56 protein-coding genes (1 of these 56 cut by a window edge) are annotated in these 56256 nt (G+C 36.4%); 43 read left to right on the top strand and 13 right to left on the bottom strand.

Features of this window, described 5'->3' with window-relative positions:
• Positions 1-409 precede the first annotated feature (409 nt).
• The 4 genes from BCI01S_RS14410 to BCI01S_RS14395 form a co-directional block, all read right to left on the bottom strand.
• Positions 410-2317 carry a DHA2 family efflux MFS transporter permease subunit gene (locus BCI01S_RS14410; RefSeq protein WP_061799557.1) on the bottom strand — a complete coding sequence of 636 codons (1908 nt, stop codon included), beginning with the start codon at positions 2315-2317 and terminating at the stop codon, positions 410-412.
• 9 nt (positions 2318-2326) lie between these two features.
• Positions 2327-2977 carry an HlyD family secretion protein gene (locus BCI01S_RS14405; RefSeq protein WP_047942613.1) on the bottom strand — a complete coding sequence of 217 codons (651 nt, stop codon included), beginning with the start codon at positions 2975-2977 and terminating at the stop codon, positions 2327-2329.
• On the bottom strand, positions 2974-3426 hold the full coding sequence (locus BCI01S_RS14400) for a MarR family winged helix-turn-helix transcriptional regulator (RefSeq protein ID WP_047942612.1): 453 nt from the start codon (positions 3424-3426) through the stop codon (positions 2974-2976). Before BCI01S_RS14400 ends, BCI01S_RS14405 begins: the two co-directional genes overlap by 4 nt.
• A 124-nt stretch (positions 3427-3550) precedes the next feature.
• Complete coding sequence (locus BCI01S_RS14395) at positions 3551-4471, bottom strand: HD-GYP domain-containing protein (protein WP_061799555.1); 921 nt, start codon at positions 4469-4471, stop codon at positions 3551-3553.
• A gap of 150 nt (positions 4472-4621) precedes the next feature.
• Between BCI01S_RS14395 and BCI01S_RS14390 the strand changes: the two genes are divergently transcribed.
• The 4 genes from BCI01S_RS14390 (at position 4622) to BCI01S_RS14375 (ending at position 7376) form a co-directional block, all read left to right on the top strand.
• Complete coding sequence (locus tag BCI01S_RS14390) at positions 4622-5185, top strand: CBO0543 family protein (RefSeq protein ID WP_047942610.1); 564 nt, start codon at positions 4622-4624, stop codon at positions 5183-5185.
• A gap of 65 nt (positions 5186-5250) precedes the next feature.
• The gene (locus tag BCI01S_RS14385) at positions 5251-5721 is read left to right on the top strand and encodes a CBO0543 family protein (protein WP_047942608.1); all 471 of its coding nucleotides are present in this window, start codon (positions 5251-5253) and stop codon (positions 5719-5721) included.
• A 53-nt stretch (positions 5722-5774) separates the two neighbouring features.
• Positions 5775-6095 carry a YnfA family protein gene (locus tag BCI01S_RS14380; RefSeq protein ID WP_047942607.1) on the top strand — a complete coding sequence of 107 codons (321 nt, stop codon included), beginning with the start codon at positions 5775-5777 and terminating at the stop codon, positions 6093-6095.
• Between the two features lie 183 nt (positions 6096-6278).
• Complete coding sequence (locus BCI01S_RS14375) at positions 6279-7376, top strand: diguanylate cyclase (protein ID WP_235844510.1); 1098 nt, start codon at positions 6279-6281, stop codon at positions 7374-7376.
• Between the two features lie 91 nt (positions 7377-7467).
• On the opposite strand, the gene BCI01S_RS14370 is transcribed toward BCI01S_RS14375, so the two are convergent.
• Positions 7468-7758 carry an AbrB/MazE/SpoVT family DNA-binding domain-containing protein gene (locus BCI01S_RS14370; protein WP_047942606.1) on the bottom strand — a complete coding sequence of 97 codons (291 nt, stop codon included), beginning with the start codon at positions 7756-7758 and terminating at the stop codon, positions 7468-7470.
• A 188-nt stretch (positions 7759-7946) separates the two neighbouring features.
• Here BCI01S_RS14370 and BCI01S_RS14365 point away from each other — a divergent pair, with 188 nt between their 5' ends.
• Together BCI01S_RS14365 and BCI01S_RS14360 are read left to right on the top strand one after the other, a co-directional pair.
• The gene (locus BCI01S_RS14365) at positions 7947-8789 is read left to right on the top strand and encodes an aldo/keto reductase (RefSeq protein ID WP_047942605.1); all 843 of its coding nucleotides are present in this window, start codon (positions 7947-7949) and stop codon (positions 8787-8789) included.
• 583 nt (positions 8790-9372) lie between these two features.
• A complete protein-coding gene (locus BCI01S_RS14360; protein ID WP_047942603.1) occupies positions 9373-10323 on the top strand; it encodes a nuclease-related domain-containing protein in 951 nt (316 codons plus the stop codon).
• 294 nt (positions 10324-10617) lie between these two features.
• Here BCI01S_RS14360 and BCI01S_RS14355 read toward each other — a convergent pair whose 3' ends face one another.
• Complete coding sequence (locus tag BCI01S_RS14355; protein WP_061799553.1) at positions 10618-11682, bottom strand: zinc metalloprotease; 1065 nt, start codon at positions 11680-11682, stop codon at positions 10618-10620.
• Positions 11683-11847: 165 nt separating this feature from the next.
• Between BCI01S_RS14355 and BCI01S_RS14350 the strand changes: the two genes are divergently transcribed.
• From BCI01S_RS14350 to BCI01S_RS14335, 4 genes are all read left to right on the top strand, one after another.
• Positions 11848-12405 (top strand): thioredoxin family protein, encoded by a 558-nt coding sequence (locus tag BCI01S_RS14350; protein WP_061799550.1) that lies wholly within the window; start codon positions 11848-11850, stop codon positions 12403-12405.
• A 154-nt stretch (positions 12406-12559) separates the two neighbouring features.
• A complete protein-coding gene (locus tag BCI01S_RS14345; RefSeq protein ID WP_061799548.1) occupies positions 12560-14317 on the top strand; it encodes an ABC transporter ATP-binding protein in 1758 nt (585 codons plus the stop codon).
• Positions 14310-16151: an ABC transporter ATP-binding protein gene (locus BCI01S_RS14340; protein WP_061799547.1), complete on the top strand. Its 1842-nt coding sequence runs from the start codon at positions 14310-14312 to the stop codon at positions 16149-16151. Before BCI01S_RS14345 ends, BCI01S_RS14340 begins: the two co-directional genes overlap by 8 nt.
• 77 nt (positions 16152-16228) lie before the next feature.
• Complete coding sequence (locus BCI01S_RS14335) at positions 16229-16732, top strand: MarR family winged helix-turn-helix transcriptional regulator (protein WP_047942600.1); 504 nt, start codon at positions 16229-16231, stop codon at positions 16730-16732.
• Between the two features lie 146 nt (positions 16733-16878).
• Here BCI01S_RS14335 and BCI01S_RS14330 read toward each other — a convergent pair whose 3' ends face one another.
• The 3 genes from BCI01S_RS14330 to BCI01S_RS14320 all read right to left on the bottom strand — a co-directional run bounded on the left by BCI01S_RS14330 (position 16879) and on the right by BCI01S_RS14320 (position 19625).
• Positions 16879-17283, bottom strand: coding sequence for a VOC family protein (locus tag BCI01S_RS14330; RefSeq protein WP_061799545.1), 405 nt, complete (start codon positions 17281-17283; stop codon positions 16879-16881).
• Between the two features lie 297 nt (positions 17284-17580).
• On the bottom strand, positions 17581-18441 hold the full coding sequence (locus BCI01S_RS14325; protein WP_061799543.1) for a MerR family transcriptional regulator: 861 nt from the start codon (positions 18439-18441) through the stop codon (positions 17581-17583).
• Positions 18442-18461: 20 nt separating this feature from the next.
• The gene (locus BCI01S_RS14320) at positions 18462-19625 is read right to left on the bottom strand and encodes an MFS transporter (protein WP_061799541.1); all 1164 of its coding nucleotides are present in this window, start codon (positions 19623-19625) and stop codon (positions 18462-18464) included.
• Between the two features lie 153 nt (positions 19626-19778).
• On the opposite strand from BCI01S_RS14320, the gene BCI01S_RS14315 reads away from it, so the two are divergent.
• The 3 genes from BCI01S_RS14315 (at position 19779) to BCI01S_RS14305 (ending at position 21326) form a co-directional block, all read left to right on the top strand.
• Entirely contained in the window at positions 19779-20195 is a 417-nt protein-coding gene (locus BCI01S_RS14315) for a DUF4304 domain-containing protein (RefSeq protein WP_156485437.1), read from the top strand.
• 10 nt (positions 20196-20205) lie between these two features.
• Complete coding sequence (locus BCI01S_RS14310; protein ID WP_047942594.1) at positions 20206-20628, top strand: HIT family protein; 423 nt, start codon at positions 20206-20208, stop codon at positions 20626-20628.
• A 128-nt stretch (positions 20629-20756) separates the two neighbouring features.
• Positions 20757-21326 (top strand): DUF6434 domain-containing protein, encoded by a 570-nt coding sequence (locus BCI01S_RS14305; RefSeq protein WP_047942593.1) that lies wholly within the window; start codon positions 20757-20759, stop codon positions 21324-21326.
• A gap of 610 nt (positions 21327-21936) precedes the next feature.
• Here the strand turns inward: BCI01S_RS14305 and BCI01S_RS14300 are convergent.
• The 3 genes from BCI01S_RS14300 to BCI01S_RS14290 all read right to left on the bottom strand — a co-directional run bounded on the left by BCI01S_RS14300 (position 21937) and on the right by BCI01S_RS14290 (position 26249).
• Positions 21937-22122 carry a hypothetical protein gene (locus BCI01S_RS14300; RefSeq protein WP_047942592.1) on the bottom strand — a complete coding sequence of 62 codons (186 nt, stop codon included), beginning with the start codon at positions 22120-22122 and terminating at the stop codon, positions 21937-21939.
• Positions 22123-22266: 144 nt separating this feature from the next.
• Positions 22267-23379, bottom strand: coding sequence for a mechanosensitive ion channel family protein (locus BCI01S_RS14295; protein ID WP_053215697.1), 1113 nt, complete (start codon positions 23377-23379; stop codon positions 22267-22269).
• A 140-nt stretch (positions 23380-23519) separates the two neighbouring features.
• On the bottom strand, positions 23520-26249 hold the full coding sequence (locus BCI01S_RS14290) for an N-acetylmuramoyl-L-alanine amidase (RefSeq protein ID WP_061799539.1): 2730 nt from the start codon (positions 26247-26249) through the stop codon (positions 23520-23522).
• Between the two features lie 509 nt (positions 26250-26758).
• On the opposite strand from BCI01S_RS14290, the gene BCI01S_RS14285 reads away from it, so the two are divergent.
• The 27 genes from BCI01S_RS14285 (at position 26759) to BCI01S_RS14160 (ending at position 53026) form a co-directional block, all read left to right on the top strand.
• Entirely contained in the window at positions 26759-27511 is a 753-nt protein-coding gene (locus BCI01S_RS14285) for a YveK family protein (protein WP_047942590.1), read from the top strand.
• The gene (locus BCI01S_RS14280; protein WP_047942589.1) at positions 27483-28181 is read left to right on the top strand and encodes a CpsD/CapB family tyrosine-protein kinase; all 699 of its coding nucleotides are present in this window, start codon (positions 27483-27485) and stop codon (positions 28179-28181) included. Before BCI01S_RS14285 ends, BCI01S_RS14280 begins: the two co-directional genes overlap by 29 nt.
• Before the next feature lie 589 nt (positions 28182-28770).
• Entirely contained in the window at positions 28771-29394 is a 624-nt protein-coding gene (locus BCI01S_RS14275) for a sugar transferase (protein WP_373694331.1), read from the top strand.
• A 16-nt stretch (positions 29395-29410) separates the two neighbouring features.
• Positions 29411-30334, top strand: coding sequence for a glycosyltransferase family 2 protein (locus tag BCI01S_RS14270; protein ID WP_061799532.1), 924 nt, complete (start codon positions 29411-29413; stop codon positions 30332-30334).
• Between the two features lie 17 nt (positions 30335-30351).
• The gene (locus BCI01S_RS14265) at positions 30352-31773 is read left to right on the top strand and encodes an O-antigen ligase family protein (protein WP_156485436.1); all 1422 of its coding nucleotides are present in this window, start codon (positions 30352-30354) and stop codon (positions 31771-31773) included.
• A gap of 229 nt (positions 31774-32002) precedes the next feature.
• Complete coding sequence (locus BCI01S_RS14260) at positions 32003-33145, top strand: glycosyltransferase family 4 protein (RefSeq protein ID WP_061799528.1); 1143 nt, start codon at positions 32003-32005, stop codon at positions 33143-33145.
• A 5-nt stretch (positions 33146-33150) separates the two neighbouring features.
• Positions 33151-33774, top strand: coding sequence for a glycosyltransferase family 4 protein (locus tag BCI01S_RS14255; RefSeq protein WP_156485435.1), 624 nt, complete (start codon positions 33151-33153; stop codon positions 33772-33774).
• 117 nt (positions 33775-33891) lie between these two features.
• Positions 33892-35073: a glycosyltransferase family 4 protein gene (locus tag BCI01S_RS14250; RefSeq protein ID WP_061799524.1), complete on the top strand. Its 1182-nt coding sequence runs from the start codon at positions 33892-33894 to the stop codon at positions 35071-35073.
• A 17-nt stretch (positions 35074-35090) separates the two neighbouring features.
• Positions 35091-36101 carry a GDP-mannose 4,6-dehydratase gene (gene gmd, locus BCI01S_RS14245; protein ID WP_061799522.1) on the top strand — a complete coding sequence of 337 codons (1011 nt, stop codon included), beginning with the start codon at positions 35091-35093 and terminating at the stop codon, positions 36099-36101.
• Between the two features lie 71 nt (positions 36102-36172).
• On the top strand, positions 36173-36754 hold the full coding sequence (locus BCI01S_RS14240; protein ID WP_061799520.1) for a glycosyltransferase family protein: 582 nt from the start codon (positions 36173-36175) through the stop codon (positions 36752-36754).
• Positions 36741-37304 carry a glycosyltransferase gene (locus BCI01S_RS14235; protein WP_061799518.1) on the top strand — a complete coding sequence of 188 codons (564 nt, stop codon included), beginning with the start codon at positions 36741-36743 and terminating at the stop codon, positions 37302-37304. Before BCI01S_RS14240 ends, BCI01S_RS14235 begins: the two co-directional genes overlap by 14 nt.
• On the top strand, positions 37301-38206 hold the full coding sequence (locus BCI01S_RS14230) for a glycosyltransferase family 2 protein (RefSeq protein WP_061799516.1): 906 nt from the start codon (positions 37301-37303) through the stop codon (positions 38204-38206). Before BCI01S_RS14235 ends, BCI01S_RS14230 begins: the two co-directional genes overlap by 4 nt.
• Positions 38196-39557, top strand: coding sequence for a lipopolysaccharide biosynthesis protein (locus BCI01S_RS14225; protein WP_061799514.1), 1362 nt, complete (start codon positions 38196-38198; stop codon positions 39555-39557). Before BCI01S_RS14230 ends, BCI01S_RS14225 begins: the two co-directional genes overlap by 11 nt.
• The gene (locus BCI01S_RS14220; RefSeq protein WP_061799511.1) at positions 39554-40477 is read left to right on the top strand and encodes a beta-1,6-N-acetylglucosaminyltransferase; all 924 of its coding nucleotides are present in this window, start codon (positions 39554-39556) and stop codon (positions 40475-40477) included. Before BCI01S_RS14225 ends, BCI01S_RS14220 begins: the two co-directional genes overlap by 4 nt.
• A complete protein-coding gene (locus BCI01S_RS14215; protein ID WP_061799509.1) occupies positions 40474-41535 on the top strand; it encodes a polysaccharide pyruvyl transferase family protein in 1062 nt (353 codons plus the stop codon). Before BCI01S_RS14220 ends, BCI01S_RS14215 begins: the two co-directional genes overlap by 4 nt.
• A 22-nt stretch (positions 41536-41557) precedes the next feature.
• Entirely contained in the window at positions 41558-42745 is a 1188-nt protein-coding gene (locus BCI01S_RS14210; protein WP_061799507.1) for a glycosyltransferase family 4 protein, read from the top strand.
• 18 nt (positions 42746-42763) lie between these two features.
• Positions 42764-43969 carry a glycosyltransferase family 4 protein gene (locus BCI01S_RS14205; protein WP_061799505.1) on the top strand — a complete coding sequence of 402 codons (1206 nt, stop codon included), beginning with the start codon at positions 42764-42766 and terminating at the stop codon, positions 43967-43969.
• Positions 43970-43980: 11 nt separating this feature from the next.
• Positions 43981-44292: a PqqD family peptide modification chaperone gene (locus BCI01S_RS14200; RefSeq protein WP_061799503.1), complete on the top strand. Its 312-nt coding sequence runs from the start codon at positions 43981-43983 to the stop codon at positions 44290-44292.
• The gene (locus BCI01S_RS14195) at positions 44280-44768 is read left to right on the top strand and encodes a lasso peptide biosynthesis B2 protein (protein ID WP_061799501.1); all 489 of its coding nucleotides are present in this window, start codon (positions 44280-44282) and stop codon (positions 44766-44768) included. The genes BCI01S_RS14200 and BCI01S_RS14195 overlap by 13 nt, the downstream gene beginning before the upstream one ends.
• Positions 44746-45927, top strand: coding sequence for a nucleotidyltransferase domain-containing protein (locus BCI01S_RS14190; RefSeq protein ID WP_061799496.1), 1182 nt, complete (start codon positions 44746-44748; stop codon positions 45925-45927). The genes BCI01S_RS14195 and BCI01S_RS14190 overlap by 23 nt, the downstream gene beginning before the upstream one ends.
• Before the next feature lie 3 nt (positions 45928-45930).
• On the top strand, positions 45931-47739 hold the full coding sequence (locus BCI01S_RS14185) for an ABC transporter ATP-binding protein (protein ID WP_061799493.1): 1809 nt from the start codon (positions 45931-45933) through the stop codon (positions 47737-47739).
• A 22-nt stretch (positions 47740-47761) separates the two neighbouring features.
• Positions 47762-49147 carry a sugar phosphate nucleotidyltransferase gene (locus tag BCI01S_RS14180; RefSeq protein WP_061799490.1) on the top strand — a complete coding sequence of 462 codons (1386 nt, stop codon included), beginning with the start codon at positions 47762-47764 and terminating at the stop codon, positions 49145-49147.
• 133 nt (positions 49148-49280) lie between these two features.
• Entirely contained in the window at positions 49281-51230 is a 1950-nt protein-coding gene (locus tag BCI01S_RS14175) for an asparagine synthase-related protein (protein ID WP_061799488.1), read from the top strand.
• 43 nt (positions 51231-51273) lie between these two features.
• A complete protein-coding gene (locus tag BCI01S_RS25300) occupies positions 51274-51411 on the top strand; it encodes a paeninodin family lasso peptide (protein WP_123258429.1) in 138 nt (45 codons plus the stop codon).
• A gap of 122 nt (positions 51412-51533) precedes the next feature.
• Entirely contained in the window at positions 51534-52463 is a 930-nt protein-coding gene (locus tag BCI01S_RS14170; RefSeq protein ID WP_047942564.1) for a phosphoenolpyruvate carboxykinase (ATP), read from the top strand.
• Positions 52460-52759, top strand: coding sequence for a lasso peptide biosynthesis PqqD family chaperone (locus tag BCI01S_RS14165; protein ID WP_047942563.1), 300 nt, complete (start codon positions 52460-52462; stop codon positions 52757-52759). Before BCI01S_RS14170 ends, BCI01S_RS14165 begins: the two co-directional genes overlap by 4 nt.
• A gap of 18 nt (positions 52760-52777) precedes the next feature.
• Positions 52778-53026 (top strand): helix-turn-helix domain-containing protein, encoded by a 249-nt coding sequence (locus BCI01S_RS14160; protein ID WP_053215694.1) that lies wholly within the window; start codon positions 52778-52780, stop codon positions 53024-53026.
• A gap of 347 nt (positions 53027-53373) precedes the next feature.
• Here the strand turns inward: BCI01S_RS14160 and BCI01S_RS14155 are convergent, their stop codons facing one another.
• Positions 53374-54177 carry a hypothetical protein gene (locus BCI01S_RS14155; protein WP_061799486.1) on the bottom strand — a complete coding sequence of 268 codons (804 nt, stop codon included), beginning with the start codon at positions 54175-54177 and terminating at the stop codon, positions 53374-53376.
• Positions 54178-54400: 223 nt separating this feature from the next.
• Here BCI01S_RS14155 and BCI01S_RS14150 point away from each other — a divergent pair, with 223 nt between their 5' ends.
• The 3 genes from BCI01S_RS14150 to BCI01S_RS14140 form a co-directional block, all read left to right on the top strand.
• Complete coding sequence (locus BCI01S_RS14150) at positions 54401-55144, top strand: YveK family protein (RefSeq protein WP_061799483.1); 744 nt, start codon at positions 54401-54403, stop codon at positions 55142-55144.
• Entirely contained in the window at positions 55131-55841 is a 711-nt protein-coding gene (locus BCI01S_RS14145; protein ID WP_061799481.1) for a CpsD/CapB family tyrosine-protein kinase, read from the top strand. The genes BCI01S_RS14150 and BCI01S_RS14145 overlap by 14 nt, the downstream gene beginning before the upstream one ends.
• 82 nt (positions 55842-55923) lie before the next feature.
• Positions 55924-56256 carry the 5' end (the start) of a tyrosine-protein phosphatase gene (locus BCI01S_RS14140; protein ID WP_061799477.1) on the top strand. 432 nt of this gene lie beyond the right edge of the window, so the window shows 333 of its 765 coding nt (coding positions 1-333); it begins with the start codon at positions 55924-55926; its stop codon lies off the right edge, out of view.

Raw genomic sequence — 56256 nt, 5'->3', positions numbered from 1 at the left:
CCCTCAGTTTGGCTGATTCCACCCTTACTTTGGCTGATATTTTCTCAGTTTGGCTGATTCCACCTCTGCTTTGGCTGATATTTTCTCAGTTTGGCTGATTCCACCCTTACTTTGGCTGATATTTTCTCAGTTTGGCTGATTCCACCTCTGCTTTGGCTGATATTTCCCCAGTTTGGCTCATTCCGCTCTCCCTTTGGCTGATATCTGGAAAGTTTGGTTGAAAAAAATCGTTATTTTTGCTGATTATCTACTCTATTTCAGCATATTAATGACAACATTGCTAAAAAATTAACTTTCTATCTTGTGACATTTCTTTATAAACAAGTTTTCTTTTTCAAAAATCCAATCTTTACAATAAAATCCCGAAGCACCATCTTCTGCTTCGGGATTTTTTCCTATTTTTAATTTTTTATTTCGAACTTGCAGTAGCTCTTCGGATAAAAAATGATAGCACTAATGCAACACTCGCAATAATCGTAGCTACAATAAAAGCGTCATTAATTCCACTGATTGTAGATGCTTGAGCTGCTTTTCCATAAACTGTAGAGATTGCTAAGGTTTGACCTGCTCCGGTTGGAAGTCCTGTGAGACCAGCTAAACCTTGACCAAGCTGAGCAAATTTCTCTGCAATATATGGGTTGGCAGACGAGATAATGTTGTTATAGTTATCTAGATGAAAAGCGGTACGATTGGTCATGACTGTGATTAAGAAGGCAGTACCAATACTTCCCGCAACTGTTCTGGCTGTATTGGAGACAGCAGTTCCATGACTCGTTAAGTTTAATGGGAGCTGGTTCATTCCCTCTGTCATAACCGTCATCATAATAAATGACATCCCGAACATCCGGAAAATATAAAGCATCATGAGATGAGAGTAAGATGTCTGCATCGTTAATTGAGTGAAGCCCCATGTAGTCAGAACCGTAATGATTAAACCGATTATCGCTAGTGGTCTTGCCCCAAAGCGGTCAAAAAGTTTTCCGGAAATTGGTGACATGATTCCCATTACAATCGCACCTGGCAGCATTAATAATCCAGAATCGAGGGCAGTGAAGCCGCGGATATTCTGCAAATAGATTGGTAAAAGCAGCATTGCCGCAAACATCGCCATATTGACAATCATGCTTACTAATGTTGTTAAAGTAAAGATACTATATTTGAATACACGTAAGTCTACCATAGGCGCTTCTGTTGTAAGTTCTCTCCAGACGAAGAGGCATAAGAAAATTACTCCGATAACAAGAGAAAGAACAACTACTCTGCTATCCCATCCGTTATTTCCTGCTTCGCTGAAACCATAAAGCAAGGAGCCTAGGCCGACTGTACAAGTGATAAAGCCAATCGTATCAAAGACTGGATTGGATACTTTTGTTACATCCTTCATCCACAGAATAGCGATAATTAAATCGAGAATGCCGATTGGAATAACAAGCTCGAATAAGACTCTCCAAGAATAATGACCGATTAACCAGCCTGATAAAGTTGGCCCAATGGCTGGTGCGAAAATCATGACGACACCCATAATCCCCATTGCTGTTCCGCGCTTTTCGGGCGGGAAAATAATTAAAAAGACGGTCATTAAAAGTGGCATTAATAAACCGGCGCCTGCTGCTTGGATGATACGCCCAATTAGAAGCATCGAAAATCCAACAGAGGTCGCACAGACAATGGATCCGATGGTAAACGCGGAGATTGCTGAAATCAACAGTTTCCGTGTTCCTAGTTTATTGATTAAAAATGGAGTGATTGGGATAAACACACCATTTGTCAGCATATATCCAGTGGACAGCCATTGGACGGTGCTTGTTGATACATTTAAATCGTTCATAATATGTGGAATGGCCACATTTAGTAAAGTCTGGTTCAGAATAGCGACAAATGCACCTAGCATGAGGGCAACAATCACTTTACCGCGGTTGATTTCTTCGGCCGTTTCTAGTGGTTTATAAGGAGCTTTTGCTTTTTTTGATTCTTTGGCTTCAGCTGCTTGCTCCTCTTCATCCGCTATTTCGTTAGATTCGACAGCATTAGCAAGGCGTTCCTTTTCATAGGATATTCCTTCATTTGTTTCCATTGCTTCTGCTACGCCATCTTCACCGTCTTCTTTCATTGCATCTGCATGCTCTATGGTATCCGACGACTCTTCTTGTTTTACCATCTCTGATTTTGTAAGGGATGACGTGGTGTCATTTTCCTTCTTGGCATCTTCCATAACGCGGCTCGGTTTTGCTACTGTCTTCTTTTTTCGTAAAAAAAGATTGATGATCAGCAGAAGGAGGATGCTTCCTATAATATAGCTTGTGATGTAAGTGGTCATATCCATCACCTACTTATGAATTCTTACGGAAACGTTCATACCTGGAATTAGTTTTAGTCCGCCGTAGTTATCGATAGAAATTGTTACCGGAACTACTTGTGTTTCTTTTGTATAGTTTCCTGAGCTGTTGTTGCTTGGCAGAAGGGAGAATGTTCCTGCTGTTGCAAGTCCTAAGCTGTCTACTTTTCCTGTTAAAACAGTCTCTGGGTAGGCATCTACATATAAATCAACTTCTTGCCCAACTTTTACTTTGTTAATATCTGTTTCATCGACATTTGCTGTTACCCATAGATTTTCTAAATCATAGCTTTTAGCAAGGGAAGTTCCTGCAGCAACAAATGTATTTGGGACAGCGCTAGATTGAACAATGGTACTATTTTCTGGAACAGTAATATCCATTTTAGTTGTACCTGATTCTGTTACAACCTCTACAGTACCGATTTTTTCGTTTTTGTTAAAAGAAGTACCTGCTTCGCCTTTCCAATCCGTTAATTTACCTGTTGCTGGTGATGCGATGCTGATTTGTTGTCCAGCAATTTGAGCATTATCTGTTTTGATATAGGAAACAGATTGGTCGTAGAAATAATAGCCGGCAAAACCTCCGCCAACTAACACAATCAATAGGATAATATTTAATAAAATCATGCGTTTACTATTCATGGTTGTTCCTCCTCAATTTCATTTAATATGGTCAGTATTTTTTCATTTAGCTCAAGTAATTTGTTTATGTCTTCCTCTGGAAGCTGCATAACTTCTCTTACTTTTCCTGCTAGAATAGAAGTCCCAGCGAAATATTGCTGCATGACGTGCTGACCTTCTGCAGTTAGTTGGATGTTGACCGATCGACGATTGTTTTCAGGAATGGTTCGTTCAATTAATTGTCGTTGGGATAGTCGATCGATAACACCGCTAACGGTGCTTTTGGTTAAAGATAGTTTTGTTGCAAGTTCTCCAATGCCGATATTAGGGCAGAAATAAATTCTGTACAGCGTTTTTAACTGCACGGCTGTTAAATCCAATTTCTTCGCATCAAGGTGCACTAGATGGTTATAGGCTTTATTAATACGAGAATAGGAGCGGATTAATTCATTATTTAACGACCCGTTCATCTGAATTTTTCTCCCTTTCTAATAGTTTTTATCAGAACTGTTCGTATGCGAACTATTGGATTTTCGCATATTTTTTTGGAGAAGTCAATGGATTTGCTGAGATCTTGTTAAGGAAATCACTAATTTATGAATCAGCTGTAAATGGTTTGTTTTTTTCTTCAAAAAGAGCGAGAAAGGCATCGACCACATTTGGATCAAACTGCTTTCCTTTGTTCAGCCTAATTTCGTGAAGAATTTCTTCTAAAGGAATTTCTTTTCGATAAACGCGACCGGAAGACATCGCGTCAAAGGTGTCTGCAACTGCGACGATACGAGCGAGCAATGGGATTTCTTCTCCCTTTAAGTGTTGTGGATAACCTTTTCCGTCAAAGCGCTCGTGATGATATAAAACAATATCCAATATCCCACTATTTTTATATTGCTTAACATGTTTAATGATTTCATACCCTTTTGTTGTATGTTTTTTTATTAATTCATATTCAGTTGCTGTTAACTTTCCTGGTTTTGTTAATAAAGATTCGGGGATGCCGATTTTTCCAATATCATGCAGTAATCCGCCGATATGAATAACCTCACATAAATGATGGGGGAGCTTCATTTTTTCGGCAATTTGCATGGCATATTTTGCGACATTTTTCGAATGGTGCATCGTATAGGAATCTCGGGAGTCGAGTGCATTGGAAAGTACTTTTGTTAAGGCTAAATTATCTTCCATCACTCTTTGCACGCGTGACATAAAGGCAACGGATATGAACGTGATAAGAAGATAGGTTAATAAATAGGTAATAAAAGTAAGAATAGATGAAGCATGTGGCTCTGGAATGAAAAAAAATCTACAAACAACAACTAGAAATGTCAACATTACAATCTTCCAAAGAGAGCTATTGTAGAAGCCGAGTCCCAGAAAAATAGAGCATAATATATATAAAATAAAATAATTATCATGGTTTTGCAGAATATAGCGATTTAAAATGATACTAATGATAAAGAGAATAAAGAAAAGATAACGAAAATAAGCAGGATTATTCCAAATTCGATGATGCATATCGGACCTCCAGTGCTAATCTTAATCGAACAAACCTCTATTAATGGAAGCATTCCCTATTCTTCTAATTTAATAAGCTTTGCAGGGGAGAAATATTTTCTAAAAAAAAGCTCATACTACAAAAATGAAAATAATTCCTGAGGTGATCAGATGAATGACCAACAACGTTCCTTTTTTGATCGATTAGTTTCCATTCAAGAAAAATATACAAAAGAGGCGCAAGAGTATTGGAGTTTGTATTCAAACATAGATTCATGGCAATTTTGGGTGGTGCTGCTTATGTTAGTTGTTCCCCTGATCGTCTTATATTTTACCATTGACCGCAAGCGGATTTTCATCATTGGTTTCTTTGGATTCGCCGTGCATATGTTATTTTTCTATGCAGATGCAACTGGTATTCGCTTTGGGTTATGGGCCTATCCATATCAGATGCTTCCTTTCTTACCAAGCTTTTCGCTAGATGGGTCGATTATTCCAGTCGCGGTTATGCTAGTATTTCAATGGACATTAAAACACGAAAAAAACTTCTATCTATATGCCGTCATTTTAGCAGCCATTTTTGGTTTTGGCTTTAAACCATTGTTGACAAGCATGGGGTTATTTGAACCATATAAATGGGTTAACTTTTTTCATATTTTCCTGATTTATTTGTTTCTATATATTGGTGGATATTTAATTACAAAACTATTTATGAAATGGCAAGAAGATGAGTAATTTATCTGATTTCGGCAAGGATAAGAAGGAACATTTAGTATAGATTATTGATCGGAGTCTATTCCATGCTCGTTCTTATCCTTATTGTACTTTTATTTAATACGATAGCATATAGCATTCCAAAACGATTAACTCCTATTGAAATGTTGACAACAACACTATTTGCAATGTTAATTCAGTTACTTACAGATATCTATCTTAGTTTGAAATATAATATTTATGGTTACTTTGAAAAAGGGCCTGACTGGGATAGCTTTATCTATATTCTGGGAATTTATCCTGCGGTCAATATTATTTTTCTTAATTGCTTTCCGTATAAAAAGAAGCTCAGGAATAAGATACTCTATGTTTTTGTCTGGGGCGTCTTTGCCATGATCTTTGAAACGATATTTATTTGGAGTGGTACCTTCTATTTAAATGGTTGGAAGCAATCATATTCTATATTTACGTATCCAGTTCTTTATGTCACGCTCCTATTATTTCATCAATTCACAGTGAAATTAATGAAAAGAAGCAGGAAAGAAAGCGACCATTAAACAGCCTTCGATTTGGTATAATATAAGGAAATACTAGAATTAGGTGGTTTGACATGACAATTCTTATATTTATCATCGCCGGCATAGCCGAAATTGGTGGAGGCTATCTTATTTGGCAATGGCTTCGTGAAGGAAAACCCTATTATTGGGGAATTTTTGGCGGGATTTCGCTCATTTTATATGGTATTATTGCAACCTTCCAATCTTTTATGTCTTTTGGTAGAGTATACGCTGCATATGGAGGTATCTTTATCATTCTCTCCGTATTATGGGGGTGGGGGATAGATAGAAAAACACCAGATATATATGACTGGTTAGGGGCAGGAATTTGTTTATTAGGTGTGATGATAATGGTTTTTGCACCGCGTCATTAAATGCTGGTTTTAGGATAGCTTCCTTTCTAATAGTTAAAGTGCTTCCTCTATAAATCTTCTTAAATAAATAATCCCTTAGAAATTGGCATCCTTTTCAGTAAAAGGAGGAAAGTTGGAATAGTTTCCATTATAACTAGAGTGGATAATCATTCGCTATTCAGCAAGAGATTACATGAAAATAGGGTGATCGACATTAAAATAACGTTCCATGCTTTTTTGAATAATATGACATTAATAATTGCTTTTATGTTTTTGGTACTGCAGTTAAAAGAATATCTTGTCTTGCGATATAAAAATATTCTCAAGTATATGTGGGTTACTCCAATTTTTGTTAGTCTATTAAGTATTGCAGCCATGTGGGAGCCACTAATTTATGGGGAAGTGCGATTGGATTTACGAGGTGTTCCGATTTTTTATATTTCTTATTTATTGGGATGGAAATATGGATTAATCTCGACCATCTTACCAGCTTTATATCGCTATCAGCTTGGAGGCACCCTTGTAATGGATGGGATATTTCAGGCAATTATTCTGCCATTTATAATAGGCGCTTTTTTTCAAGATAAGAAGTCTTATAATCCACCATATTCCATTATAAATATGAAGCATATGCTGAGCGCATTTTTCTGCTACCAGATCCTAAGGCTATTTTTTATTCTTCAGACGACCCATGTTTCGTTTATGACAGTAATATTACTTATAGTATTTGAACTCGTTGCTGTTCTCTGCATTTTTCTTATGCAAAATAGTGTTAGCAGAAAACAGTTATTACGAAAAGAACTAGAATATCATTCAAGACATGATAGTATGACCGATTTATATAATATTCGTTTTTTTCGGACAAATGTTGAAAAGCTAATGCAGAATAATGTCCCCATTGTCATTGCCATGATGGATGTAGATTATTTCAAAAAATATAACGATATCCATGGTCATCCAGCTGGTGATGCTGTACTACGTACAATTGCGCAGCTATTAAATGATACGATGAGACAAGAAGACATTTTTGCCCGATACGGCGGTGAGGAATTTATTATGTGCTTTACCAAAATAACGAATATGCAGACAGCTGCAAATATTGCAGAGCGAGTTCGAAAAAATGTGGAGGATTATCGATTCTTTGGGGAAGAGACTCAGCCTAATGGGAAAGTAACTGTTTCTGTTGGAATAGGCGGTCTTTCTGCTGGGAAATCACTAGATGAATTAATAAAAGAGAGTGACCAAATGCTGTATAAGGCAAAGAAATTAGGCAGAAATGTAGTAGCGTGCAGTTCCTCCTAAGTGAGGGACTGTCCTTCTTAATGAGTCGTTTTCCAAAGAAAAAGACAATTCCGATGTGATAGAAAAAGGTGGAATTGTCCTATTATAAAGTTTACTTTTGTGATTCACTTGCAAAGACAGTTTCCAACTCTTTCATTAATAATGCTGCGCCTTCTTTACTTAACACAAGCTTTCCATTACCAACCGTGATATTATCGGGGGAGACTTCTCCTGTAATGGCACATTCTTCAAAAGCTTTATATTTTTGGAAGACAATTTTTTCCCCTTCGACAAAAATTTCTAAAGGATCTTTAATTTCAATTCCTAATGTTCTTCGCAATTCTCTTGGAATAACAATACGACCTAATTCATCCACTTTACGAACAATTCCTGTGCTTTTCATACTTTTTCCCTCCCTATACATTTTTTAATATATATCCTATATTTTAACATACTGTCTTGGAAAATGAAGAAATATTTTGAAGTAAAGATAACTTGCTGGAAGCATATCACTAGAATTAGCTACAAGCTTTCCACTATACTTTTTTTGAAGAGGAAATCTTTTCTAATTCATAGAAGGAGGATATAATCATGCAAACAACCATTCCACAAATCACGCTTAATGACGGTCTTGTTATTCCAGCAATTGGTCTTGGTACCTATAATTTACGAGGAGCAACTGGGGTTCAGGCCATGACATCAGCAATAAACATGGGCTATCGGTTACTAGATTCTGCATTCAATTATGAAAACGAAGGCGCAGTTGGAGAAGCAGTTCGCCGCAGCACCGTAAGCAGAGAACAGTTATTTATTACCTCCAAACTTCCAGGACGCCATCATCAATACGACAAAGCCATCTATACCATCCAAGAATCCCTATACCGCACCAAATTAGATTATTACGATTTATTTTTAATTCACTGGCCAAACCCCAAAACGGACTTATATGTAGAGGCATGGCAAGCCTTGATTGACGCCAAAAAATGGGGACTCATTCGCTCCATCGGCGTATGTAACTTCCTGCCAGAGCATCTCGATCGCTTGAAAAAGGAAACTGGCGTACTGCCAAGCATTAATCAAGTAGAGCTCCATCCATTTTTCTCTCAAAAGGAACAATTGGCCTACGATAAAGCAAACGGTATCGTAACCGAATCATGGAGCCCACTCGGCCGCGCAAATAACGTTCTAGAAAACGAAACAATTAAACAAATAGCAGAAGCACATGGAAAAACAATATCCCAAGTCATCCTTAGATGGCACACCCAACTAGGAGCATTACCAATCCCAAAATCAAGCTCCCCTGAACGTCAACAAGAAAACTTGGAGATATTCGATTTTAAACTGAACGATGCCGAAATGAATAAAATTTCCAGCCTAACCCGAGCTGACGGCCGCATTGCCGATCAAGATCCAGCTGAGTATGAAGAGTTTTGAGGTAGTTTGACTTAAGGAGTGGGGAACTGAGCGGGGCGGTTGGTTGGAGAAGTTCGGTGTGAATTGGCTGAAATATGGGTGGAATTGGCTGGATTGAGGTAGATTTTGCTGAAGCAGGCGAGGAAATCAGCGGAGATGACAGTAAATTTGGATGAAGTTGGCGAATATCAGCTGAAGTAGTGGTGGAATCAGCTAGAGTGCGAGATATATCAGCCAAAGTAAGGATGAAATCAGCCAAACTAGGAAAATATCAGCCAAAGTAAGGATGAAATCAGCCAACCTGAGAAAATATCAGCCAAAGGGAGGTTGGAATCAGCCAAACTAGGAAAATATCAGCCAAAGTAATGGTGGAATCAGCCAAACTGGGAAAATATCAGCCAAAGGGAGGTTGGAATCAGCCAAACTAGGAAAATATCAGCCAAAGTAAGGATGAAATCAGCCAAACTGGGAAAATATCAGCCAAAGGGAGGTTGGAATCAGCCAAACTGAAGAAATATCAGCCAACCCAATTTCCCTCTCCCCACCAAAAAGGATTTTCAAGCAAACAAATAGAATAAATGAACTAGAGAAAGGAAGTGGTAAATTGTTTATAAACGAAATTTGTAAGAGTAATAGATTAAAAACAACGGAAATTCTGGTCAAAAGATTAAAAGAAACGTATAGGCTGAGACCAAATGTAGTGGAAGATTTAAGGAAGTTATTAGCAGGCTATCGGGGTGAGAAAGATATGAAGTATTACTTTCAATTTTTGCCAGACAAAGATTGCCTCATCATTCATAATCTTCGTCTTTACGATGGAAAAACATATTTTCAGATGGACTACCTCATCCTCACGCAAAAATTTGCACTTATTGTTGAATGCAAAAACTATTATGGAGAAGTAGAGATTGACACTAACTTTAATCAGATGATTCGCAAAGTAGATGAAAAGGTAGAAGGCTATTCTAATCCAATTTCCCAAGCCAAAAGGCATCAACGTCAATTGCAAAAGTACTTTCAACTGCACAATCTCCCGCCAATCCCCATCGAATTCATCATAATATTCAGTAGTTCATCCACTGTATTAAAAGGAAGTCCAGCCATCAGAGATAAAGTCATTCATAGTCATAGTTTTATAGAAAAATGGGACAATCTCTCTCAAAAATATAAAGTGACTGTGGTAGAAGGGAAGCTCCTCCGCAAAGTATCCAAAAATCTCCTGAAAAATAACACTCCTGAAAGTATTGATCTACTAAGAAAATATGGAATCCCACAAAGCGACCTCATCACAGGCGTACAATGCCCATCCTGTGAAAAATTTGCAATGATACGTCAAAAACGCAAATGGTTCTGCCCTCACTGCAACACATATGATAAAAATGCCCATCACCAAACAGTGAACGATTATTTTTTATTAATAAAAGCCACTATTACCAATAAAGAATTCCGGAACTTTGCCAATATATCCTCACGTGAAACAGCTGCCAAAATGCTAGTGAAAATGAATTTGCGAAGTATAGGAGAAAATAGAGGAAGAAAGTATCAAAAACCATAAGCAATTGGATAAATATTCGAATGGATGATGAGTAGAGAATAAACTATGCTCATTATCCATTAATTATTGGGAAAAGTGGGGGAGGAATCAGCCAAACTGGGAAAATATCAGCCAAAGGGAGGTTGGAATCAGCCAAACTGGGAAAATATCAGCCAAAGCGGAGTTGGAATCAGCCAAACGGAGAAAATATCAGCCAAAGCAGAGGAGAAATCAGCTAAACTAGGAAAATATCAGCCAAACCCGAGCCAAAATCAGCCAACCCTCCAACCCAACTCAATTCCACCCCACCAAAACTCATCCCGCCAACAAAGTCTTCATCAATCGCTTCTCCAGCACAATATCCGTCATATTCGGATTATGCTTCTCCAACTGAGCGCCTTCTTCGCAAAGCGCAGCTGCTTTATCATGATCGCCATTTACATACATTTCATACGCTGCTGCAATTCGTTTATTGCTCATCTGTTTGATTGTTAAGAAACGCTTAACTTCTTTATTCTCATAAATAGATTGGACTTCTTCCTTGTCACCATCCAGTACAGTTAACAAAAACAAGCGCTCTTTGGCAACCTCCACCCGGAAAAGGGGGATTAACTCGTCTTTCCTTGCCCACAGTATGTCATTAATTCTTTTTGCCTCTTCAAAATCGAGGCGGTCCATTGCGCGAACTTGTTGCATGCACAGTCCCCACTGGGAAAAATAATCCTTCCCATCATCGCCATCGGGCAGTGCAAATAGTTCTTCTGGCAGCTCTTGATAAGAAACGCCATTGGAAGTTTGGGCATTAATATAGAATTGACTAAATAGCTGCCATTGCTTTTTTTCGTTGCTCCAAGCCATTTTTAGCGTCATCCCATCATTAAAACCATAGGGAATAATATTGGTTACTCCAATGAAGAGGCCAAGGAGTACGAATAGAGTGACAGGGATAGGGAAAGCATTCCCATATATAATCCAAGCAATGCCGCCAACCACTAAACTACTGAGAAAATTTATGATAACTCCGCCGCATAAATACAACTTAAAGGGATACTTGCCTTTCACATATTCGGGAGGAGCCATTAAACATTGGCCTAATGTACCTGGCATATGCAGCTTTTTCCACTTTAAACCGTCTTTGGTGGCAACAACCATCCAGGAAAAAACGCGAAAGGAAACAAGCGAATAGCCAGTCAATTTTCCAAAAATAAGATGTCCCCCTTCATGTAAAATAATATGTATAATATAAAAAGCAAGGAAACAAACTACGCTGATAAGAATATTAGTTATACTCCATTCTTGCGATAAAAGAGCGAGCATAAGTGCCCCACCAAATACTCCTCCAATCAAAGCCATTCCAAGTGTTGAAAGAAATTTCTTCATGCCATAACTCCAATCTTAAGAAATCTTGTTAAGATAATTGTAACAAAGCCTTATGCATTCATCTATCAAAAAAAGCAATTTATCCCAAATCGTCAAAATAGTATGAAACACATAGACATAGTAAAATAATAGAGAAGGTCTACATAAAAAAGGAGCGTGTACATAATGAAGACAGAGCAGCAATATTTTGAAGAAGGCACAACGATTCAAACATATATGGAAAACATGAGTACATTAAAAGAGGAAAGCTATGAAGTATATGACAACTTCTCTTTACCGCAAGATAGTTTTATAGAAGAATTAAAAAAGCATAAGTTGCATTTCCTAACGATTACGGAAGATTGGTGTGGCGATGCGATGGTGATTAATCCTGTTCTTCGCAAAATAGTGGAAGCGGCGGATCTGCCAATGCATGTGGCATTGCGAGATGCAGATACAGATTTAATTGATCGCCATTTAACAAACGGCGGCAGAGCAATTCCTATGGTGCTTATTTTAAATGAACAAGGCGAGTTAATTGGCAAATGGGGACCGCGTGCACCAGAAGTCCAAGAAATAGTTAATGAAGGACGCGCTAAGCTTCCTGCAAAAGAGGATCCAGCATTTGCGGAAAAACAAAAAGAGTTTTACGAAAGCCTGCAAAAAAGATATCGCACGGAGCCAGCTATTTGGACATATGTATACAATAGCTTTAAGAGCAGAGTCCAAGAGATCATTAAATAAGCAGACAGCCCTTGAATTTGAGGGCTGTTTTTTAATTGGTAAAAGCTTTTGTTTGACATCGAACTCTAAAATCATTAATATAATCGCATACGATATATCGGATACGATGTATTTGGTGGAATTGATGTATGGCTGCAGGGGGAGGAATGGTTTCATGATAAATATTTTTAAAAACTTTCAAAAAAAGGACTGGATGTTCATTTCATGTGCATTAGTCTTTATTATTTTACAAGTATGGCTTGATTTAAAGCTGCCAGATTATATGTCTGAAATTACAAGGCTGGTGCAGACAGAGGGAAGTGAGTTAAGCGACGTTTTAGCTCAAGGCGGATTTATGATGCTTTGTGCGATCGGAAGTATGGTTGCTTCGATTATCACGGTTTTCTTTGCCGCAAAAGTAGCCGCGGGCTTTTCGAATCGTCTCCGTAAAAAGGTTTTTGATAAGACATTATCTTTTTCAATGGAAGAGCTGTCTGGTTTTTCAACAGCTAGCTTAATAACTCGTTCGACAAATGATATTATGCAAGTTCAAATGCTGATTATATTAAGCTTACAAATTGTTATTAAAGCACCGATCATTGCCGTGTGGGGAATTTTAAAAATTACCGGGAAAAGCTGGGAATGGACTGCTGCTACAGGCGTGGCGATTGCGGTGCTATTAGTGCTGATTGCTACGATTGTGTTAGTTGCTCTTCCAAAATTCAAAGTTATCCAGAAGTTAACGGATAATCTTAACATGGTAACAAGAGAGCATTTAAACGGAATCCGGGTTGTTCATGCTTATAATGCAGCAAACTATCATGAGGAAAAATTTGAGAAAGCAAATAAGGAATTAACGGATACAAATTTATTCACTTCTCGAATCATGGCCCTGATGATGCCGACGATTTCCCTGATAATGTCGGGGATGACGCTTGCCATCTATTGGATTGGAGCAGTGTTAATCAATAATGCGGCAATGGCAGACCGCTTGCCGATATTCTCAGACATGGTTGTCTTTTCTTCCTATGCGATGCAAATCATTATGGCGTTTATGATGGTTTCCATTACATTTGTTCTTCTTCCTCGTGCGGCAGTTTCGATTAAGAGAATAAACGAAGTGCTGAATACCGATGTGAAAATTAAGAGTGGTTCGAAAACAGATGGAGACAAGGTAGGAGAGATTGAATTTCGCGATGTCAGCTTTAAATACCCTGGTGCGAGTGATTATATCCTCCGAAATATTAGCTTTACTGCTTCCAAAGGAGAGACTGTTGCGATTATTGGTTCTACTGGGAGCGGAAAAAGTACTCTGTTGAACTTGATACCTCGCTTTATGGAAGCAAGCGAGGGCGAAATTTTGGTAGATGGTCTAAATGTGAAGGATTATAAGCTAGAAGCATTACGAGACAAAATTGGATATGTATCGCAAAAAGCAGTTATGTTCAGTGGCTCTGTGTCTTCCAACATTATGTTTGGAGAGGAAGATAAGGATTCAGTGGAACAGACAAATATCCAACGAGCAGTGGAAATTGCGCAAGGAAAAGACTTTATTGAAAAAATGGATCAGCAATATGAGGCCGCGATTTCACAAGGTGGAACCAATCTTTCTGGTGGACAGAAACAAAGATTATCGATTGCTCGTGCCATTTATAAAGATCCAGAAGTCTATTTATTTGATGATTCTTTTTCCGCGTTGGACTATAAAACAGATCGTGTCCTACGCTCTAAACTGAAAGAAGAGATCAATGATGCCACTAATATTATTGTGGCACAGCGAATTGGAACAATTAAGGATGCTGACCGCATTCTGGTATTAGATAAAGGCGAAGTGGTTGGAATGGGTACGCATGATGAGTTGATGGTAACTTGCGATGTTTATCAAGAAATTGCCTTATCACAATTATCAAAGGAGGAACTCGAAATTGGCTAAGAAAAACGAGGTAAAAGAAGCAAAAAATCCAACCCAAACGGAGGAGTTGGGGAACCAGCCAGCAAAATCGATTCCTCCGCGTGCAAAAGGGATGAATTTTTCCAGTTTAAAGCAGCTGGTCATTTACTGTAAGGCTTATTTTCCGATTATCATCTTTGCTTTAATTCTTGCGATGACAGCGGCAATCTTTAGCATTATCGGTCCTGATCAGCTAAGCAAAATGACGGATTATATTACAGCAGGACTGATGGGGGAAATTGATCTAGGCGCTGTATATAATGTAGCGATTCTGTTGGTTTTCCTATATGGTTTAGGTTTTATTTTTAACTATGTGCAAGGCTATATTATGGCAACTGTTACCCAGAGAATTTCGAAACAATTAAGAAGAGACATTTCGGTAAAAATTAACCGTCTGCCTTTAAAATATTTTGATAATACAACAACTGGTGATGTCCTTAGCCGGGTTACAAATGATGTCGATATGGTTGGACAGACGATGAACCAAAGTATTAGCAGCTTAATTACTGCTATTACTATGTTCGTCGGTTCCTTAATCATGATGTTCTATACAAACTGGATTATGGCGATTGCAGCGATTCTTTCTACCTTTATTGGTTTTGCGTTTATGTTCTTTATTATTTCGAAATCACAGAAATACTTCGCTCAACAGCAGCAAGAGCTTGGAAAACTAAATGGTCATATTGAAGAAATCTATTCTGGCCATAATGTCGTGAAAGCTTACAATGCTGAACAGCAGGCGAAGGACGATTTTTTTGCTATTAACACACGACTATATGAGAGTGCGTGGAAATCGCAATTTATGTCAGGGCTGATGATGCCGTTAATGATGTTTATTGGAAACTTTGGTTATGTGGTTGTATGTATTGTCGGGGCGGCTCTTGCCGTAAATGGCCATATTTCATTTGGTGTTATTGTTGCCTTTATGCTGTATATTCGCTTATTCACACAGCCGCTGCAACAAATTGCGCAAGCAGCAACAAATCTGCAGTCCACAGCAGCAGCAAGTGGGCGTGTTTTTGAGTTCTTGTCCGAGGAAGAACTAGCAGCAGAAGAGGAGAAAACAGCAAAATTGGCAAATATCAAAGGCGATGTGGAATTTAAGCATGTCCGTTTTGGCTACAGCGAAGAAAAAACGATTATTGAAGACTTTTCCGTACAAGTAGCCGCTGGTCAGAAGGTCGCAATCGTAGGCCCGACTGGCGCTGGAAAAACAACATTAATTAATTTGCTCATGCGCTTCTATGAAATAAATGGCGGCGAGATAACGATTGACGGGATTCCAACCAACCAAATGACAAGAGAGGCCCTGCATGATCTTTTCTGTATGGTGCTGCAAGATACATGGATATTTGAAGGTTCTATCCGCGACAATATCGTCTATTCAAGAGAAGGAGTATCGGATGAAGAAGTAGAAGCTGCCTGCAAAGCAGTTGGCTTGCATCATTTTATCAAAACATTGCCAAACGGCTATGATACTATCTTGGATGACAAAACAAGTTTATCAGCAGGTCAAAAACAGCTTATCACCATCGCACGTGCCATGGTAAAAATGGCGCCATTACTTATCCTAGATGAAGCGACTAGCTCCGTGGATACCCGTACGGAATTACTGATCCAAACAGCAATGGATAAGCTGACAGAAGGAAAAACTTCCTTTGTGATCGCCCATAGACTTTCTACAATTAAAAATGCCGATTTAATACTTGTCATGAAAGACGGCGATATTATTGAAGCCGGAACACATAAAGAATTAATCGCGAAAAATGGATTTTACGCTGAGCTTTATAATAGCCAGTTTGAAGAAGCATCGTAATAAAAAGATTTTCATAGAAAAACTCGCTAGAATGTTGCGAGTTTTTCTTCCAGCTTCTTATAGAAAGGAGGTAAAAAATGTTAGATAGGCCGACATACATTTGGGAATCGATTGATTTTTTGAATCGATTTATTATGAAGAGCCTCCAAAGGCACGCAGAAGAGCATGGACTAACTGCTCCTCAAGCGCGTGTCATCCTAGAAGTTTTCCTTCATAAAAAAATAAGTGTGAAGGAGCTTACCCAAAATCTGCGCATCACACAAAGTACCGTTTCGGATATTGTAGAACGACTGACAGAAAAGGGCATTCTGATAAAGAAACCGAATCCGAAAGACAAACGATCCGTTCAGATTATGCTAACAGAAAGAATGCTAAAGAAAATCGAAGAAAAATCCCCAAAGCCCATTCAACAAATAATGGGAGCCGTCTTAGACAATTTGCAGCCAAGTGAGCAAGCAAAAGTCGAAGAAGGAATGAGATTATTAGTAGCCGCTGTCGGTAAGAAAATGGAAGCAGACGGTATCGATGATTTAGAAGATTTCGAAGTATTATTTTTGCCAAAGGAAAAGAAATGCACATAAAAAAGTCGGGTCTGGGACCTGACTTTTTTATGTTGGATTTATGCAGCCTATTTTGTTTATTTAGACATTGACTTTTCTAGCGTCATTTTCAAAATACATAAACTTCTTTAGTAAAATACATCTTTCTTTTCGCTAATCCTAAATCTCTACATAGGACAATCCGGGTGCTCCCATACATCAAAAAAATTTCCGTCAGGGTCTTTGAACGTGAAGAATTTGCCCCATTCCCCCTCATCCGTAATAGAAGGTCTTACAGAAACGCCCTCGGCTTTAAGCTTATTGTATAGTGCATGGATATTCTTTGTTCTAAAGGTGATAATCCAATGAGGTTTACCGTTAAGGGTGAAAGTAGCAGTTGTATCAGTGTCTTTCTTCAATAAGTCAAGAATAGGTCTCCCGTTATTCCATAGACTTAACCGATCTTCCCGAGGAAACTTCACTTCAAAACCAAAATGTTTCACATACCATTCCGCAGTCTGAAAAATATCAGCCACTGGAAGACAACAATAGGCAATTCCTTCTAATCCAGTTTCTAAATAAGTTTCACGCATCTCTTCTCTCCTCTCGATAGGGGAATTATAAACCCTTCAGATACATTATTCTGCAATTGCGGAATAATTCCTCCTTATGAACAAAACAGTCACGTAAGACTTAAGGTTGTCCAAAATGAAATCAAATCATGGTTTACGAAATGTTTTCGTTATTCTTTAAATGTGAGACTATGCATCAAAATTAAGCCTTAGGAACAATCGCAGAAATGAGGCAAATTATTTGAATATCTCCTTTTTGGTTTTGACAAGAATATACTTTCGCCTAATAGCGCAAAGTTCTACCCAAACGCTTTACTTCTACCCTTTCATTTTATCATCCATTATTCCCCTGCTTCCACACTCAGCGACCCGCACACTAAACTCGCTAATATACTCTTCTTTCTTATGGTAAAGCCCCACCGAGAATGTTTCGTAAATGTCACTGGTCACGGTTAAGTTTTGTTCCTGTACATAGTGAAGGAGCTTTTGCAAGGTTTGAAAGTACTCTGTAAATATGTTGGATTTTAATTTGATACATACATATGTCCCCTTCGGAATAACTGCTCGCTCTGCTTCATTGGAAAGGCTGGATAGCTGTTTTCGTAAAGGGACTGGTGTATAAAGATAGCTATAAGTAATCTCTTCCACTTTTTCATATTGTTTGAATGGAATAATGGAGCCATAGCCATTGTTGCGAAATTCTTCCTTTGTTGCTTTTTTTAGGTTGCTATAGGAAGGATTAAGAATGTTCTGTGGCCCAATATTTTTAACGCTTGTTTGGATAATGGCTTGATCTTCCTTTTCCATTAGGACGATTTCTCCAAACGGATATTCTTGTCTTTGCAATTCTTCGCGGAGCTCTCGAATAGACTGTTGTGTCTCTAGTAAGGAAGCGATTTTTTCGGATATCAGCTCTTCTTGTTTTTTCAAGAAAGCGACGAAATCCAAGTTATCTGTTTCTTGGATTTCTTTAATCTGCCCAAGAGGTGTGCCGATTGAAATAAGCAATTTAATAATATCAAGCCGATATAATTGTGTATCCCGATAATAGCGATAATTCGTTTTGGGATCGACATAAGCAGGTTTAAATAAGCCGATTTTATCATAATGGCGAAGTGCTTTAATGGTAATATTCGCCACTTTAGCGACTTCTCCAATGGAGTAAAGTTTCTCTTCCATCTTAATCAACTCCATCCATTCTAAGATTTAGCTAACGATTTTTGTCTCCAAATAAGAGTCAAGGCGATACCGATCGCTAAAAAGACAGCTGCGAAGTAGAAAGGATAATTTAAATCAATATCGAATAATATTCCTCCAATAATCGGGCCAAATACATTGCCAATACTTGTGAACATGGAATTCATCCCGCCGACAAAGCCTTGTTCGTCTCCCGCGATTCTGGAAAGATAGGTCGTCACGGCTGGCCGCATTAAATCAAAGCCAACGAAAACAATAATCGTAACAAGGAGAATGAGAGAGTAAGAATGCACAATTGTTAAAAGCAAGACTAGTATAGTGGAAAAAAGCAGGCTATATCGAATTAACAGAATTTCGCCCATCCACTTTGTCAATTTTTCAAATAAGGCTACTTGCGCAATGACTCCAACTGTCGCCCCACCTGTAATGATAATTGCAATATCCTTTGGCGTAAATCCAAACTTATGATCGACGAAAAGTGAAAATAGTGATTCAAAGGAAGATAAACCAAAGGATGAAATAAAGATAATAAGAAAAGAAATAAAATAGATAGGCACGAAAATTCGCTGCCAGCCCACCTTTTCTGCAATTGCTTGATTTTCCTCTGTCCGTCGCTCAGGCTCCCTTAAGGCGAAAAAGGAAAGAATCGCAGCTGTAAAGCCTAAGATTCCGGCAAAATAAAAAGGCATACGCGTCCCAATTTCTGCTAAAAACCCGCCAATTCCTGGGCCAATGATAAATCCAGTGGAAATAGCAGCAGACATATAGCCAAGTGCTTTCGGTCTAGCTTCCATTGTAGTAATATCGGCAATAAAAGCCGTAACAGCAGGCATAATAAACGCCGCACTAATCCCGCCAAGCACCCGTGAAAGAAAAAGAATGCTGACCGTTTTACCGATTCCGAATAATAATTCAGACGCACCAAAGATAAGTAGTCCAATGACAATCATGCGCTTTCTTCCAAATTGATCGGCCCAGCGACCAGCTATAGGAGAAACAACAAGCTGGGCAATCGCAAAAGCTGCCACCATGTAACCAACAATCGCTCCAGAAAGATGAAGCTCATTCATAATCGTTGGAGTTACAGGAATAACCAGACCAATACCGAGAAAGGCAATGAATAAATTTATAAGTAAGATAGAAAGAGTAATATTCTGTCTAAGCATAATGTTCGTCTCCTTAAGAAGTATCTACAAAGATTAAGTGTAAACTCTCCTCTAAGGGTAGAGTCAATGGGGTCTGTAATTTTTCGTCAGAGTAATAATAATTTTTACACTATTTACAGAGAATATCCAAATGATTAACCTAAGAGTAGGAGTGTGAAAAATTGGGAGGTGTTCATCATAAGTACAAATAATCGTCTAGCTATGATTAAAGCTTTAAAGATTACTGTCGTTTCCTACTTAAGAGAGCATGGTTTTAAGGGGGCATTTCCACATTTTAGAAGACAAAAGGAGAATCATATTGATTTAATTACGTTTCAATTTAATCGTTATGGTGGATCATTTGTTGTGGAATTAGCATTTTGTCCGGCAGAGGGAATAACAACGAGCTGGGGAGAACATATCTCACCAAAAAAGGTAACGGCACATGATGTAAATGAACGATATCGGCTGAATGAAGACTTAAATGATGCTAGCAAACAATGGTTTCATTTCGAAAATGCCATAGATGAAAAAGATTATGAACAAGTTGCTTCAGAAGTAAAGCAGTTATTACATAGAAAGATAGAATAGGAGAACGGTTATGGATTGTATAGGCTGTAAATTAGCGAATAAAAACGAACCAGTTTACGTTGTATATGAGGACGATTATGTTTGTTGTTTTTTGGATCATCTTCCATTTAATGAAGGGCATACATTAATCTTGCCAAAGAAGCATTTTTATGAGGTAGAGGAACTAGATGAATCAACGTCCAAGTCAATAATGGAGGCATCCATCCTCCTTTCAAAAGTTATAAAAGAACTATATCATCCAGATGGAATAACGATATGCCAAAATGGGGGCGTCTTTAACGAACTTACCCATTATCATATGCATATTGTGCCAAGGTATGAAAATCAGTCATTTTCAACTTTTTATTCTGATGATGAATCAGCCAATATGGGAATAACAGAACGGTTAAAGGAAACACAAGAAAAGATGGTGGGAATTATAAATAAATTGTAAAAATCGATGCTTGGTAAGAAAGAATCCTTTTTCCTTATGGATTTTGGTAAATCTTGTTACTTTTGTTTCTGATTAACTTTGATTAATTAGAACAAATGTTCTATAATATGAATAGGGAGGTGTAAAATATGAGACCAAATCTTACAAAAGATATTAGTATAGATAGTTTTAAAGATTTTTATTGGTTAAAAGAGGAATTACAATCTTTTTGCAGGGAAAATGGAATAAGTGCATCGGGATCAAAAATAGAGATTTCCGATAGAATTGAAACATTTCTTCGAACAGGAGAGATAAAGAAGCCGATTAGAAAGTCAAAGTTAAATAGTAAGTCAGAGATACCGGGCGATTTAAGTCTTGATACAATCATTTCGGAAAATCATCGTTGTAGTCAAAATGTAAGAGCCTTCTTCAAGACAGTTATTCCTAATTTTCATTTTTCTACGTATATCCAAAATTATTTTAAAAATAACATTGGAAAAACATATCGGGATGCAGTAGATGCTTGGTATAAAGAAGAAGAACGAAAGAAGGACCCATCATACAAGAAAATAATCGCTCCTCAATTCGAATACAATCAATTTATTCGTGATTTTTTTGCTGACATTAATAATCAAGAGAAGAGTCGTGAGGAAGCAATTGAAGCTTGGAACAATATCAAAAAACTTCCTGGAAGCAATAAATATACGTCTAATAATTAGCCAAGCACATCTTAACATTTCTACAGTGGTGTGGTTTGATTTTTGACAGGTATAAAGAACCATTGTTTGACTCGTTCATCACATGCCATTTGCTTGCCTATTTCCAGTCAACGGAACTAGTCTTCTGCCTTTTTTACGCCCTGTTCCTGTTTTCTTATCGATCCTATCAGCATTTCGGTCTTGTACCACGATAGCTGCTATTAGTGAATCCTGGTTATGGATTTATTAGTATGATATTTTTATCCTTCCTGTTTTGGTTTTGTGTGGTCTTATTATATAATATATTTTCCCTGTATATGACCATTATGATTTTTCGCTAGTTCAATATGTCAAACACGCCATATTCTTTCCTTTGACGCCCTTTCCAAACGATGGTCATGCCAGTCGGAATTATCGCCGTCTATTTGTTGTTTCATTATATACCAGTGATAGTGTTTTTTATAGGCGGAGGTTTATTAGCCTATATTTTAATGTTTTTAGGGTCTTTTTCGTTTGCGGGATGTTGAATAACGAAATCCATTGATTCACCATGAAACGTCTGAAAAGATGGCTATGCTTTTCTAGACGTTTTTTACGGTGTGTCCTCTAAAAAGTAAAAGGGATTTTAAGATTAGGGCTGTCGATACTTTTGAAATCTAATCCCATTGTCACCTGTATTACTTAATCTTCTTCTTAAAAATAATATATCCTTATACATTTTCATGCTTATGACAATCATTGCCGCACTAAATAGACTGGATAAAATCGTGCTCGCAAATAACAGCCAGATGATTTTTTTAGCGCTATTCCACATCATTGTGACACCCCCTAGTTAGAAGGTATTATTTGTAAAAGCAAGAGGAATTATGTTGTTTTTGTGCTTGATAAGTTCTTCCATTTATACTCCTCATAAAAAAGACAACCCTAAGTGCAAAATACACTTAAAGCTGTGCTTCAACATTTATTCCCCAGTCATCAATTTTTTCCCATCCTCTTTCTCTGGCAAGTAAATCTGCTGACTAGGCAAGGCAATTTCAATTCCGTGTTTCTCTAAGATACTAAGTATTTGTAAATTTGTGTCTTCTTTCACTGCTAGGTATTCAGCCCAAATAGTTGTCTTCGTGAAAAAGTAGACAAAGATACCTAATGAATAATCACGGAAATCGGTAAAACGAACCATTATCGCATCGGGATGTACACCTGGATGTGCACGCAGCATTTCGTCTATTTCTTTTAAAGCTGTTTTTAGCTTTTCATTTGGCGTACGATAGGAAATAGCTAGTTCATAGTCTATTCGTCGTTTTGACATCTTCGACCAGTTTGTAATAGCTTCATTGGAAAGTTTGGAGTTTGGCACGGTTACAATCGTATCAGCAAATGTGCGAATTTGCGTACTGCGGAAGGAAATATCCTCAACGGTTCCTTCTACAGAAGGCGTTTGAATCCAGTCACCTTTTGAAAATGGTTTTTCCGTGATAATTACGACACCGCCGAAGAAGTTGGCGACCGTGTCCTGTGCAGCTAAGGAGAAGGCAAGACCTGCAACTCCGAGACCGGCAACAAAGGCACCAATTTGAATTTCCCAAACATCTAGAATGCTGACAGCCGTAAAAATGACGACAAGCATACGGAATACTCTTCCTAAGAAAGGAATCAGCATACTATCTGAATCTAATTTGGTTCGAGAAATCATTCGTTCGAACGGATTCGACTGATCGGAAAAATAATTAAAGATTCCCCAGCCGATCAATCCAATAATAAACGACTTATATAGCAGCTGTACAAAGTTAAAGGTAGTAATCGGGAATGGCAAATAAGTAAGTGCCAAGTATGTACCGAGAATCACCCAGAACCATCGTAGCGGTTTTTCAAATGCTAGCAATATTTTCGAAACAATATCTACCGGCAGTTTCTTTACCATTGCTAATACTAACTTGTATATATAGGCGGTAAAAAGCTTTCGAAATCCTAAAAAGACAAGAAAGATTAACAAGGCGATACCTAAATCAATCCAGTTAAAACGTTGAAAGGCAGCGATAAATCGCTCCATTTGGGACCAATGAAAATCACTCATCTAAAATCACCTCGAGGAACATTATAGCATAGGAGGGGAGGAACCAAAGAATACGAAGAGAACAGTAAATAAATTGTAATATGAATTCCTTAATATAGAAAAAAGGATCAGTAATCATGCTGATCCTTTTTTAACTATCACTAAAATCTTTTAAAATACTCTTCAATTCCATCGGCGATGGCTTTTGCTGTTTTATCCTGATAGCTGCTTGATACAAGCTTTTGACGTTCCGTTGGATTATTGATAAATCCTAACTCTAGTAACGTAGCAGGTACAGCCGTTTCACGTAGAACTGCAAGTGTTTCACCGTAGATACCACGGTTATTGGCACCTGTTGCACCAACCATATTCTTCTGTAGCAAATCAGCCAGCAAGGTACTTTTCATAATCCTGTTTGGATCATTGTGGTTTTTGCTATTGATTTGAGAAGGGTAAGCTGGGTTGTATTTATAGAAAATAGATTCCATTCCAGATACCGTAGTTGAACCAGTGCCTGTTGAGTTATGATGAATACTCACAAAGATATCTGGATTTAAAGCATTTGCTTTTTTCGAACGATCTAGTAAGGAAACATACGTGTCATTTGTACGGGACATATAGACGATATAGCCACGGCTTTTCAGCAGCTTCTCTACCTTCTTAGCTACTGCTAAGTTTAAGTTCGCTTCGGTATAACCGCCTGCTACTGCCCCAGGATCTGACCCGCCATGGCCAGGATCTAGGAAAACGGCTTTCGCTTGTTTAAATGCACTAGCTGCACTAACAGCAGAGCCAGTTCCTTTAGGAACAATTTTAATTTCGATAGACTCTAATCGTTTCGATAATCCTTCCGATCCAGCCTTCATTCCATTTTTCGCCCAGCCAAGCCAGCCATAGTTTTGTGCATGGACACGGTAGTAAACATCGAAATATTTCTCCATATCACTAGTTAAACTGATTTTGATTGCTTCCAATCGTTTGCTCTTTCCAACAGTACCGGAAATTTCTCCATTAGAAGAATTTGTTACCCAGCCTGTACCTTGGATATGTGTGGAATAAACAATATCTCCTTGGAAAGAAGCATTGTTTAATTTGATCTTAATAGCTTCTAAACGTTTTGCTTGTCCAGTAGTACCGCTTGAGACACCGTCTTTCACAGAAGAAATCCAGCCTTTGCCTTGTACATGGGTACTATAGGACACAGAAGGCTTTTTCACAAAGGAAGTACTTGTCGAACCAGGCGCCTGTGCACCTTTATTTAAAAGGACAATTTCAATTCCTTCTAAACGCTTCGCAAGACCTTCTGTACCAGCAGATGCACCGTTCTTCGCCCAGCCAAGCCAGCCGTAAGTTTGTGCATGAACACGGTAATAGACGTCATAATGTTTGGCCATATCGCCTGTTAAATTAATGCGAATACCTTCGAGACGTTTACTCTGTCCTGACGTACCAGAAAGTGCGCCATTCGACACAGCGTTTTGCCAGCCGATACTTTGAACATGTGTGGAATACTCGATACTTCCACTGTATGGTTTATTCTTTAAATCAATTTTAATTCCTTCTAGTCGATTGGACTGTCCAGAAGTTCCGCTCATTTCTCCATCCGCAACCGCATCCTGCCAGCCGATTGTCTGAACATGTGTTGCATATGTAACAGATGGTTTTGTAATAAAGGAGTTATCAGTTGAGCCAGGCGCCTGCGCACCTTTTGCTACTAGTTTGATTTCCATTGCTTCTACTCGTTTGGAAAGCCCTTCCGTACCAGCAGATGCACCATTCTTTGCCCAGCCTAGCCAGCCAAATGTTTGAACATGAAGCCGATAATAGATGTCATAGTGCTTTGCCATATCCCCAGTTAAAGCTATTTGGACTGCTTCCATACGCTTTCCTTCACCAGGCGCACCACTTTCTGCTCCATCGGTCTTGCTTGTCATCCAGCCATAGCCTTGTACATGGGTTTTGTAGGTAACGCTGCCAGCGTAATTTGCATTGGCAAGGTAAATTTTCATTGCTTCTAATTGTTTCGATTGCCCGCTAGTTCCAGATAATATCCCGTCTTTAACAGGAGATTGCCATTTTCCATCAACAAAGCTTGCATAATTAATAGAAGGATTTAATACAGCAGATTGTATCATTGCACGAGAGGCTTTTGCTTTCGGCATTACAGAAGGACTTTCTTCTGTAGTTGTGCTTTTAGAAGTTTCCTCATTTTCGAGGGAAGCATCCTGATTATTCTCTGGTTGCACCATTTCATCATCCTGTGTTTCTTCCGGAACTTCCTCACTAGGAGTGGAAGGTTCTTCTACTTTTTCAGAAGAAGAGGGGTCTGTTACAAAATTTAATGCATCATATTCTTCCTTCGTAATCAATGCTTTTTGTTGATTCTCGTCTATAGAATAATAAGTTAATCCTTGATTGTGAACAACCGTCCCATATTCATCCAAGGTTTTTACTTCTTCAATCGATGTACCGTTATCATTTTGTGCTATGACAGTAACCTGATCTGTGAAAGTAACCGGTTCGACCTGTTCTATTTTGTAAGAATCAGATGGAACGATTCGATAAAGTATACTTTCTTCCTCAGAAAGCGGGAGCTGCTCTCGATCTTCTCCGACATTCATTGAAAATACTTCGTGATCACCTAATGAGTCAGTTAGATAACCTTCAACAGCTTCTTGCTTTTCATTTGTCCAGCCATTTAAGTGTAAAACAACTTCCTCATTCAGGTTGATTTCCTGCTTTTCGCCATTATAGTAAATAAAATAATAGCTAGAGCTAATATCCAACTCATTCGTATCAGCCTTTTCCATAGCATGTCCGATACTTAAGTTAGAAGGAAACACCAAACTAAATACCAATACAGCAACTAACAAAAATACTCTTTTCCTCATCACCAAAACCCTTCTTATTTTTTTACAGAGAAATCTGTATAACACTACTATTCTATCATAATTTCGGTGGTCCAAAGCACTATTTTTATCCTATTATCTTGGTATATGTTACCAATTGATGATGTATATAGGATATAAGAACTAGTATAATAGGGGTATCTTTTTTGCTGTTTTAACGATAGTCAACAATATAGCTGACTAATCTCTTCATTTTTCCATTCTGGGAAGTTAAAATTTGAAAAACTTTAAAATAAACGGATAATTATCACTGTCTCTAGTAAATTCCAATTATAACTATAAAATGAAATCAAATACAGAAAAAATAGTGAGCATTTACATTTGGAGGGAGTATTGACAAGATATTATTAAGAAAGTGAAAAAATAAAAAAATCGTTAAAAATTCCTATCGCAAGGAAATAGAAAAGATGTATAATAGACATAAGTTCTTTATAAAGAACGATAAAACGAAGGATGAACTTATATTAAGTACGATATTAGGAGGTAAGCAATTGGAAGGAATAAAGTCGGTTAAAGAGATTTTAGCTATTTTGAAAAAAAGAATGTTACTTATCATGATAGTATCCATTGGAGCTGGCATTGTAAGCGGCTTATATACTAATTATAAAATAACGCCGCTCTATCAAAGCAGCTCACAGCTTTTGGTTAATAAGAATATTGAAAAAGTCGTTGATGTCAGTGAACTGGATGTAAGATCCAATATGGATTTAATCGATACATATATTGTCATTATCAGAAATCCAGTCATCTTAAATGATGTGGTTGAAAAGCTCCAATTACCAATAACGGCAGAGCAATTAAGTAGTCAAATCCAAGTTGCTAAACAAGATTCTACACAAGTTTTAAATGTAACAACTACAGACACTAATCCAGAACGAGCTGCAAAAATTACCAATACTACTATTACTACTTTTTTAGAAAAACTGCCATCCTTAATGAAGGTTAATAATGTGCAAATAATGAATGAAGCAATAGTAAATGAAAAGCCGATCAGCCCTAGTATAACTGTTAATATAGGAATCGCGGTTGCTTTAGGAGCCATTATGGGAGTGGGATTAGTCTTATTATTTGCCTTTTTAGATACGACCGTAAGATCAAAATCAGATTTAGAAAAATTAAATATAAAAGTAGTAGGAACGCTATCTGCTATTTCTGAAAAAGACAGAATCCCTCAATCACTTATGGAATCCTTAAAAGCTGAAAGGAGATCGTTAAATGTCACCACTACCGAAACGGAAATCTAAATTAGAAAGGGTAAGTAATCTATTATCCCATCTAAAACCCAAATCGCCAATTAGAGAACAATACCATGCAATACGTGCTAGCATTCAGTTAGCTATTAATGAAAATCAGATTAAAACCTTAGCAATTGTATCAGGAGAAGAATCAGAAGGAAAATCTACCTTTTCTGCTAATTTAGCAATAGCTTTTGCAGAGGTAGGAAAAAGAGTTCTTCTTGTTGACTCCAATTTTCGTCATCCAACATTACACACATCATTTGAAGAAAATAATGAATTTGGTTTAAGCACTATACTTGTAAACAGGGACAGGCTAGAAGAATGTGTAATAGAAACACCTATTGACCATCTTGACCTGCTAACTAGTGGACCTGTGCCTCCTAATCCATCAGAACTGCTCGGTTCACCTGCAATGGAGATGTTAGTAAGCAACGTATCCCATCAATACGATATGGTTATATTTGATACGCCATCACTAGTATCTGTTGCTGATTCTTTATTACTATCGAATATATCAGACGGAGTATTAATGGTTGTACGAAGCAATAAAAACAATATAGAAACCGTTGAATTTACAAGGGATATGCTTTCGAATTCCAAAGCGATTTTTTTAGGTGCAGTGCTTAATGATGAGCGAGTGAGTAAAAGGCAGCGTAAAAAAGTGAGAATAAACTAGAGCTGAAAAGCAAACTGCTTCACTTAAGTATTTTTTTATAAATAAACCCATTCGACAAAAAATGCTATTTCCTTCTATTGGATACATTGTTATAATGACGATTATTCAAATGTTCTTCAAAAAGAACGACTTGATTTTAATATAAATATAGTGTTTTTAATTGAATTTTTATAATCTTTTAGAATATAGGCCTTTCTAAGGTTATATATTTTTAATGATTCGTTCTTTATTAAGAATATGTTGTTTTTTGAAATGAATTTTTTGGTGATGTCTCTTAACCAATATCAATAGAGGCACTCGGTCATGCTGTGGGTAGGATGAAGGCTCTACCTTAGCGCTAGTCTGCAAAAGTGTGATGTGAGGAGAGGTTAAATGCCTCATTTTAAAAAAATTTAACGAAGGAAACCAGTTCGTTTTCTTCGTTAAGTTTTTTTAAAAGAGAAATAAATATTATTATCATTGTTACTAGATAAATAATATTTATTGTAACTCGAACATATTAATTAGCAGTTAACAAGAAAGCTGGTGAAAGTAGTTGTCGTTAGGAGAAAAATCATTAGTAAGAGAATTAAATGCAAGGACAGAAGAAGTGCTGATCAAAGAGCAGAAAGCTTATCTTCTTTTCAAAAGAGTCTTCGACATTCTTTGTGCCATCATAGGGCTGCTTATACTTTCGGTATTATTCTTCATTATTGGATTTTTAATAAAGCTCGAAGACAAACGGGGATCAGTCTTTTTTAAACAGACGAGAATTGGAAAAGACGGTAAACCCTTTGAGATGTATAAGTTCCGTTCTATGGTATCCAATGCAGAAGACCTTAAAGCCTCGTTAATGGATAAAAATGAAGCAACTGGTCCTGTGTTTAAAATAAAGGATGATCCAAGGGTAACAAGAGTCGGCAAATTTATCCGCAAGACTAGTATCGATGAACTTCCACAGTTAATAAATGTTATAAAAGGAGAAATGAGTTTAGTAGGACCAAGACCTTCCCTTCCACAAGAAGTAGCTGCCTATTCATCATATGAAAGACAAAGATTAAAGGTAGTTCCAGGCATCACCTGCTATTGGCAAGTTGGTGGAAGAAGCAATCTTAGTTTTAGTGAATGGGTAGAGCTAGATCTAAAATATATAAGAGAAAGAAACCTATTTATTGATTTTAAGTTAATCATTAAAACATTTTTTGTCCTATTTGGATCAAAGGACGCGTATTGAGTGGAGGGATGAAGGAATGGAAACGTCGGTAATTATTCCGACCTATAAGCGGACAAATGATTTAAAAAGGTGTTTAGAGGGATTAAGCAGACAACTTCATAAACCTGATGAAGTAATAGTTATAGTTCGTGATACAGATGACCAAACTGTTAGCTTTCTAAAAGACTATCAAACTATTATTTCTATTAAACAAGCCATCGTAACTCGGCCAGGCCAAGTAGCTGCATTAAACAAAGGATTGCAGCAGGCCTCAGGAGAATTCATTTGTATATTAGATGATGATACAGTGCCGCATACTCATTGGCTTCAAAAGATAATCGACCTATTTAAAAGCTCTGAGCAAATTGGCGGAGTTGGCGGGCGTGACTGGGTAGTTCACGGCAACCACAAAGAAGAGGGAAGGAAAGATCCTGTTGGAAAAGTACAATGGTTTGGTCGTGTCATTGGCAATCACCATCTAGGATATGGAGAAGCTCGTGATGTAGATGTATTAAAAGGAGCAAACATGAGCTATCGACGAAAGGCTATTGCTGGATTATCTTTTGACGAAAGATTATTAGGGCAGGGAGCACAAGTACATAATGATTTGGCATTTAGTTTAAGTGTTAGAAAGCGAGGATGGAGGTTGGTATATGACCCGGAAGTAGCAGTGGATCATTATCCAGCTCCGCGATTTGATCTCGATCAGAGAGGAAGGTTTAATAAGGAAGCGTATTACCATTCTGTTTACAATGAAACAATTATCATGACTGATTTTATGGAAACTAAAATTAGAAAACTAACTTTTATATTATGGTGTCTTGTTATTGGTACATCAGAGAAGCCTGGATTGTTACAAATGATTAGGTTATTAATGAAAAAGAATAGTATCGAAAAGTTTTTTATAAATGTTTCCACTAGAGTAAGGATAAAAAGGGAAGTGACTGCAATATCTAAGTGATTGAAGGTGCGAATAATTTGAATAGAGTAATTGGCTATCCGAATAAGTCAATAAAACAGTTTTATTATTTATTAGTTATATTACTACTTTTAACCGTAGGGGTGGGAATTGTAACACCCAGATTTAGCGTTATTTTATTAACACAAATAATACTAATACTAGCAATGGCTGTATTTGGAATGTTCTTATCTTACTTTAGATCAAGATTGTTTATCATTTATTTGCTAATTATCTGGAGCAGTATGCCTGGAATTAGAAGAGTAAGTGACTGGATAATGGGTGAATATCAGTCTATTTCTTTATTAAGTATTGCTCCATTACTACTAACTGCTACTATAATATTTTCCCTCATGCATAAAAAAGCAACTTATAATAATGAGCAAAAAAAGATAATTTACTGTTTTATAGGAGCCTTTATTTATGCTTTTGCTATTGGAATAATTAGTAATAGAGGTTCAGCATTATATGAAATGGCTAATTACGTAATTCCATTTCTGTTGTTTATTTATAGTGCATCATTAAGTAAGCATGAAATGAAATATAGAGATATATGGATTTCTTCGTTATCTACAATAGCAGTATTCCTTTCAATTTATGGGTGGATCCAATATTTTTATTTACCAGAATGGGATAAACTTTGGATGGAAAATGTAGAAATGAATTCAATTGGTATAGCTGAACCAATGAATTTTAGAATATTCTCTACAGTAAATTCACCTGGACCATTTGCTCTGTTTTTATCGATTGCAATAGTGCCAATGATAGTGGAAAAAAAGTGGAGAGGAATCTTCGGATGGGTTGGTGTCTTTATTGTTCTTTCTGCCTTAGCCATTTCCTTAGTAAGGTCTTCTTGGATTTTTACAATTGTGGCAATAATGGTTTATATCCTTTTTTCTAGAAGCATATGGAGAAAAGTAAAGTACTTAGGTTTAATTACAATCGTTGTAATAATTCTTATCAACCTAGTTAACCTGATACCAGGAGCAGTCCAAATAAATGAGCGCTTTGCTACCTTGGGTAATTTAGAGGAAGATACATCATTTAATGCACGATTAAATTTTGCAATCGAAACGTCCAAAAAGATACTTAAGAATCCACTAGGTAATGGTTTTGGATCAAGTGGAGTAAGTACTAAATTAAGTAATAACGGTAATTTGGGGGAAAGTGGAAATTTTGATAATGGTATCCTAAATGTTTTTTATACATTTGGTTGGGGCGGAGGTTTTTTATTTTTCACAGGATTATTTTTATTGTTCCAGATGCTGAGAAGAAAGTTAGTTAAAATTCCTAGTCACCAAAGCTATTATCAGCTGGGAATAGCAATGATAATTGCATTACTTATAAGTCTATTAAGCTTTAATAGTATTCCAGGAATGGGTGGCTTTTTAATATGGTTTATTATTTCTATGTCGTTTGTAGAGGAAGAGGGTGGGAAATGAGATTCTATATCTAGATAAAGTAAGAAGAAGAATGGAAAAATAGGAGGCTACCTGTTGTTGGATTTCATCGAAAATGGATTAGTGGTGGAAAAATTCTCTAACAAATTTTAAAACTATTGCGTCGGTGGGGAGAATTTATTGAAACAAATTTCATCCAAACATTATAGTTCCTCAAAACTGGCTGTAAGTATATATTAAAAAATTTAAAGATAAAAGAAGGTAATGTTGCATGAAAATATGCATTGTCACACATAAGTTAATTAAAGGAGATGGACAGGGAAGGGTAAATTATGAAATAGTGAAGACCGCATTAGAGTATGGTCTATCAGTAGTAATTGTCTCTACTGAAATTGATGAATCCCTTCTGGAAAATAATAATATAACTTGGCATAGAGTCAGAGCTAGCATTTTGCCTACCAATCTATTAAAATATCAGCAATTTGCCCTATTAAGCACATTCATGATAAAAAAGATTAATCCTGATTTTCTTATTTTAAATGGATTTATTACATGGGTAAAAAGTGATATGAATATTGTTCATTTTGTTCATTCTTCATGGGTTGATTCTATGTATCATCCTTTTAGAGAAAAGAAAACGATGAAAACATTCTATCAGTTTTTATATAGTTTTATTAATTCTAAGTTAGAAAAAATCTCTCTCCGATCTACCAAAAAAATAGTGGCAGTATCAAATAAAGTAAAACAGGAACTTTTGAAGATAGGGATGCCGGAATCTAAAATAGTTGTAATAAATAACGGCGTTGATATTGATGAGTTTACTCCTAATAGAGAAGGAAAGCCACTATTCCTTCATAATAATTACTATAAAAGGACAATGTTATTTGCGGGAGATATAAAATCTAATCGAAAAAATTTAGACACTGTTCTAAAGGCAATGCTGATGGTTCCAGATATATATTTGTTGGTAGCAGGAAGTAAGGAAGGGAGTATCTATCCAGAAGTTGCAGGGAAAATGGGGTTAAAAGAACGTGTTATTTTTTTAGGATACAGAAATGACATTGCCACCTTAATGAGTCAAGTAGATCTTTTCGTCTTTCCAACCAGGTATGATCCATTTTCCTTAGTAGTACTGGAGGCAATGGCGACAGGTACAGCAGTTATCACGACTAAAGAAGCGGGAGTTTCAACTTTGCTGGAGTCCAAAGAATATCCTGCTGGAATTGTACTGGAAGATCCGAATGATGAAAATGAACTTGCAGACGCAATAAACAAATTTATCTTCAATGAAAAATTATTAAACGAATTTGGAGTTAATGGTAGATTAATTGCAGAAGAAAATAGCTGGAGCAAAGTTTCTAAAAAGTATGTAACAGAAATGTTGAACCTGAATGAAAATAGAGTGAGAGTGTGATAAAAATGAGAATTATCCATGTGTTAAATCATGTGCGTAATACTGGTAATGGGATAGTAAACGCAACTATTGATCTTGTCTGTAGTCAAAAGCAAATGGGAGAGGACGTAGCGGTTGCTTCGTCTGGTGGAGAATTCACTAAACTTCTGGAACAATATGGAATACCACATTATCAATTGAAGCAAGAAAAAAGAGGCTTGCATTCTATTAGAACTTTATCAGATTTTAATAAGATAATGAAGGAGTTTAACCCGGATATAGTACATGCGCAAATGGTAACAGGAGCACTTCTAGCAAAAATATTAAAAATTAAGCATTCATACAAACTTGTAACTACAGTACATAATATATTCGATAAACAATCTATGATTATGGGGGTAGGAGATAGAGTTATTGCTGTGAGTAATTCAGTAAGTGAAATCCTAAGAAATAAGAAAAAAATATCCCCAAATAAGGTTCGTACTGTTTTAAATGGGACATTAAATAGTCCACGTACAAAAAAACTAGAGGATTACATGCCTATATCCTTAAATGGGCGATCAATTGTAACTGTAGCTGGTATGAATAAAAGAAAAGGAATAATGGAACTAATTAAGGCTTTTGAAATAGTTGGAACTTACAAGGCTTAAGTTAGAAGCGAAGAAAGACTTAGAAAAACTTAGTGTAAATAGAGTATGTGAAGAAACATTAAATATATATAAAGAACTAGCTGTATAAATAGTTAATGAATAAAATGGGGGTAAAAAATGAAAGTTCTATCAACAGGTATGGGGTGGATTGAATCGACCCCAGGTGGATTAAATCGATACTTCTCTGATTATCTAAAAGCTATGCAAATCAACGGTCATGAGGTGCGAGGGTTAATAACAGGCAATGGAGCAGAGCTTGATATCCCTGATTATATGATTGACACTTCAAAAGGGGTTTCTTCCGCTCATGTGATAAATCGCGCTAATCTATTTCGCAATTCTATCAAAAACTTAATTTCCACCTTTCAGCCAGATATAATTAACCCACATTTTGCTCTATATTTTTCACTTGTGAATCAGAATTTAATTCCTGACCATATACCAATAGTGACACATTTTCATGGTCCATGGGCACAGGAGTCTACTGTAGAAACTACCCGCAACCTAATAATGAATGTTAAGAATAAAAGTAAAAAAAGTTTAGAGAAAATAACATATAGACGCTCTGATTCTTTTATTGTTCTAAGTGAATATTTTAAAAATATATTAATGGAAGACTATGGGATAGATGAAAGTAAAATTAATATTATTCCTGGGGCAGTAAATACAGAATATTTCCAACCAGCAGAGGACAGGGAGGAAATAAGAAGGAGAAAAGGAATAAACATTACTGATAAAGTATTGTTTTGTGCAAGAAGGCTAGTGAGAAGAATGGGGATAGATAATCTTGTGAAAGCAATGGGGAAAGTAGTTGCAGAGTATCCCCATACAAAGCTATACATAGCTGGTCAGGGTTATTTAAGACAAGAGTTAGAATCATTAATTAGAAATTTAAGGCTTGAAAATAATGTCTATTTGCTGGGGAAAATTCCAAACGATGAACTTTTAAACTGGTATCAAATCGCCGATCTTAGTATTGTACCGACAATCACATTAGAGGGATTCGGATTGGTGACAGTGGAATCTTTAGCATGTGGAACACCAGTATTAGGGACTCCTTATGGAGGAACAAAGGAAATCTTGCAAAAATTAGATGAACAACTAATGTTTAGAGACAGTTCTGATCAAGCAATAGCAAGTAAGTTAGAAGATATTTTATCTGGACAATTGAAACTTCCCAATCGTGAGCATTGTAGAAAGTTTGTAATGGAAAATTACACATGGGATAGAGTAGTCGATGCAGTATGTACTGTTTTTGATAATAGTATGAATAGAAAAACTATTGACATTTATAACTAAAAAGGATGGCGAGATGATTGAAATCTGCACTGATTACTGGGATAACTGGTCAAGATGGAGCTTATTTAGCACAATTGCTATTAAATAAAGGATATAAAGTGTTTGGGTTACTAGCCAGAAGGAGTACAGATACGTTATGGAGACTAGAGTATCTGCAAATTAAGGAAGAAGTGGTATTAGTTGACGGAGATATGACAGACCTGTCTTCTTTGATAAGAGCATTACAGTTAGCCAAACCTGATGAAGTATATAATTTAGCGGCGCAAAGCTTTGTTGGGACCTCTTGGGAACAGCCAGTATTAACAGGCAATATCACAGGTATAGGAACAGTGAATATTCTGGAGGCTATAAGGTTAACGAATCCAGGGATAAAATTCTATCAAGCATCAACAAGTGAAATGTTTGGATTAGTACAGGAGGAGATTCAAACAGAAAAAACACCATTTCACCCTAGGAGCCCTTATGGAGCGGCTAAGTTATACGCACACTGGATGACAATTAATTATCGAGAAAGCTATAAAATGCATACTTCTTGTGGCATTCTTTTCAATCATGAGTCGCCATTGAGGGGAATTGAATTCGTCAGCAGAAAAATCACAGATGCTGCGGCAAGAATAAAGATGGGGATACAAAAGGAATTGAGGCTGGGCAATATAGAAGCCAAAAGAGATTGGGGCTATGCAGCAGATTATGTAGAAGCAATGTGGCTAATGCTGCAACAAGAATCAGGAGATGATTACGTTATATCTTCTGGAAGAACAACAACTGTACGCAGACTTTGTGAAATCGCCTTTAGCTATCTTGATTTAAATTATCAAGACTATGTAGTGATAGACCCTCAATACTACCGTCCAGCAGAAGTGGATGTTCTTTTGGGAGATTCATCGAAAGCGAAAAGAAAGTTAAATTGGAGAGCAAAGACAGAGTTAGAGCAGATGGTAAAAGTAATGGTGGATGCGGATATACAGAGAATAAGTAAAGAAATAAACCGCTATCCTTCTCTTTTTCCTAAATTAGCAAATTTATAGAAAGTTAACTTTGAAGTAGTCAAGAACTGCTTCTTTTTTATGCATAAAAATGGCAAAAAGGAGGGGAGCCAGTGAAGCCGGTTGGAAAGATTAAAGTAATGTTCTTAGTACACACGGCAATAATTGGAGGAGGAGAAAGAAGTTTAATTGATATATTGACCTATATCAACAAAGAAAGATTCCAGCCCACATTAGTATGCTTTGAAGAAGGTCCACTTGTGGAAAGGGTCTCTGAAATTTCTGGTGTGAATGTTGCTGTCATTCCATTTTCCGATAAAGTATTGAAGTATAACAGAGATGAAAAAAGTACATTAAGGTTCTTGTCCATATTCTCTTTATTTGTCCCAATGGTTAGGCTTTTTTCTTTCATGTATAAGAATGAGGCAAAGATTGTTTATTCTAATTCGATGAAAGCTCATTTCATTGGACTTGTTGTTGGGAAGCTGGCATTTAAAAAAGTTATCTGGCATGTAAGGGATATTATTGATGGTGGAATAAATAAGAAATTATTTGTTTTGCTGTCAAAGTTTCCGGACGAAATTATATGTATTTCAAAGTCTGTATCCAGTCAATTTGGAAAAACAGAGAAGATAAAAATTGTTTATAACGGGATTCGTCCACTGGAGGAGGCTAGTAGTCATGAAGGAATTTAGAGTAGCCATTATTGGTCAGATTGCGAGATGGAAAGGGCAGGATGTGTTCATTAAGGCAGCAAAGCTTTTGCACCCAAAGTATCCCGAAAGCAAATTTTTGATAATTGGAGATGTATTGTTTACGAAAGAAGAAGAACTTCAGTACAAGAATCATTTAATAGAATTAGCGAAGGATTGTAATTATATTCAGTTTCTAGGTCATAGAGAAAACGTTTTGGAATTACTGAAAGATATCGATATCCTAGTGCATGCTTCTACTAGAGCAGAGCCTTTTGGCAGGGTGATTATTGAAGGAATGGCTTCTAGAAAGCCAGTTATCGCAGCTGGGATAGGAGGACCATTAGAAATTATTGAAGATGGAGTAACTGGAATCTTATATCAACCAGGAAATGCTGGAGAATTGGCTTCTAAATTGGATAGATTAATAAAAGATGAAGAACTATATCAATCTATTTCAAATAAAGGGTACGAGACATATCAGCAAAAGTTCAATGTTTTAAACACGGTTTCTAAAGTAGAAGAGTTTATAGAATTGGTTTCTAATAAATGATTGAAGGTGGTTTGGTGGAATTAATATCCATTTGCATTTGTACTAGAAATAGAGTAGATGATTTGAAGAGTGCGATACATTCTATATATCAATCTACATACAAAAACTTTGAGATCATTATATCTGACGACAGTACAAATGATGAGTCGGAAAAAATGGTCACCAAAGAATTTCCAAAAGTTAAATATATACAGGGGCCTCAGAAGGGACTTTGTTTTAATAGGAATAATGCATTAAAGCTTGTAACAGGATCGCGGGTTATGTTTATGGATGATGATGTTATCATGTCATATGATTTTCTAGAAAAAATCATAAATGGATTAATGAAGATAGAACCCGCAAAACGTAATAGGGCAATTATGACTGGAATAGAAATAAATAATGGTTCTGAAGTGTATCCGAACAAAATTGATTTTTTAGGGTTTCAGACTAAAGCGTATAAAAAAAAGGAGCCATTAAACACAATTGTTATCAATAGTACTATTTTCCCTTTACAGATGTTTAAAAAAATTCAATTCGATCAACAGTTAGTTTATGGATATGATGAAGTTGATATAGCAGCTAGAGCACTTGCGCTAAATTATAAAATATATCTATGTAAAGATGCTATAAATAATCATTATCCCTCTGCAATTAATAGAGATTATTATCTGCCATATAAAGAAGCTTCCAGAATATATGTAACATTTAAAAAGTATTATAAGCTTGAACAAAGTATAGCAAAAGCGTTCTTTTATTTAGGTTTTTGTTATGTTCACATGTTAGGCTATCAAGTTAAGAAAAACAATATAAAAGCGTTTTCTTCAACTGCTAATATTATGAAGAGAGCAATAGAGTATATAAGAAACTTAGAAGGTGAAATTTCATTTTACAAGGAAAAGGAAAAAGAGAATGAAATCTAAAAATAGGTTCTTATCGAACTTTATTCAGACATTTCAAAGTGAATTTATATTAATTATCATTACTCTAATTTCAGGGATTATAATTGCAAGAGTTTTAGGACCAGCGGGGAGAGGAGAATACTTAGCAATTACAATTTGGGGCAACCTATTAATGTGGTACTTTCATTTAAATATATATCAAACAGTCATTTATTATTGGCACAAAATGAAGAATAACAGAGAAGATTTATTGAAAACTTTGGCTGTGGCCAGCCTTTTTCTAGGAGTAGTTGCCACACTAGTAGGCGAATTTATAATTATTCCTTATGTAATGCCGAGTTTAGATAGTCAAGTTTTAATAGCGGCACGTTTATTTCTACTAGGGATTATACCAGGCATTATAAGTGAGGTTATCTTGGGAGCACTAGCGGCTGAGGAAAAATTTTCATTTGCGAATATGATGAGGATAATAAATCCAACTATTTCTACTATCTTTCTTATAATCATTTATTATATGGGGTTACTTGAAGTTTCAAGTGCTTTATATATATTACTTGGCACTAATGCTATTATTGCAATCGCTACATTTTTCATAGGATACAAAAATAACTATTTCTCAGGGAACTTCCACTGGGAATTGATGAAAACTTTATGGTATGGAATGAAAGCTCAAGGAGGAACTGTTGCGGGGGCAACTTCAGCCAATGCTACTCAATTAGTATTGTCAGCGATGCTGCCGCCAGCTGCACTTGGCTTTTATTCAGCTTCGGAAAGCTCAGTCAAGCCTTTGTCCACAATATCTACAGCATTGCAAAGAGTGAGTTTTCCAAGGTTAGCTGGATTATCTGCAGATCTTACACATCAAAGAACTTTGCGAATATGGACAAATAGCTTTATTGCAAACTCTATAACAGCTCTACCTTTCGCATTGCTACTTCCTTTATTGATACCAATCGTTTATGGGAAAGAATATATTCCATCTATTATACCTGCTGAAATATTAATTATTTATACATTTGTAAGAGGGCAATCAATGATTATTAGAAATTCAATAAATGGTTATGGAAAAACCTTTATAAATACAACGACTGAAATAATATCCACCATTTTTATCTTTATCACTCTATCATTTACAGTAAAACATTGGGGAGTAATAGGCGCCAGTGTTATTGCTGTTTTATCATCTATACTAAAACTTATCCTATATTTAGTAGAATATAATAAACATATCCATCAATTGAAGCTGGTATATTTAATACCTAGCTTAGCAGACTTCAAGGCAGTGATAATGGCTGCATTTAGTATTGTAAGAAAGGGAGTGCGGAAACGAGGAAGAATTAATAGCAAAATGGAAAGGGAAGTGTCTAAATGATAAGAGTAGCTTTTATCCTTTTGGTTCATCAGAATCCAGACCAGATAATTAGGTTAGTAAATAAGTTAGACTCTCCTCATACTGATCTTTATATACATATTGATTCTAGGGCGGGAAAGACATTTATATTGAAGCTTAAAGAGAAACTAGAAAATAAAAAAAATGTGTATTTCATTAAAAATTATAAATGTTATTGGGGAGATTTTAGTTTAGTAAGAGCAACTTTGGAGGGATTGAGAAATGCTGCAACCGCAACTATCAAATATGATCATTATATACTACTAAGTGGTCAAGATTATCCAATATATCCAATCGAAGACATATTAAATTTCTTAGAGAAGAATAGGGAGAAATCTTTTATAGAATACACTAAGTTTTCCGAGATTAATTGGTATGAAGGTGGTTATGCCAGAACAAAGTATTGGTTCTTTAGGAGATTGCAGAGAAAGAAAGGAAATCCTTCGTTTTTAAATAAGGCAGTTTCCAAAACATGGAGTATTGTTAGAAAAAAGCTACCTGTAAGAAGGTTTCCTAATGATTTTCAGCTATATGGAGGATCCCAATGGTGGTGTCTAACAAATGAAGCAGTTCAATTTATTCTAGAGTACTTGCGTGAATACCCTCGTTTTGAAAAATTTTTTCATCATGTCGAAATACCTGATGAGATAATCTTTCAAACATTAGTGTTGAACTCACCATATAAAGATAAAGTTGTAAATGACAATTTAAGATTTATGATATGGAGAGACACGACTAGCAGCCCCTCCATATTAATAGATAAAGATTATTACAGGATAGTCAATAGCGCTTCCTTATTTGCAAGGAAATTTGATATAAAAAAGGATACAAAGATACTTAAATTAATCGATGATTTTCATTTTGATATTCAAAACCTTGATAGAGAAAGGAGTAAGCTATGATTGCTAAAATGAAAGAGAGAATACCTTTAAACTGGAAGATAAATTATAAGTATTATAAATCAGCTACAAAATTTGTGATTCCATATGGAAAAAAGGATTTAAAAATATTTGTCACTATTGCATCTGATTATGGAAATTTAGGAGATATTGCTATTACTCAGACCCAGATTGCTTATTTGCAGACTGTATATCCTAGTTATAATATAATCAGTGTTTATGCTAGTGAAACATATAGTGCCATGAAAGAAATGAAAAAAAAGTGCAGCGAAAAAGATATTATTACCATTATAGGCGGGGGAAATATGGGGGACTTATACAAGTCGTACGAAGAGTATAGAAGAACCATCATAAAATATTTTCCTAAAAATAAAATAATATCATTTCCTCAAACAATCGACTTTTCCGAAACAGAATCAGGAAGAAAGGCACTGCAAAAAACGCAAGAAATTTATTCGAGACATAGAAACCTACATCTATTAGCTAGAGAACCTATTTCATATGAAATAATGAAACGACTGTTTCCTTATAATAAAGTTTACCTTGTTCCTGATATTGTTTTATCACGAAAAGAGGCTGAGCCAATTTTAAGTAGAGAGCATATTCTAGTTTGCTTAAGGAATGACATGGAAATTAACCTAGAAGAGTCTTTTAAAAGAACCCTCATAACTTTATTAGAAGGCGAAGTGGAACCATTAGTGTATTATGATACACATATAGGCGATGGCGAAATAACTATGAGTAAAGGAAAAGAGGAATTAGAGAAGATATTTCATGCTTTTAAGAAATCCAAAATAGTTATTACCGATCGATTACACGGCATGATTTTTTGTGCAATAACCAAAACTCCGTGTATAGTTTTCCAAAATAGTAATCACAAAATAGAGGGTACTTACAATCAGTGGCTAAAGGGAATAGAATATATAAAATTATTGGATCCAACTGATATGGATACTATTAGAAGAGCGATTAAAGAGTTGAAAGAGATAGATTTGGATAAATGTGATATTTATAACTTCGAATTGGAATTTCAACCTTTGTTAGATGCACTTAACAACTAAAAGAAAAATGGGGTGTTAAACATTGAAAACAGCCATCATCCACGACTGGTTAGTGGTCTACAACGGGGCGGAAAAAGTGCTGGAGGAGTTACTCAAACTATTCCCAGATGCAGATCTATACAGTACGGTCGAACATCTAGAAGCCAAAGACCGGCATTTTATTCAAAATAAACAGGTGAAAACAACCTTTATACAAAATCTTCCTTTCTCGAAGAGGAAGTATCGTAATTATCTTCCTCTTATGCCGTTAGCAATCGAGCAATTGGATCTATCTAAATACGATTTAATCATCTCCAGTTCTCATGCAGTTGCAAAGGGAGTGATAACAGGTCCGGATCAGCTCCATATTTCTTACGTATATTCGCCAATACGCTATGCCTGGGATTTGCAGCATCAATATTTAAGGGAATCGGGTCTTGAAAAGGGGATAAAAAGCTGGATAACAAGGTTCATTCTGCACTATGTTCGTAACTGGGATTATCGAACAGCTAATGGTGTGGATTTTTTTATGTGCGTATCTGACTTTATTGGGCGGAGAATTTGGAAGACGTATCGGAGGGAAGCAAAGACAGTATATCCTCCAGTAGATGTATCTGCGTTTACGTTAAGAGAAGAGAAAGAAGACTTTTATTTAACCGCCTCACGGATGGTACCGTACAAAAAGATAGATACCATTGTAGAATCTTTTTCTTTATTGCCAGACAAGAAACTAGTTGTCATAGGAGATGGTCCGGACTTTAAGAAAATTAAAGCAAAAGCTGGGTCAAATGTTATGTTGATGGGGTACCAGCCTTTTGATGTATTAAAGGACTATATGCAGCGTGCGAAAGGCTTTATTTTTGCTGCGGAAGAGGATTTTGGAATTGCTCCATTAGAAGCACAAGCATGTGGAACACCTGTTATTGCATACGGGAAAGGCGGATCTCGGGAGACAGTTAGAGGATACAATGAATCTACCAGTCCAACAGGGCTCTTTTTTTATGAACAAAATGTGGAAGCAATTGCGGCGGCTGTCCAAAAGTTTGAGCAAATCCAGATAAATTCGATTGATTGCCGAAACCACTCCTTGTATTTTTCGAATGAACGTTTTCAAAAAGAATTTAAAGCGTTTATTGATACCAAAATCAATGAATGGAGAATAGAAAAAGCTTTAGCAAGTGAAAAAGAGGCAACTTCTGAACACTGGCTGCATAAGAGAAAGAAGGCATGATAAAAAGGAGGCATTCCCATGAAAACAGCAATTATCCATGATTGGCTGGTAGTTTATAATGGGGCAGAAAAAGTATTAGAGGAGATACTCAAGATTTATCCAGATGCAGACCTTTACAGTACAGTCGATTACTTAGATGAGAAAGATCGGCATTTTATTCAACATAAGAAAGTGAACACGACTTTTATTCAAAAGCTTCCTTTTTCGAAGAGGAAGTACCGTGTGTATCTTCCTTTAATGCCATTAGCCATTGAACAATTAGATTTATCTAAATATGATCTCATTATCTCTAGCTCCTATGCTGTAGCAAAAGGGGTCATAACTGGACCAGATCAGCTTCATATTTCATATGTTCATTCTCCTATTCGCTATGCTTGGGATCTTCAGCACCAATATTTAAAAGAAGCAGGGATGGATAAAGGAATAAAAGGATATTTAACTAGATTTCTACTGCACCAAATTCGTAATTGGGATTATCGAACAGCAAATGGTGTAGATTTTTTTATGTCTAATTCTGATTTTATCGGAAGAAGAATCTGGAAGGTTTATAAAAGAGAATCCCAAACAGTATATCCGCCCGTGGATGTCTCAAAATTTAGCTTTTATCCAGACAAAGAGGATTTCTACCTTACTGCTTCCAGGATGGTTCCTTACAAGAAAATAGATACAATAGTGGAAGCATTTTCTCTGATGCCAGATAAGAAATTATTCGTAATTGGAGATGGTCCGGATTTTAAAAAAATGAAGGCGAAAGCAGGTTCAAATGTTCACTTGATGGGCTATCAATCCTTTGAAGTGTTAAAAGACCATATGCAGCGGGCAAAAGGCTTTATCTTTGCAGCGGAAGAAGATTTTGGCATAACCCCTCTAGAAGCGCAGGCTTGTGGTACGCCAGTCATTGCTTATGGAAAAGGGGGGTCCTTAGAAACGGTAAAAGGATACAATGAATCGCCTCATCCAACTGGGTATTTCTTCTATGACCAAACACCAGAAGCGATAAGAAGGGCTGTGGAGCAATTCGAACGATTACCATTCAATCCAGTCCATTGTCGAGAGTATGCTTTGAATTTCTCTCCGGAACGGTTTCGTACAGAATTCAAACAGTTTATAGAGGAAAAAATAGCGCACAAACAGCAAATTTGGGAAAAGACAACGAATATCAATGTAGTAAAATCTTATATCATTTCAGACGTTCACTGGACAAAGAAACAATCAATCAGTTAGGAGCGATGATGATGTTATTAAATGAGGAGTTAGCGAGAGATTGTTTTTATCAAGTTAACAAAGAAAATACATGTAAAGAATTAAATAGCCAAATGTATATTTGGAATGAGCAAAAAAATACGTATTACAAGATTGGAGAAATAGGGACTGTGATATGGGAATATTGCAAGTATCCGATAAGTGAGCAGCAAATCGTAGCAATGCTAATGGAGGACTATGAAGTTTCAAAAGAAGAATGTGAGCAGCAAGTAGAATATTTTTTAGCAGAATTATTAGCAGATAATTTACTAGTAAAGGTAGATTTAAAAGGATGCCTAGAGTGATACGGAAAGTCAAGAAATTTATCAAAATGGATTTTAAACTAAAATGCCTAATGATGGAGGCATTTATTTTTTTGGCAAGAGGTAGGTTTTTGAAACTATTGCCATTCGCGAAAGTTGCTCCTAGTCTGGGTGAAGAATCGATGGAAACGGAAGTTCAGGTAAATGGCAATGAAAAGATGATAAAAGATGTATCATTGGCGATTGAGACGATGAGCAAATATACATTTTGGGAAAGTGCCTGCCTTGTCCAAGCAATTGCAGCAACGAGAATGTTAAATAGAAGAAAGATTGCAACCACTTTATATCTAGGTATCGCTAGGGACCAAGCAGGCAAAATGGAAGCACATGCATGGGTTAGAAGTGGTTCGCATTATGTGACAGGTGCACGCGGTAAACAACGTTTTACCGTTGTGAATACATTTGCCGGTGGTATGAGTAAAAGAGGTGAAAAGAATGAAGGGATCAGAAGAAATTGATCTGCATAGCTGTTCCAATGAACTGCAGTTGTTATTAAGGCTATTGAATGAGGAAGAAGACTCCATAAAACTGATAGAAGAATTTCATAAAAAGGTAGATTGGAAGGAGTTTCTTCAGCTAGTTTATTTTCATAAAGTGTATCCATCCATCTATTTAAGACTGTCTAGTATAGACTCTCCCTATTTGCCTAACAACGTAGTCAAAATAGTAGAGGGTTTATATAAAGACAATACAATCAAAATGCTCCAATTGATCAAAGAACTAGATAATATTTCAACTGCATTAACGAAGAATGAGATCCGCATGCTGACTTTAAAAGGACCAATTCTTTCCTATTATTTGTACGGAGACTTATCTTCCAGAACTTCCAACGATCTTGATATTCTGATTTCCTTTCAAGATTTAAAGTCAACGATAGAAATCCTTCAAGCAAAAGGATATGAAATGGAGTATGAACCACCACGAAAATTAAAAGACTGGCAAAAAAGAAACCATCATCTTGAATTCCTTCATAAAGAGAAAAATTGCAAAGTGGAAGTGCATTGGAGACTTCATCCCGGTCCTAGTAAAGAGCCGAGCTTTGCAGACTTATGGAATAATCGCAAAACGGTGTCTATAGGGTCAACAGCATTCTATACTTTAGGTGAGGAAATATTGTGCTATTATCTTGTTTCACATGGGGCACGTCATGGCTGGTTTCGTATTCGGTGGTTAGAAGATATTGTGCAAATATTGAAGAGAGAAGAAGATATTAATAGTTGTCCCAGAGTCTTTATGGAAAATCAAGCCTGCCACCTCTATCAACAAGCGCTCTATTTAGTTGAAAACCTACAATTAAGCTCAAAAAGGTATCAGAGAAAGATAAATAAGCAATCGAAGGGACTCGCACAAAAGGCTTTTCTATTCATGAGAGAAAGAATCAACTTTTTTCATCCTCCAGACAAGACATGGGATAAGGAAGGAAAAAAGTATCTATTTAAGATGAAACCATTTAAGCAGAAGGCAGCTTACATCATTCGGAAATTCTATGCCAATTCATGGGACGCAGAAGTGCTTCCTTTACCAAAATCATTGCACTTTCTTTATCTTCCATTAAGACCAATTTTATGGCTGTGGCGAGTAATTTTAAAGCAAAAAGTTTCACTTAGGAGACTTTAGAAAATGAGAAATCTTATTGTTTTTTTTAAGAAACTGCAGGCAGTTACTGGAACGAAGATGTATCTTAATATTTTTCTTAGCATTCTAATAAGTGCCCTTGAAGGAATTAGCATTTATCTTTTAATACCAATGCTTGCTGTTATTGGATTGTTGAATATGCAGATAAATGATCTGTTTCCTATTACTTTAATAGTAGCAACAATGGAAAAGCTGCCATTTCAACTAAATTTGACTTCTGTCTTATTGATTTATCTTCTATTGATAGGTGGTCAGGCTTTGCTGCAACGGAGTCAAACGATTTTAAATACAGATATCCAGCAGAACTTTATTAAACAGCTGCGACTAGAGACATATGAATCACTTATCAAAGTGAAGTGGGAATATATGCTGAGAAAAAGAAAGTCGGATTTTAACTATATTCTCACAACAGAAATATCACGAGTCGGCGTGGGAACACATAGTATTATCCAATTAATCAGCATTGTATTTTTTACTATTGTTCAAATAATGCTGGCTTTTCTCTTATCACCATCCTTAACAAGCATAGTCTTAATTATTGGTGGGTTACTTAGTATTTTTATGAGGAAATTCGTAAGGAATTCTAAAACAATAGGCAAAGAAACAACAGAGTTAATGAACGATTACTTTGGAGGAATTACAGAACAGTTTAGTGGAATGAAAGATATGAAAAGCAATATGCTTGAGCCATCTTTTTTTGATTGGTTTCAGTCTAAGTCTCATTTAATTCATTATAATGTGATGAATTTAGTTCGCTTAAACGCTAAGTCTGTATTCATTTATCGGCTGATGGCTGGTATCTTGATTGTCCTTTTTGTATCTATTTCTTTTTCCTTTCTTAAACTGCCACCAGAGAAGCTTATGATAATTATTTTGATTTTTTCAAGATTATGGCCGCGGTTTTCCTCCTTGCAAAGTAATGTAGAACAAATTGTTTCCATGTTTCCGGCATTAGATCATGTTCTGCGTGTTCAAGCGGAAAGTAACAAAAGCCAAGAATGGAGTACCTTTCGCACAAGGGAATGGGAGCCATTTACTCTCGAACAAGCAATAGAATGTGACCATGTCTATTTCCGCTATCAACCATCTCAGGAAGACTGGACACTAACTAACGTAAATATTCATTTTCCGCTTAAGAAAACAACTGCAATAGTTGGGCCGTCAGGAGCGGGAAAGACGACATTAGTCGATTTAGTAATGGGTTTGCTGCAGCCTGAAAAAGGGAGATTGCTTGTAAACGGAAAATCGTTAACAGAGGAGGAGTTACTGTTATATCGGAATTCTATTAGTTATGTTGCTCAGGAGCCTTTTTTATTTCATAGCAGCATTCGAGAAAATTTATTAATGGTTGCACCAAAGGCGACAGAACTGGAATTATGGCAAGCTCTGTCATTTGCTGCTGCAGAGAATTTTGTTAAACAAATGCCGGAAGGATTGGATACGGTTATTGGAGATAGAGGAATAAGGCTTTCAGGGGGAGAGCGCCAGCGTCTCGTTTTGGCGCGGGCCATCTTGAGAAAACCAGCTATTCTCATATTAGATGAAGCAACAAGTGCATTAGATAGTGAAAATGAACAGAAGATTCAGCAGGCTATTGACCAATTAAAAGGGAGAATGACGATAATCGTAATCGCTCATCGTCTATCAACGATTCGAAATGCAGATAAGGTAATGGTATTGGAATCTGGAAAGGTAATACAAGAAGGGGAATATAAGCAATTGGCGCAAACAAAGGGAGCGTTAAGAAAAATGCTTGTTTCCCAAGAATTAGCCGGAAATCAAACATTGGCTTAATTTCTAGAAGGAGAGGATGGAATTGAAACTTGTTTTATTGTCTGGCGGCTCTGGAAAACGTCTATGGCCGTTATCCAATGATGCCCGTTCAAAGCAGTTTCTGAAATTGTTAACCGATGAAGAGGGCAATAAGGAATCGATGGTTCAAAGAGTGTGGGGACAGCTTGAAAAAAATGATCTTGCCAAGGATTCGCTGATTGCAACAAGTAAATCGCAAGTGGAAATGATTCAAATACAAGTTGGAACACAAGTGCCTATTGTGGTAGAACCAACAAGAAGAGATACATTTCCAGCAATTGCTCTAGCCGCTGTCTATTTATATTCTGTTAAAGGCTGCAGTCCTCATGAAGTGATAGCGATACTTCCTGTTGACCCTTTTGTAGAGAATCACTTTTTTTCGAAGGTAAAAGAGCTTGAGAAAACGGTAATAGAAAGTAATGCAGACCTCGCTTTAATAGGAGTGCAGCCAACCTATCCTTCTGAAAAATATGGATATATGGTTCCTTTTGATGAAGAAGAGAGGAGTTATATGCGAGTATCCACTTTCAAGGAAAAGCCGAGAAAAGAAGAAGCAGAAAGACTAATAGAAAGTGGCGGTTTATGGAACAGTGGGGTATTTGCTTTCAAAATCGAATACCTGCTTAATATCTTGTTGGAAAGAGGCTATCCTATTCAATATGAGCAACTAGTAAGTCAATATCACCTATTACCTCAGAATAGCTTTGACTACGAAGTGGCAGAGAAGGCAGAGCAAGTAATTGCTTTATCCTATACGGGCTCTTGGAAAGACCTTGGAACCTGGAATACGTTAACAGAGGAAATGCAAACCCCGATTAGTGGAAAGGGCTTTGTTAGTAAAGGTATAACCAATTCTCATATTGTAAATGAGTTGGATATCCCTATTACACTAATAGGTTTAAATGATGTGGTGGTGGCGGCAAGTCCGGATGGTATTTTAGTAACAAATAAAGAGGATAGTCTGCAAGTGAAGGAAATATTAAAAGACCTAATAGAAAGACCTATGTTTGAAGAGAGAAGGTGGGGCTGGTATAAGGTATTGGAACATACGAAATATCTCGAAGGAAATGAAGTTTTAACAAAAAGAATATGTGTAGAAACCGGGAAGAACCTGAGCTATCAAGTTCATTACAAACGAAGTGAGGTATGGACAGTTGTTAAAGGAGAAGGTGTCCTAGTATTGGATGATCAACTACAGCATATTCGGTCAGGGGATGTTATTCATATTCCCCTAGGAACAAAGCATGCTTTAAGAGCAACCAGTACAATGGAAATTATTGAAGTACAGACAGGCAGTGAGCTAGTTGAAGAGGATATTTATCGATTCTCACTAGAATGGAAACAAATAATGAATGGAATAACCTATAAAAATCTGGCAATAAATTTATAAACAGGTATTGCTAGGAAGTCTGTAGTATGATATGTTCTTAATAAAGAATTTGTTAGGAGAACATTACTTAGTAATCGTATTTTTTTAAGATTTTCGTTCTTTATTAAGAATAAATGAGGGTGAAACACAATAAATGAGTGGTATAGCTGGAATCTTATATGAAAATCAAGCGAGCATAGCAGCTGAGCATGCTAGGAGAATAATGAATGGGTTTCAAGGATTCCCTTCCGATGATATTCAAGTATATAGCAGGATGAATATTTTTCTTGGCTGTCATGCACAGTGGATTACACCAGAATCAATTGGAGAGAGAAATCCTTATTTTGATAAAACAAGCGGAGTGGTAATTACCTCTGATTCTATTATCGATAACCGAATGGAATTGTTTCAATCCCTGCAGGTTGATCGCTCTTTGCAGCAAACTATTTCAGATACGCAGTTAATTCTTCTTGCTTATCTTAAATGGGGGGAAGAAACTCCGAAATATCTGATTGGAGATTTTGCCTTTTTTCTTTGGGATGAAAGGCAGCAAAAGTTATTTGGTGCAAGAGACTTTTCGGGAAGCAGAACTTTATATTATGTGTATAAGGAAAGGCAGTTCTACTTCTCAACGGTAATAGAATCGTTATTGAAATTACCAAATGTCAAGCAGCGGTTAAATGAGGAATGGCTAGCTGAATATTTAGCTATTGCTGGAGTAGTAGATACGGTTGATTCTTCCATTACTCCTTTTATCGGGATTGAGCAAGTGCCGCCATCACATAGCATCACAATTGAAAAAGGACGGAAAAAAGTAAAGAGATATAGTCAGATAAGCTCTGAAGTAAAACCAATACATCTACCTACTGATAATGATTATGTAGAAGCGTTTCAGGAGGTTTATCAATCAGCTGTCCAAGCAAGGCTTAGAACCTATAAAAAAGTTGGGTCTCAGTTAAGTGGTGGATTGGATTCAGGGTCGGTTGTCAGTTTGGCAGCCAAACATCTTAGAGGAGATGCTGGCTTACATACTTTTAGCTATATACCACCAAAAGACTTTATTCCATTTGGTCCGAAGAATTTAGTAGCCAATGAATCAGCCTTTGTAAATAAAACAGTGAATTATATTGGCCATTTACAGGATCATTACCTGGATTTCGAAGGGGAAGATTCCTACACACAGTTAGACGAATTTTTAGAAATAATGGAAATGCCCTATAAGTTTTTTGAAAATTCCTTTTGGATTAAGGGGATTTTTGAAGAGGCACAAAAACGGGACATAGGCATTCTTCTGAATGGAAATCGAGGAAACCTGTCTATATCGTGGGGAGGAGTGCAGGATTATTTTCCTCTTCTACTAAAACAATGTAGATTGCTTAAACTCTATAAAGAAGTGGAGGCATATAGCAAAAACATTGCAAGACCACGGAAAAGGGTTGCTGCGATGGTGCTTAGAGAAACTTTTCCTTTTTTAAATCAGCAAAGGAAGAAATATACAACGGGAGGGCCGCCGCCGCTGATTAATCCAGAGTTTGCAGCGAAAACAAGCATATATACGAAATTAGCAGAAGCAGGAATTGATGCAACAGGATGGTTTTCTGAATTAAACGCATTTGAGCAAAGGAGAAGGCATTTTGATGACTTATTTCACTGGAATGCTTCCAATACATTCATGACCAAACTTTCGCTGAAATATGGATTAATCAGTCGAGACCCGACAAATGATTTACGAGTTATTCGTTTTTGTTTGTCTATTCCAGAAGATCAGTATGTACAGAAGGGAATGGATCGTGCTCTGATAAGAAGAAGTACGGAAGGATATTTGCCTGATGAAATAAGACTGAATCAGCAAATAAGAGGGGCTCAAGGGACGGACTGGCTTTATCGAGTAATTCCCCATTGGAAGAGTCTATTGCAGGAGGCTAGGGAGGTTTCAAAAGATCCAGCGATTCTTTTCTATATTAATTATAGTTGCTTGAAAAGGGGACTGGATAAGCTAGAAAAAGGAGCAATTTCTGAACTCGCAGTGGATCCTGATGTCCGAGCATTGTTTAGAAGCATTATCGTGTATCGGTTTTTAAAAAAGCTAAAGTTGGCAGGATGAGTAGGAAGATACTAGATCTTACAACTTGAAAGGAGGTGATAAGATGAACAAGCTTGAATGGAAAGAGCCAAACTTAGAAGTTTTAGATGTAAAAGAAACAATGGCAGGACCATTTAATAACAATAAGTTAGATGCAACTTATGAAACTGGAACGCCATTCCCTGATCTTGGCTGGAGCTAATGATCAATTCCACTTTTAGGACATAATAGTTATATTTTTTCGATCTGCCTCCATCCTTCGCTGTTAAGAAGGTAGAGGCTTTTCTTTTTGATAGGATAAGGAAGAAGGTGTAGGAGGGACATATGATAACAAAAAGTGCATTTCGTTATTATGCTTTTGGATGCCATGTGTACAGCGAATTCATGCTGCCAGAGTTATGCAAAGAAGAAAAAGTAGAAGTCATTCCAGAACTAGTGATTAAAGAAAAAGACCTGCGGGAATATTGGAATGCTAAAGCAAAGGCAAATAACTATTTTGTCATAGAGAGGGATATGGTTCTCTTCCATGTTCCAAATATCGCAATATTTTTAATCGAAAAAGGGGAAAGCATTTCTATCACGTTATTGTCGGCAAATAAAATGGATGAAATGCGCCTCTATTTATTAGGTACATGTATGGGTATTCTGCTCATGCAAAAACGAATTCTTCCTCTTCATGGCAGTGGAATTGTGATTGAGGGGAAAGTATATGCCATTGTAGGGGACTGTGGCGCAGGCAAGTCTACATTAGCAAGAGCATTTTTACAAAAAGGCTATAAATTGATAAGTGACGACATTATTCCAGTCCAATTAAATAAAGACGGAAAACCAATTGTTATCCCTACCTATCCCTATCAAAAGTTATGGCTTGAGAGTTTGCATGAGTTTGAAATGACTAATCTTTCTTTCAAACCGATTGCTTATCGAGAAGAGAAATTTAGTGTGCCAATAGAACAGCAATTTGAAACAAACTGTCTCCCGCTGGCTGGCCTTTTTGAGCTCACAAAAAAGGACGGAGAGAAGATTGAAATAAAAGAAAAACGGAATCTTGAACGGCTGCAAATATTGTATAAGCATACTTTTCGGAACAGCTTTCTTCAACCATTAGGTTTATTGGAATGGCACTTAATAACCACATCTAAATTCTTAGAAAGTACCTCTATTTATCAAATCGAACGGCCGAAATCTCGCTTTACTGCAAATGAACTGGTAGAGCTTATTTTAACAAAGCAAAAGGGAGAAGAAGACAAATGAGGAAAACACAAGCGCAAATAAATAAACAGACTATCGTTGTACAAACTCCAGGACATATTGTGAGTGATATGAATGGAGAAAAAGTAATGTTAAGCATTGCGAATAGCAAATACTATAATTTAGGTCATATTGGAGGCGATATTTGGGAATTAATAAAGGAGCCAATCTCGATTGACCGAGTGGTAGCTATCTTAATGGAAAAATATGAAGTAACACAACGAAAATGCGAGCAGCATGTTTGTTCCTTCTTGGAAACATTAAAAGAGGAAGGTTTGATTACAATAAAGAGTACCTAAAGGAAAAGAGGAGAATGAATGATTGGCGAAAGAATTCGATATTTACGTCAGCGAAAAGGTTATTCGTTATCTAGGTTGGCAAAAGAGGCGGAGGTATCCAAAACATACTTAAGCAACATCGACAGAGGCTTACAAAATAATCCCTCTCTACACTTCTTAGAAAAAGTAGCCGCTAAACTAGGAACAAGCGTGGAATACTTAATTAGTGATGATTTTGAAAAAGATATGCTTAATAATAAAACAAGCAGTAAAGGAACGATCAAATAGATGCATGAGCACCCAAAAGATACATAGTTGAACTTTGATAAAGGGAAAGTAATCCCCTTTCTTCCTACTTTCCCTGCAAACCTTCCTATAAGCTTTTAATCCTCCCATCGATTTTCATTTTCCTTCATCATGTTGCCAGCCAATTATAGCAAACGAGCATTCTTTAAATGAGTAAGTAAAATATATAATATAATAGAAGAAACTAGGTAGCGTTTACAAGAAAAAATGAGAATAAAGTAACATTTACAAATATTCAGAAATCATGATAACATGCTATTCGTGTGCGTTATAAAGAATTGATTCTTAAGAAAGAAAGCGAGAAATTCTCGCTTTAGTTAGTAAAGAGTTTATTCAGAAATAAGTTTTTTAGCCAGATAGCTGCTCCAAACTTTAAAGCCTTGTTCATTTGCTTTTGATTTATCACCTAACTCAACGTAATAATCTTTAAGTTTTAAATCATTGCTATCAGGCCATGCTTCCCAATGATTCCAATAGGAAATTTCCTTCGATTCTGCAAACTTTTGCAAATCATTCGCTTGCATAGGATAAAGACCTGCCTTATACAGGGGATGTGCCGGCATTAAAACAAATGTTACATCTGGCAGTTCATCTTTTGTTTCATTTATCACTTGGTTGACATTCAATAAGGTTGTAGAAATATCAACTACACCGTTATCATTCAACAAAAAAGGTTCCCAGATGACCATATCTGGCTTCTTATCGATCATAGACTCATAGTCATTATTATTTACATAATCGGATGATGTCTCATTATATGTAATGCTATCAATGGTTACGTATTTATCATATTTATTAGCTAACGCTTCTTGCAATGGGGTAATTAACCCAAGCTCTTCATCGCCAATTTCATCGGAACCAACTAATAAGATATGAAAAGCTTGTTTATCAGCAAGTTTCTCTTCCAGTACTTGCTGGGCACTCTCAGGCCAAGACTTGGCGAAACTCATATAGTAGTCAAGACTAAAGTACTGGTCTTTATGTTCTTCCTGGTCTTTATTTTTTACTTCTGCATCTTTAGTAGGTTGGCTGTTAGTTAAAGGACTGACCTCTCGATTATTCCAATGGGTATTCCCAATAATAAGTATGAGCACGAGAATAATAGAGAGGATAGATAGAATAATAGCTTTCATTGAAACCTCCTAGGAATAGTATAATTATTTAGCAATCTACCAAATTAGTACATAAGATAGGAAAGTTCTCCCTTTTTAAAAAAATATATATCAAAAATGTAAATTAATTGATATAGTAAAACACGTAAAAACAATTCAATTAAAATTATGACAAGAAATGACAATATATGCAATGATATATGATATAATATTTTTGGTTTTTATATTTTTCTAGGAGGAAGTCATGGAAGAAACTATTAGTCTAAAAGAATTATTTGATACGTTAAAGAAAAGAGTATCACTTATTATCTCCATTACATTAGTTGCTATGATAGTAAGTGCTGTGGTAAGTTATTTCATTATTACGCCTGAATATAAATCTTCGACGCAAATTCTTGTTAACCAGGCAAAGGATGATCAATCGATTTATAATTACAATGAAGTTCAGACTAATGTGCAATTAATAAACACATATAGTGTAATACTAAAAAGTGCGGCTATTTTAAACAATGTGAAAAAAGAATTAGATTTAGATATGACTGTTTCACAACTAAATAGCAAAATAACTGTAGAGAGCGCACAGAATTCTCAAATAATGACAGTTTCAGTAATAGATTCTGATCCGGCAGTTGCGTTACAGATTGCTAATACAACGGCTGAAGTATTTGAAAAAGAAATTAAGAATTTAATGAAGGTAGATAATGTAAGTATTTTACCTTTAGCAGATGATCAAGAGAATCAATCACCAGTCAGTCCTAACCCTCCGTTAAATATTGCCATTGCTGCAGTAGTAGGATTATTGATAGGTGTAGGGTTAGCGTTCTTACTTGAATATTTAGATAACACTGTGAAAACAGAGCAGGATATTGAGAAATTGTTAGAGTTACCAGTACTAGGAGCTATTACAAAAATTGATGAAAGTTTTGAAACAAAACTTAGAGGCACACAAAAGGGAAGAAGCAGGGGGGATTCACTTGGCAGCAAGTAAAAGAGCAAAAAAGGGCGGTTTAGCACTTAATAATAGGCGAAAACTGATTGCAAAGTATGATCCGAAATCACCAATCTCTGAACAGTATAGAAATATTCGAACAAATATCATATATTCAAGTGTGGATGAAGAAATCCGTTCAATATTAGTGACATCCTCGGGACCAGGGGAAGGAAAGTCGACAACAACGGCAAACTTAGCAGTGGTGTTCGCACAACAAGGAAAAACAGTATTATTAGTGGATGCAGATTTACGGAAACCAACTGTCCATTATACGTTTAATTTAAATAATACAGCTGGATTGACCTCCATATTAACAAACCAAATGGGTTTAATGGAAGCTGTTCATCAGGATGATGAACAGAATTTATATATTCTTCCTAGTGGGCCAATACCACCAAATCCTTCAGAGCTATTAGGATCAAAAGCAATGAGTCATTTTTTAGAACAAGCATTAGCAGAGTTTGATATTGTCTTATTCGATACACCGCCAGTAATGGCTGTGACAGATGCACAAGTGCTGGCCAATCTTTGTGATGGAAGTATTTTAGTAGCAGGGAGCGGGAAAGCGGATAAAGAAGCTGTGGTGAAAACGAAAGAGCAGCTTGCTGCTTCGACGGGAAAAATATTAGGTGTAGTATTAAATAATAAAAAAGCGGACAAAAAAGGTAGTTATTATTATTATGGCACAAATTAACAATCAGTTAAATTGCTTACGATAATATCACTTAATATAGTTATAGAAAAAGTTAGTAAAATAATAGAGGGGTGTAGAACCAATGATTGATATCCACAGTCATATATTACCTGGAATTGATGATGGGGCACAGACAATAGAAGATAGCATAAAGATGGCAAAAACAGCCGTGAACGAAGGCATAACATCAATCATTGCTACACCTCATCATAAGAATAATCAGTTTAATAATTTGAAATCTTCGATTCTTACAAAGGTAAATGAGCTAAATACAGTATTAAAACAAGAAAATATTCCTCTTACCGTACTTCCTGGTCAGGAAGTACGAATTTATGGAGAAGTGATAGAAGATTATAATAAAGAAGAAATTCTAACACTTAATCATACAAAATATCTTTTCATAGAATTTCCCTCT

It is taken from the genome of Niallia circulans NBRC 13626 (genome assembly GCF_001591585.1).
GTDB classification, from domain to species: Bacteria; Bacillota; Bacilli; order Bacillales; family Cytobacillaceae; genus Niallia; species Niallia circulans.
Note: the sequence above shows the minus strand (reverse complement) of the source record. Positions and strands in the feature narration are given on the sequence as shown.

Excerpts from the sequence above, each read along its gene's own strand:
- BCI01S_RS14370 (WP_047942606.1), bottom strand. The coding sequence starts at position 7,758 with ATGAAAAGCACAGGAATTGTTCGTAAAGTGGATGAATTAGGTCGTATT.
- BCI01S_RS14320 (WP_061799541.1), bottom strand. The coding sequence starts at position 19,625 with ATGCTTAGACAGAATATTACTCTTTCTATCTTACTTATAAATTTATTC.
- BCI01S_RS14175 (WP_061799488.1), top strand. The coding sequence starts at position 49,281 with ATGAGTGGTATAGCTGGAATCTTATATGAAAATCAAGCGAGCATAGCA.
- BCI01S_RS14155 (WP_061799486.1), bottom strand. The coding sequence starts at position 54,177 with ATGAAAGCTATTATTCTATCTATCCTCTCTATTATTCTCGTGCTCATA.
- BCI01S_RS14380 (WP_047942607.1), top strand. The coding sequence starts at position 5,775 with ATGACAATTCTTATATTTATCATCGCCGGCATAGCCGAAATTGGTGGA.
- BCI01S_RS14295 (WP_053215697.1), bottom strand. The coding sequence starts at position 23,379 with ATGAGTGATTTTCATTGGTCCCAAATGGAGCGATTTATCGCTGCCTTT.
- BCI01S_RS14365 (WP_047942605.1), top strand. The coding sequence starts at position 7,947 with ATGCAAACAACCATTCCACAAATCACGCTTAATGACGGTCTTGTTATT.
- BCI01S_RS14350 (WP_061799550.1), top strand. The coding sequence starts at position 11,848 with ATGAAGACAGAGCAGCAATATTTTGAAGAAGGCACAACGATTCAAACA.
- BCI01S_RS14255 (WP_156485435.1), top strand. The coding sequence starts at position 33,151 with ATGAGAATTATCCATGTGTTAAATCATGTGCGTAATACTGGTAATGGG.
- BCI01S_RS14305 (WP_047942593.1), top strand. The coding sequence starts at position 20,757 with ATGAGACCAAATCTTACAAAAGATATTAGTATAGATAGTTTTAAAGAT.
- BCI01S_RS14165 (WP_047942563.1), top strand. The coding sequence starts at position 52,460 with ATGAGGAAAACACAAGCGCAAATAAATAAACAGACTATCGTTGTACAA.
- BCI01S_RS14355 (WP_061799553.1), bottom strand. The coding sequence starts at position 11,682 with ATGAAGAAATTTCTTTCAACACTTGGAATGGCTTTGATTGGAGGAGTA.
- BCI01S_RS14335 (WP_047942600.1), top strand. The coding sequence starts at position 16,229 with ATGTTAGATAGGCCGACATACATTTGGGAATCGATTGATTTTTTGAAT.
- BCI01S_RS14150 (WP_061799483.1), top strand. The coding sequence starts at position 54,401 with ATGGAAGAAACTATTAGTCTAAAAGAATTATTTGATACGTTAAAGAAA.
- BCI01S_RS14170 (WP_047942564.1), top strand. The coding sequence starts at position 51,534 with ATGATAACAAAAAGTGCATTTCGTTATTATGCTTTTGGATGCCATGTG.
- BCI01S_RS14200 (WP_061799503.1), top strand. The coding sequence starts at position 43,981 with ATGTTATTAAATGAGGAGTTAGCGAGAGATTGTTTTTATCAAGTTAAC.
- BCI01S_RS25300 (WP_123258429.1), top strand. The coding sequence starts at position 51,274 with ATGAACAAGCTTGAATGGAAAGAGCCAAACTTAGAAGTTTTAGATGTA.
- BCI01S_RS14235 (WP_061799518.1), top strand. The coding sequence starts at position 36,741 with ATGAAGGAATTTAGAGTAGCCATTATTGGTCAGATTGCGAGATGGAAA.
- BCI01S_RS14220 (WP_061799511.1), top strand. The coding sequence starts at position 39,554 with ATGATAAGAGTAGCTTTTATCCTTTTGGTTCATCAGAATCCAGACCAG.
- BCI01S_RS14250 (WP_061799524.1), top strand. The coding sequence starts at position 33,892 with ATGAAAGTTCTATCAACAGGTATGGGGTGGATTGAATCGACCCCAGGT.
- BCI01S_RS14310 (WP_047942594.1), top strand. The coding sequence starts at position 20,206 with ATGGATTGTATAGGCTGTAAATTAGCGAATAAAAACGAACCAGTTTAC.
- BCI01S_RS14160 (WP_053215694.1), top strand. The coding sequence starts at position 52,778 with ATGATTGGCGAAAGAATTCGATATTTACGTCAGCGAAAAGGTTATTCG.
- BCI01S_RS14190 (WP_061799496.1), top strand. The coding sequence starts at position 44,746 with ATGAAGGGATCAGAAGAAATTGATCTGCATAGCTGTTCCAATGAACTG.
- BCI01S_RS14230 (WP_061799516.1), top strand. The coding sequence starts at position 37,301 with ATGATTGAAGGTGGTTTGGTGGAATTAATATCCATTTGCATTTGTACT.
- BCI01S_RS14390 (WP_047942610.1), top strand. The coding sequence starts at position 4,622 with ATGAATGACCAACAACGTTCCTTTTTTGATCGATTAGTTTCCATTCAA.
- BCI01S_RS14400 (WP_047942612.1), bottom strand. The coding sequence starts at position 3,426 with ATGAACGGGTCGTTAAATAATGAATTAATCCGCTCCTATTCTCGTATT.
- BCI01S_RS14330 (WP_061799545.1), bottom strand. The coding sequence starts at position 17,283 with ATGCGTGAAACTTATTTAGAAACTGGATTAGAAGGAATTGCCTATTGT.
- BCI01S_RS14260 (WP_061799528.1), top strand. The coding sequence starts at position 32,003 with ATGAAAATATGCATTGTCACACATAAGTTAATTAAAGGAGATGGACAG.
- BCI01S_RS14225 (WP_061799514.1), top strand. The coding sequence starts at position 38,196 with ATGAAATCTAAAAATAGGTTCTTATCGAACTTTATTCAGACATTTCAA.
- BCI01S_RS14410 (WP_061799557.1), bottom strand. The coding sequence starts at position 2,317 with ATGACCACTTACATCACAAGCTATATTATAGGAAGCATCCTCCTTCTG.
- BCI01S_RS14185 (WP_061799493.1), top strand. The coding sequence starts at position 45,931 with ATGAGAAATCTTATTGTTTTTTTTAAGAAACTGCAGGCAGTTACTGGA.
- BCI01S_RS14270 (WP_061799532.1), top strand. The coding sequence starts at position 29,411 with ATGGAAACGTCGGTAATTATTCCGACCTATAAGCGGACAAATGATTTA.
- BCI01S_RS14385 (WP_047942608.1), top strand. The coding sequence starts at position 5,251 with ATGCTCGTTCTTATCCTTATTGTACTTTTATTTAATACGATAGCATAT.
- BCI01S_RS14345 (WP_061799548.1), top strand. The coding sequence starts at position 12,560 with ATGATAAATATTTTTAAAAACTTTCAAAAAAAGGACTGGATGTTCATT.
- BCI01S_RS14290 (WP_061799539.1), bottom strand. The coding sequence starts at position 26,249 with ATGAGGAAAAGAGTATTTTTGTTAGTTGCTGTATTGGTATTTAGTTTG.
- BCI01S_RS14280 (WP_047942589.1), top strand. The coding sequence starts at position 27,483 with ATGTCACCACTACCGAAACGGAAATCTAAATTAGAAAGGGTAAGTAAT.
- BCI01S_RS14325 (WP_061799543.1), bottom strand. The coding sequence starts at position 18,441 with ATGGAAGAGAAACTTTACTCCATTGGAGAAGTCGCTAAAGTGGCGAAT.
- BCI01S_RS14205 (WP_061799505.1), top strand. The coding sequence starts at position 42,764 with ATGAAAACAGCAATTATCCATGATTGGCTGGTAGTTTATAATGGGGCA.
- BCI01S_RS14300 (WP_047942592.1), bottom strand. The coding sequence starts at position 22,122 with ATGATGTGGAATAGCGCTAAAAAAATCATCTGGCTGTTATTTGCGAGC.
- BCI01S_RS14395 (WP_061799555.1), bottom strand. The coding sequence starts at position 4,471 with ATGCATCATCGAATTTGGAATAATCCTGCTTATTTTCGTTATCTTTTC.
- BCI01S_RS14195 (WP_061799501.1), top strand. The coding sequence starts at position 44,280 with ATGCCTAGAGTGATACGGAAAGTCAAGAAATTTATCAAAATGGATTTT.
- BCI01S_RS14405 (WP_047942613.1), bottom strand. The coding sequence starts at position 2,977 with ATGAATAGTAAACGCATGATTTTATTAAATATTATCCTATTGATTGTG.
- BCI01S_RS14215 (WP_061799509.1), top strand. The coding sequence starts at position 40,474 with ATGATTGCTAAAATGAAAGAGAGAATACCTTTAAACTGGAAGATAAAT.